This is a genomic window from Staphylococcus sp. HMSC063A07 (genome assembly GCF_001836955.1).
GTDB classification, from domain to species: Bacteria; Bacillota; Bacilli; order Staphylococcales; family Staphylococcaceae; genus Staphylococcus; species Staphylococcus lugdunensis.
The window spans coordinates 1-57,671 of the sequence record NZ_KV830911.1; the positions used below are offsets into that span (position 1 = coordinate 1).

53 protein-coding genes and 1 other annotated feature (1 of these 54 running past the window's edge) are annotated in these 57,671 nt (G+C 34.7%); of the genes, 38 read left to right on the plus strand and 15 right to left on the minus strand.

Going from position 1 to position 57,671, the window contains the following annotated elements:
• Positions 1–157: 157 nt before the first annotated feature.
• On the minus strand, positions 158–1,090 hold the full coding sequence (locus tag HMPREF2597_RS02825; RefSeq protein ID WP_002479127.1) for a ketopantoate reductase family protein: 933 nt from the start codon (positions 1,088–1,090) through the stop codon (positions 158–160).
• Positions 1,091–1,558: 468 nt separating this feature from the next.
• Between HMPREF2597_RS02825 and HMPREF2597_RS02830 the strand changes: the two genes are divergently transcribed.
• The 8 genes from HMPREF2597_RS02830 (at position 1,559) to HMPREF2597_RS02865 (ending at position 9,942) form a co-directional block, all read left to right on the plus strand.
• A complete protein-coding gene (locus HMPREF2597_RS02830) occupies positions 1,559–2,677 on the plus strand; it encodes an ABC transporter ATP-binding protein (protein ID WP_002479126.1) in 1,119 nt (372 codons plus the stop codon).
• A gap of 27 nt (positions 2,678–2,704) precedes the next feature.
• Complete coding sequence (locus tag HMPREF2597_RS02835) at positions 2,705–3,673, plus strand: ABC transporter permease (protein ID WP_002479125.1); 969 nt, start codon at positions 2,705–2,707, stop codon at positions 3,671–3,673.
• A gap of 10 nt (positions 3,674–3,683) precedes the next feature.
• A complete protein-coding gene (locus tag HMPREF2597_RS02840; RefSeq protein ID WP_002479124.1) occupies positions 3,684–5,375 on the plus strand; it encodes an extracellular solute-binding protein in 1,692 nt (563 codons plus the stop codon).
• A gap of 13 nt (positions 5,376–5,388) precedes the next feature.
• The gene (locus HMPREF2597_RS02845) at positions 5,389–6,285 is read left to right on the plus strand and encodes a carbohydrate ABC transporter permease (protein WP_002460890.1); all 897 of its coding nucleotides are present in this window, start codon (positions 5,389–5,391) and stop codon (positions 6,283–6,285) included.
• Positions 6,286–6,298: 13 nt separating this feature from the next.
• Positions 6,299–7,159 (plus strand): metallophosphoesterase family protein, encoded by an 861-nt coding sequence (locus HMPREF2597_RS02850; protein ID WP_070817145.1) that lies wholly within the window; start codon positions 6,299–6,301, stop codon positions 7,157–7,159.
• The gene (locus tag HMPREF2597_RS02855) at positions 7,143–8,483 is read left to right on the plus strand and encodes an MATE family efflux transporter (RefSeq protein WP_002460888.1); all 1,341 of its coding nucleotides are present in this window, start codon (positions 7,143–7,145) and stop codon (positions 8,481–8,483) included. The genes HMPREF2597_RS02850 and HMPREF2597_RS02855 overlap by 17 nt, the downstream gene beginning before the upstream one ends.
• Positions 8,476–9,240, plus strand: a complete 765-nt coding sequence (locus HMPREF2597_RS02860) for a DeoR/GlpR family DNA-binding transcription regulator (RefSeq protein WP_002460887.1) — start codon at positions 8,476–8,478, stop codon at positions 9,238–9,240. The genes HMPREF2597_RS02855 and HMPREF2597_RS02860 overlap by 8 nt, the downstream gene beginning before the upstream one ends.
• A gap of 123 nt (positions 9,241–9,363) precedes the next feature.
• Positions 9,364–9,942 (plus strand): histidine phosphatase family protein, encoded by a 579-nt coding sequence (locus HMPREF2597_RS02865; protein WP_002460886.1) that lies wholly within the window; start codon positions 9,364–9,366, stop codon positions 9,940–9,942.
• A gap of 271 nt (positions 9,943–10,213) precedes the next feature.
• On the opposite strand, the gene HMPREF2597_RS02870 is transcribed toward HMPREF2597_RS02865, so the two are convergent.
• The 4 genes from HMPREF2597_RS02870 to HMPREF2597_RS02885 all read right to left on the minus strand — a co-directional run bounded on the left by HMPREF2597_RS02870 (position 10,214) and on the right by HMPREF2597_RS02885 (position 12,935).
• On the minus strand, positions 10,214–11,260 hold the full coding sequence (locus HMPREF2597_RS02870; protein ID WP_002479121.1) for a sensor histidine kinase: 1,047 nt from the start codon (positions 11,258–11,260) through the stop codon (positions 10,214–10,216).
• Complete coding sequence (locus tag HMPREF2597_RS02875) at positions 11,261–11,941, minus strand: response regulator transcription factor (protein WP_002479120.1); 681 nt, start codon at positions 11,939–11,941, stop codon at positions 11,261–11,263.
• A complete protein-coding gene (locus HMPREF2597_RS02880; protein ID WP_037540730.1) occupies positions 11,919–12,377 on the minus strand; it encodes a DoxX family membrane protein in 459 nt (152 codons plus the stop codon). The genes HMPREF2597_RS02875 and HMPREF2597_RS02880 overlap by 23 nt, the downstream gene beginning before the upstream one ends.
• A gap of 129 nt (positions 12,378–12,506) precedes the next feature.
• Positions 12,507–12,935 (minus strand): DM13 domain-containing protein, encoded by a 429-nt coding sequence (locus tag HMPREF2597_RS02885; protein WP_002479118.1) that lies wholly within the window; start codon positions 12,933–12,935, stop codon positions 12,507–12,509.
• A 664-nt stretch (positions 12,936–13,599) separates the two neighbouring features.
• Here HMPREF2597_RS02885 and HMPREF2597_RS12690 point away from each other — a divergent pair.
• Positions 13,600–13,761, plus strand: a complete 162-nt coding sequence (locus HMPREF2597_RS12690; protein WP_002479117.1) for a hypothetical protein — start codon at positions 13,600–13,602, stop codon at positions 13,759–13,761.
• 101 nt (positions 13,762–13,862) lie between these two features.
• Positions 13,863–14,474: a hypothetical protein gene (locus HMPREF2597_RS02890; RefSeq protein ID WP_002479116.1), complete on the plus strand. Its 612-nt coding sequence runs from the start codon at positions 13,863–13,865 to the stop codon at positions 14,472–14,474.
• A gap of 145 nt (positions 14,475–14,619) precedes the next feature.
• On the opposite strand, the gene HMPREF2597_RS02895 is transcribed toward HMPREF2597_RS02890, so the two are convergent.
• Positions 14,620–14,814 (minus strand): hypothetical protein, encoded by a 195-nt coding sequence (locus HMPREF2597_RS02895; RefSeq protein ID WP_002460876.1) that lies wholly within the window; start codon positions 14,812–14,814, stop codon positions 14,620–14,622.
• 233 nt (positions 14,815–15,047) lie between these two features.
• On the opposite strand from HMPREF2597_RS02895, the gene HMPREF2597_RS02900 reads away from it, so the two are divergent.
• On the plus strand, positions 15,048–15,839 hold the full coding sequence (locus HMPREF2597_RS02900) for a hypothetical protein (RefSeq protein ID WP_002479115.1): 792 nt from the start codon (positions 15,048–15,050) through the stop codon (positions 15,837–15,839).
• Positions 15,840–16,102: 263 nt separating this feature from the next.
• On the opposite strand, the gene HMPREF2597_RS02905 is transcribed toward HMPREF2597_RS02900, so the two are convergent.
• Positions 16,103–16,972: a LysR family transcriptional regulator gene (locus HMPREF2597_RS02905; protein ID WP_070817146.1), complete on the minus strand. Its 870-nt coding sequence runs from the start codon at positions 16,970–16,972 to the stop codon at positions 16,103–16,105.
• A gap of 136 nt (positions 16,973–17,108) precedes the next feature.
• Here HMPREF2597_RS02905 and HMPREF2597_RS02910 point away from each other — a divergent pair, with 136 nt between their 5' ends.
• From HMPREF2597_RS02910 to HMPREF2597_RS02950, 9 genes are all read left to right on the plus strand, one after another.
• Entirely contained in the window at positions 17,109–18,146 is a 1,038-nt protein-coding gene (locus HMPREF2597_RS02910) for an ABC transporter ATP-binding protein (RefSeq protein WP_002479113.1), read from the plus strand.
• Between the two features lie 4 nt (positions 18,147–18,150).
• Positions 18,151–19,173, plus strand: a complete 1,023-nt coding sequence (locus tag HMPREF2597_RS02915; protein WP_002479112.1) for an extracellular solute-binding protein — start codon at positions 18,151–18,153, stop codon at positions 19,171–19,173.
• Between the two features lies 1 nt (position 19,174).
• Complete coding sequence (locus HMPREF2597_RS02920; RefSeq protein WP_002479111.1) at positions 19,175–20,833, plus strand: ABC transporter permease; 1,659 nt, start codon at positions 19,175–19,177, stop codon at positions 20,831–20,833.
• 41 nt (positions 20,834–20,874) lie between these two features.
• Complete coding sequence (locus HMPREF2597_RS02925; RefSeq protein WP_002479110.1) at positions 20,875–21,489, plus strand: metallophosphoesterase; 615 nt, start codon at positions 20,875–20,877, stop codon at positions 21,487–21,489.
• 405 nt (positions 21,490–21,894) lie between these two features.
• Entirely contained in the window at positions 21,895–22,656 is a 762-nt protein-coding gene (locus HMPREF2597_RS02930) for an IclR family transcriptional regulator (RefSeq protein WP_225306517.1), read from the plus strand.
• On the plus strand, positions 22,653–23,603 hold the full coding sequence (locus HMPREF2597_RS02935) for a sugar kinase (protein WP_012990664.1): 951 nt from the start codon (positions 22,653–22,655) through the stop codon (positions 23,601–23,603). The genes HMPREF2597_RS02930 and HMPREF2597_RS02935 overlap by 4 nt, the downstream gene beginning before the upstream one ends.
• 7 nt (positions 23,604–23,610) lie before the next feature.
• Positions 23,611–24,234: a bifunctional 4-hydroxy-2-oxoglutarate aldolase/2-dehydro-3-deoxy-phosphogluconate aldolase gene (locus tag HMPREF2597_RS02940; protein WP_002479107.1), complete on the plus strand. Its 624-nt coding sequence runs from the start codon at positions 23,611–23,613 to the stop codon at positions 24,232–24,234.
• Between the two features lie 12 nt (positions 24,235–24,246).
• A complete protein-coding gene (gene dgoD, locus HMPREF2597_RS02945; protein WP_002479106.1) occupies positions 24,247–25,392 on the plus strand; it encodes a galactonate dehydratase in 1,146 nt (381 codons plus the stop codon).
• A gap of 22 nt (positions 25,393–25,414) precedes the next feature.
• The gene (locus HMPREF2597_RS02950) at positions 25,415–26,776 is read left to right on the plus strand and encodes a gluconate:H+ symporter (RefSeq protein ID WP_002460863.1); all 1,362 of its coding nucleotides are present in this window, start codon (positions 25,415–25,417) and stop codon (positions 26,774–26,776) included.
• Between the two features lie 448 nt (positions 26,777–27,224).
• Here HMPREF2597_RS02950 and HMPREF2597_RS12845 read toward each other — a convergent pair whose 3' ends face one another.
• Both HMPREF2597_RS12845 and HMPREF2597_RS02960 read right to left on the minus strand, forming a co-directional pair.
• Complete coding sequence (locus HMPREF2597_RS12845) at positions 27,225–27,557, minus strand: NAD(P)H-dependent oxidoreductase (protein WP_256323281.1); 333 nt, start codon at positions 27,555–27,557, stop codon at positions 27,225–27,227.
• Positions 27,550–27,963 (minus strand): MerR family transcriptional regulator, encoded by a 414-nt coding sequence (locus tag HMPREF2597_RS02960; protein ID WP_070817147.1) that lies wholly within the window; start codon positions 27,961–27,963, stop codon positions 27,550–27,552. The genes HMPREF2597_RS12845 and HMPREF2597_RS02960 overlap by 8 nt, the downstream gene beginning before the upstream one ends.
• A gap of 305 nt (positions 27,964–28,268) precedes the next feature.
• Positions 28,269–28,483 (plus strand) — a binding site (T-box leader).
• A gap of 50 nt (positions 28,484–28,533) precedes the next feature.
• On the opposite strand from HMPREF2597_RS02960, the gene thrS reads away from it, so the two are divergent.
• Complete coding sequence (gene thrS, locus HMPREF2597_RS02965; RefSeq protein WP_070817148.1) at positions 28,534–30,450, plus strand: threonine--tRNA ligase; 1,917 nt, start codon at positions 28,534–28,536, stop codon at positions 30,448–30,450.
• 198 nt (positions 30,451–30,648) lie between these two features.
• On the opposite strand, the gene HMPREF2597_RS02970 is transcribed toward thrS, so the two are convergent.
• Entirely contained in the window at positions 30,649–32,151 is a 1,503-nt protein-coding gene (locus tag HMPREF2597_RS02970) for an FAD-dependent monooxygenase (protein ID WP_070817149.1), read from the minus strand.
• A 312-nt stretch (positions 32,152–32,463) separates the two neighbouring features.
• Between HMPREF2597_RS02970 and brnQ the strand changes: the two genes are divergently transcribed.
• Entirely contained in the window at positions 32,464–33,822 is a 1,359-nt protein-coding gene (brnQ, locus tag HMPREF2597_RS02975) for a branched-chain amino acid transport system II carrier protein (protein ID WP_012990665.1), read from the plus strand.
• A gap of 144 nt (positions 33,823–33,966) precedes the next feature.
• Here brnQ and HMPREF2597_RS12810 read toward each other — a convergent pair whose 3' ends face one another.
• A complete protein-coding gene (locus tag HMPREF2597_RS12810) occupies positions 33,967–34,125 on the minus strand; it encodes a hypothetical protein (protein WP_002460855.1) in 159 nt (52 codons plus the stop codon).
• A gap of 313 nt (positions 34,126–34,438) precedes the next feature.
• On the opposite strand from HMPREF2597_RS12810, the gene HMPREF2597_RS02980 reads away from it, so the two are divergent.
• The 11 genes from HMPREF2597_RS02980 (at position 34,439) to HMPREF2597_RS03030 (ending at position 47,228) form a co-directional block, all read left to right on the plus strand.
• Positions 34,439–35,167 (plus strand): zinc ribbon domain-containing protein, encoded by a 729-nt coding sequence (locus tag HMPREF2597_RS02980; protein ID WP_002479100.1) that lies wholly within the window; start codon positions 34,439–34,441, stop codon positions 35,165–35,167.
• Between the two features lie 13 nt (positions 35,168–35,180).
• Positions 35,181–37,793 (plus strand): AAA family ATPase, encoded by a 2,613-nt coding sequence (locus HMPREF2597_RS02985; protein WP_002479099.1) that lies wholly within the window; start codon positions 35,181–35,183, stop codon positions 37,791–37,793.
• Positions 37,794–37,869: 76 nt separating this feature from the next.
• Entirely contained in the window at positions 37,870–38,670 is an 801-nt protein-coding gene (locus HMPREF2597_RS02990) for a Cof-type HAD-IIB family hydrolase (RefSeq protein WP_002479098.1), read from the plus strand.
• A 129-nt stretch (positions 38,671–38,799) separates the two neighbouring features.
• Positions 38,800–40,158 carry an MFS transporter gene (locus tag HMPREF2597_RS02995; RefSeq protein WP_002479097.1) on the plus strand — a complete coding sequence of 453 codons (1,359 nt, stop codon included), beginning with the start codon at positions 38,800–38,802 and terminating at the stop codon, positions 40,156–40,158.
• A 164-nt stretch (positions 40,159–40,322) separates the two neighbouring features.
• Positions 40,323–40,544 (plus strand): hypothetical protein, encoded by a 222-nt coding sequence (locus HMPREF2597_RS03000; RefSeq protein ID WP_002460843.1) that lies wholly within the window; start codon positions 40,323–40,325, stop codon positions 40,542–40,544.
• A gap of 512 nt (positions 40,545–41,056) precedes the next feature.
• Positions 41,057–42,658 carry a staphylopine-dependent metal ABC transporter substrate-binding lipoprotein gene (gene nikA / locus HMPREF2597_RS03005; protein ID WP_002479096.1) on the plus strand — a complete coding sequence of 534 codons (1,602 nt, stop codon included), beginning with the start codon at positions 41,057–41,059 and terminating at the stop codon, positions 42,656–42,658.
• A 12-nt stretch (positions 42,659–42,670) separates the two neighbouring features.
• Entirely contained in the window at positions 42,671–43,612 is a 942-nt protein-coding gene (gene opp1B / locus HMPREF2597_RS03010) for a nickel/cobalt ABC transporter permease (protein WP_002460841.1), read from the plus strand.
• Complete coding sequence (gene opp1C, locus HMPREF2597_RS03015) at positions 43,603–44,472, plus strand: staphylopine uptake ABC transporter permease subunit CntC (protein ID WP_002460840.1); 870 nt, start codon at positions 43,603–43,605, stop codon at positions 44,470–44,472. The genes opp1B and opp1C overlap by 10 nt, the downstream gene beginning before the upstream one ends.
• The gene (locus tag HMPREF2597_RS03020) at positions 44,469–45,284 is read left to right on the plus strand and encodes a staphylopine uptake ABC transporter ATP-binding protein CntD (RefSeq protein ID WP_002479095.1); all 816 of its coding nucleotides are present in this window, start codon (positions 44,469–44,471) and stop codon (positions 45,282–45,284) included. The genes opp1C and HMPREF2597_RS03020 overlap by 4 nt, the downstream gene beginning before the upstream one ends.
• Entirely contained in the window at positions 45,277–46,026 is a 750-nt protein-coding gene (locus HMPREF2597_RS03025; RefSeq protein ID WP_002479094.1) for an ABC transporter ATP-binding protein, read from the plus strand. Before HMPREF2597_RS03020 ends, HMPREF2597_RS03025 begins: the two co-directional genes overlap by 8 nt.
• Positions 46,027–46,037: 11 nt before the next feature.
• Positions 46,038–47,228, plus strand: coding sequence for a staphylopine family metallophore export MFS transporter CntE (locus HMPREF2597_RS03030; protein ID WP_002460837.1), 1,191 nt, complete (start codon positions 46,038–46,040; stop codon positions 47,226–47,228).
• Positions 47,229–47,364: 136 nt separating this feature from the next.
• Here HMPREF2597_RS03030 and HMPREF2597_RS03035 read toward each other — a convergent pair whose 3' ends face one another.
• On the minus strand, positions 47,365–48,678 hold the full coding sequence (locus HMPREF2597_RS03035) for a M30 family zinc metallopeptidase (protein ID WP_070817150.1): 1,314 nt from the start codon (positions 48,676–48,678) through the stop codon (positions 47,365–47,367).
• A gap of 212 nt (positions 48,679–48,890) precedes the next feature.
• Between HMPREF2597_RS03035 and HMPREF2597_RS03040 the strand changes: the two genes are divergently transcribed.
• Positions 48,891–49,478 (plus strand): DJ-1/PfpI family protein, encoded by a 588-nt coding sequence (locus HMPREF2597_RS03040; protein WP_002460835.1) that lies wholly within the window; start codon positions 48,891–48,893, stop codon positions 49,476–49,478.
• A 201-nt stretch (positions 49,479–49,679) separates the two neighbouring features.
• Positions 49,680–51,311, plus strand: coding sequence for an APC family permease (locus HMPREF2597_RS03045; protein WP_002460834.1), 1,632 nt, complete (start codon positions 49,680–49,682; stop codon positions 51,309–51,311).
• Positions 51,312–51,457: 146 nt separating this feature from the next.
• On the opposite strand, the gene HMPREF2597_RS03050 is transcribed toward HMPREF2597_RS03045, so the two are convergent.
• On the minus strand, positions 51,458–51,937 hold the full coding sequence (locus HMPREF2597_RS03050) for a peptide-methionine (S)-S-oxide reductase (RefSeq protein WP_002479092.1): 480 nt from the start codon (positions 51,935–51,937) through the stop codon (positions 51,458–51,460).
• 194 nt (positions 51,938–52,131) lie between these two features.
• Between HMPREF2597_RS03050 and HMPREF2597_RS03055 the strand changes: the two genes are divergently transcribed.
• Entirely contained in the window at positions 52,132–52,812 is a 681-nt protein-coding gene (locus HMPREF2597_RS03055) for a type 1 glutamine amidotransferase (RefSeq protein ID WP_002479091.1), read from the plus strand.
• Complete coding sequence (locus HMPREF2597_RS03060; RefSeq protein ID WP_002479090.1) at positions 52,793–53,761, plus strand: alpha/beta hydrolase; 969 nt, start codon at positions 52,793–52,795, stop codon at positions 53,759–53,761. The genes HMPREF2597_RS03055 and HMPREF2597_RS03060 overlap by 20 nt, the downstream gene beginning before the upstream one ends.
• A 137-nt stretch (positions 53,762–53,898) precedes the next feature.
• Here HMPREF2597_RS03060 and HMPREF2597_RS03065 read toward each other — a convergent pair whose 3' ends face one another.
• Entirely contained in the window at positions 53,899–54,498 is a 600-nt protein-coding gene (locus HMPREF2597_RS03065; protein WP_002460829.1) for a hypothetical protein, read from the minus strand.
• A 462-nt stretch (positions 54,499–54,960) separates the two neighbouring features.
• Between HMPREF2597_RS03065 and ptsG the strand changes: the two genes are divergently transcribed.
• Positions 54,961–56,952: a glucose-specific PTS transporter subunit IIBC gene (gene ptsG / locus HMPREF2597_RS03070; RefSeq protein ID WP_248285458.1), complete on the plus strand. Its 1,992-nt coding sequence runs from the start codon at positions 54,961–54,963 to the stop codon at positions 56,950–56,952.
• Positions 56,953–57,317: 365 nt separating this feature from the next.
• Here the strand turns inward: ptsG and HMPREF2597_RS03075 are convergent, their stop codons facing one another.
• On the minus strand, positions 57,318–57,671 hold the 3' end of the coding sequence (locus HMPREF2597_RS03075) for an ABC transporter substrate-binding protein (RefSeq protein ID WP_002460827.1). 567 nt of this gene lie beyond the right edge of the window; 354 of the gene's 921 nt are visible here — the last part of the coding sequence; the start codon falls outside the window, past its right edge; its stop codon occupies positions 57,318–57,320.

Genomic DNA, 57,671 nt, shown 5'->3' on the forward strand with positions numbered 1-57,671 from the left:
TTGGGGTGGGGCCCCAACAGAGAGAATTTCAACAAGAAATTCTACAAGCAAAGCAAGTTGGGGTAGGCCCCCAACAGAGAGAAAGGAACAAGCATTGTGAGTTGTATTATGAACTGCAATGATTTGACTGCAATCAATCGCCAAGGAATAGGTATAGTTAGTGATTTTTCATTTCTAATTGGTGAATAAGATGGGTGATTAATGCATTTGTAGGTGTAGGAATATTAAATACTTTACCATATTCAACGATTTGACCATTAAGATAGTCGATTTCTGTTAAGCGGCCGTTATTATAATCTTGATGCATTGAAGGGTAATGTAGGCCCTGTGCTTCTTTTGGATAAGAGGCTTCAATTTTGTCTAAGAGCGTTTGTCGATTTAAGTCAATATGTTTTGCCTGTCCTACCGATATAATCTCGTCAACAATTGGCGTAATCATATCTTGCGCATCTTCATAACAGCCAAATTCATAAATCGTTTTATCTAAAATGGTACATAAAGGATTTAACACGCTATTCAAAGTTGCTTTAGACCAAATGGATTTGAAGACGTCAGAACTGATTTGTGCATTTAAGCCAGATGTATTGAGCATGTTTAATATAACTTCAGTTCGAGAATCTTTTTCGCCATCTGCACGTTGTAAATCAATGGCACCTTCACCTTCTAAAAGTAGCTGTCCTGGGCCTCTTAAACCTGCTGTCCACATCGTTACGGCTAGATAAATTTGAGATAATGGCACTAATTTAGATAAGCGTTCTTCGTGACCTAACCCATTCATCATGCTTAGTATTGCTGTATCTTTGTGAATTGTATTAGCTTCTTGTAAATGCTGTAACATTTTTTCAGATTGCATGGCTTTCGTTAAGATGATAATTAAATCAAATTGTCCTGATACATCTTTAGTTAGAACTGCTGGAATATTGACAGTATAAGTATCCATCTCTGTTTGGACTTCCATACCATTTTCATTGATGCAATTGACGTGTTCTTGCCAATCATCGATTAACGTGACATCATAGCCAGCTTGTTTTAAGGAAACGCCAATTCGTCCACCCATGGCACCTGCGCCCGCGATTGCAATTTTATACATGATTAGACACTCCTTAATTATTTTTTATTTCACAAGTGATATATCCCAATTCATTATTAAAAAAACATTTATAAACTTAAGGATAAAAGTATCAAACATTGAATCTAAGTGTTCAAACCAGTCCATCATGATTAGTTTATTTATTTTTGATGGTCAAGATGAAAGGGCTTTTCTATGTTTGTCTTATTTCCAAATAATTGTGAGGACACAAGTTGATGAGTGTCAACGGGGTTTTCAATATGTTTTGTTAGTGTTATGTGAATTTTATTATTCTAGTGTAAATATTTTTGAATAATCTTTGTTTTAAAAATAGATATTTTTTCTGTTATTTCAATGGTTTGTAAGATGAATATTTTTGAAAATTTATAATCAAAAATTTGGACTTTAATCTTTTTTTATCAAACAAATATATTTAATTAACAAAAGCATTCTAGAATTTAACTGTAAGATCATTTAAGGAGTGAAAATATGATAACGCTCAAACATTTGAACAAAGTTTATGACGGGAATCATTATGCAGTTAAAGATTTTAACCTAGAAGTTGATGATCAAGAGTTTGTTGTTTTTGTAGGGCCCTCTGGATGTGGCAAATCTACAACATTACGTATGATTGCTGGATTAGAGGAAATTAGTGAAGGTGAGATTTATGTAGACGATCAGTTATTAAATCAAGTTCAACCTAAAGATCGTGGTATTGCAATGGTGTTTCAAAACTATGCGTTATATCCGCATATGTCTGTGTACAAGAATTTGGCATTTGGATTGAAAATGCGCGGCATTCATAAAAAGGAATACGATCAACGTATTCAAGATGCAGCGAAAATATTAGAAATTAGTCATTTGTTAGATAGGAAACCAAAAGCACTCTCAGGTGGTCAACGTCAACGTGTAGCACTTGGCCGTGCGATTGTCCGTGATGCGAAAATCTTTTTAATGGATGAACCTTTATCTAATTTAGATGCAAAGTTAAGAACGCATATGCGAACGGAAATTATTAAGCTACATAAGAAAATGGGTGCTACTACAATTTATGTCACGCATGATCAAACAGAAGCGATGACAATGGCTACTAAAATTGTGTTATTAAAGGATGGTGTGATTCAACAAGTTGGGTCGCCTGAAGAGATTTATCATCATCCTATTAATCAGTTTGTTGCCACATTTATTGGAAATCCAACAATGAATATGATTCCGTTAGACATTAAAGATCAAAGTTGGTTGTTCAATCAACAACTTGTTGTTGATGCTCAAGTATTGGGAGTATTTGAGCATAATGCTTTAAATTTAGGTATTCGTTCTGAAAATATTCAATTTTCTACTGAAAGCGCTGCGTTAAAAGACTATGAATTACAATTGCCAGATTGGCAGGTGACGTTAGTAGAACTAATTGGCGCTACAAAATTAATTCATTGCGTGAATGGGGAAACACATATCGTTGTTTCTACTGATAATCAAATGGACTTAAAGCCAGGGGAAACCATTCATTTAGGGATGCAATTAGCAGACTGTCATTTATTTGATCGTGAAACAGGTGACTTAGTTACGCCTCAGCAGCAAGCGATGAATTCAGAAACAGTCAGTATATAACAAAACAAACAGATTGGAGTAAGTACAGTGAAAGAAACGCTACACGTCAATCATGCACACCCAGTTAAGCAGCATAAAGTGACTTTGCTACAACGTATTTGGCAGCATAAAGTATTGTATCTTATGTTGCTTCCTTGCCTCCTCTTTTTTCTAATTTTCAATTATATTCCAATGGCAGGGTTGGTCTTAGCTTTTAAAGAATTCCGTTTTGATACGACGATTTTCGGTGGACAATGGGAAGGTTTCAAATATTTCAAGCGATTTTTCTCTGATTCTCAAAGCTACCAAATTATTATCAATACCTTAATTATCAGTGGAATGAAATTAGTACTCGCTTTGCCATTTCCGATTGCTCTGGCAATTATGTTTAATGAAATCTCACATACGAAGAAGTTAGGACGCTTCCGTGGCTTATTCCAAGGGGTCATGTATATTCCACATTTCTTATCTTGGGTTGTTGTTGTTGGTATTTTTCAAAAAGTACTCGCGCCTGATAGTGGATTGATTAATCAATTAATTCAGCAATTTGGTGGCAATGGCGCTACATTCTTTATGATGAATCCTGAATATTTCCATACAATTATGTTTTCAAGTTATTTATGGAAGAACGTGGGTTGGGACTCTATCATTTATTTTGCTGCCATAATGGGAATCAATCCTGAAATTTATGAATCAGCTAAAATTGATGGCGCTAATCGTTGGCAGCAAATTATTCATATCACACTACCGATGTTGACACCGACGATTATTATTTTATTCATCTTATCGTTAGGGGATATTTTGAAAGCTGGTTTTGATCAAATCTACTTATTAAAAACACCTGGTAATGCAAAATACGCAGAAATTTTGGATACTTTCGTGATTCGTACTGGTATTCAGCAAGGGGATTTCAGTTATTCAATAGCAATTGGTTTGTTACAAGGTGTGATTGGCTTGATTTTGGTCATTGTAGTGAATCGTTTTGCAGATAGAAAATTCAACACATCATTATATTAAGGAGAAGACAATGAAACATATAAAAAAATTGAGTATTTTATTATTGGTGTTACTACTTGTATTTGTGACTGCTTGTGGCAAAGATGAAGATGAAGAGAAACGACGCGCAGACGCTAAAGGAAAACCTAAAACATGGATTGCAGATCGCAAACTAAAAGGGCTCGTCTTTCAAAGTAAGAATGACGTGTCACCAGAAATGAATAAAGAAATTGAAAAAGAATTAAAAAAGAAGACTGGTATTACGCTTGAATTACAAACGGCATCGGGAAATGACTCTACAGAAGCGCTAACTTCTGGTCTAGCTTCTGGAGATTTACCAGATTTCATTGTGTATTATTTAGATAATAGTGGTCGTCCAGAAATGAAAGTATTAAATAAAGCTGCGAAACAAGGGCAACTAACAGATTTAAAACCATTACTCAAAGATACAAATGTGTATAAAAAGTACTTAAAGAAAGATTATTTACCTAAAGATACGCGTGACAATATTATGTTTCCTAAAGATTTAGACGGGACGTATTTTGTGCATATGGGTATTAACCGTAAACCAGGTGATCCAGGCAGAAAAGTAGTTGGCGGTCCTTATATTCGTAAAGATATTGCAGAACAACTAAATTTAGATCCAAGCTCTATTAAAACATCAAAAGACATGAAAGCATTAGCTGAAAAAATTAAAAATCATCACTTCAAAGATGACAATGGTAAAGAAATTACACCTATAGGACCTACAGCATGGGGTGGTAGTGATCGTACGGCTTTTTATAACGACTTAGTATGGACTGGTGGGGCAGATGAAAAGTTCCAAATAGATCATGATAAGGTGAAACATGAATCAGATACAGATTATGGCATGAAACGTGTAAAATATGTGAAGTCATTAATGGATGAAGGATTGATGCATAAAGCCTTTTATACTATGTCTGAAAACCAAGCTAAAGAAGGGCTTGTAAATGGTTCATGGGGCATTGTGTCAGATTTGCACAATTACGTGACTGAAAACCAAAGTATGAAATACATTCCGCTAGGGCCTTTAAACACGGTTAAAGGAAAGTACCAAATGGAAATGTCTTATAAATCAGGATATGGCGGTTGGTCAATTCCTAAAAGTACAAAACATCCTGAAGATGTAGTGAAGTTAGCGGATTTCTTAGCCAGTCGTGAAGGGAAATTATTAGGTGAATATGGTATTAAGGGACGCGATTATAATTTAGACAAAAAAGGCAATCCTGTTGTGAAAAAAGAAGTATTAAAAGAAATAGATGAACATCCAGATCAAGCGAAAAAAAGAGGTTTCCGTGGTGCAGGTTCATACTGGGCTGACCACTTAGGACTTACCGATGTAGATAATCTAGATGATTTTGGTGAAAGAGAGTATGGCGACAATGCTCGAAAAAAACAAGGTAAAACAAATCCAGAGAAAATGGCCGAATCATGGCATTATGATGAAAAATTAAAGCATGCAAAAGTTATTGATGGTTTAACAGTTAAATCTTTCTTACCAAAATTTGATAAAGGTGAAGAATTGGAAATAGCCTTGGATGAATACGATGAATCTTTAAAACGCGCGTATTATGCTAAAACTGACAAAGAGTCTGAACGTATTTTAGAAGATGCGAAAAAGAAATTAGACCAAGCTGGTCTCCCAGAATTTGAAAAAATGATTGAAAAGAAAATAAAAAATGGCGAAAAAATACGATTCTAAAGGATGACAATGAATGAAAATCAAGCGAGATTGGAGCAGTATTATTATTCGCAGTATTTCCTGGGTGATTATTATTACCCTTGCACTATCAATTCTGTTGCCGATGATTAATATTATTGCATTAGCTTTCAATAGTGGGGCTGATGCACAAAAGGGTGGTATTACCTTTTGGCCGCGTCAGTTCTCATTAGATAATTTTAAGGAAATATTTAAACAAGGAACCATTTTGAATGCGTTGTTTATTAGTTTGGCTAAAACGATTATTGGTACAGTGCTTAGCGTTATATTAACCGCTATGGCTGCGTACGCATTAACGATTAAGTCGCTACCGTTTAGAAGAACGATTTCTTTTTTCTTAGTCTTTACGATGTTATTCAGTGCAGGTGTAGTGCCATTATATATCTTATTGAATCAACTAAGCCTGACAGATACATTTTGGGTTTATATTATTCCATCGCTATACAGCGTGTATAACATTTTAATCATGCGTACGTTCTTCAATCAAATACCAATTAGTGTGATTGAAGCGGCACGTATAGATGGCTGTAATGATTGGCAAATATTTTGGAAAATCATCTTGCCGATGAGTAAACCTGTTATTGCGACAATTACACTCTTTAATGCGGTAAGTCAGTGGAATGATTGGTTTACAGGTGCATTCTTTGTTAGAAATCCGCAGTTAAAGCCATTGGCAACCGTCTTACAAGATATGTTGACGAGCCAGGATTCTATCGCCAATGCGTTGAAACAAAAGTCAGGTGCATATCAAATGATTGAGCGCATTACGATTACAGGGGACTCACTACAAATGGCAATGATTGTGTTGCTAATTATTCCTGTACTGTTACTTTTCCCGTTTGTCCAAAAACACTTTGTTAAAGGTGTTAATATCGGTTCGACCAAAGAATAAAGGAGTATAGACAATGTCAAAATTCAAAATCATGCAATTTACAGATTTACATTTAAGTCCGAAAAATAATGACAAAGATCAACAGACGTATCAATTGCTTGAACAACTCATTACCACATATCAACCAGACTTATGTATGTTTACGGGTGATCAAATATGGTCTCAAGGTGTGATGGATTCTGAAAAGGTATACCGAAATCTGATTGAATTTTTAAATCAATTTGACACTAGCATTGCGACGACATTTGGTAATCACGATACAGAAAATCATTTAAGTCGCAGTGATTTAAGACAAATTGAAGCCGAGCTTGCAAACAACTATGCATGTAAGAAGCATTCGAAGATTGTTAATGATAAAGAAGCATATGTGTTAGAAGTATATGACAATGACCAGTTATCACATTTGCTTTACGTTATTGATGGCGGAGATTATAGCACAACTGCTATTGGTCAATATGCTTATATTCACCCAGACCATGTGGCATGGATTGCTGAAGTAGAACGCTATTATGAGCAACAAGATCAAATCATGCCTAAGCATAACTTGTTGTTTACGCATATTCCTATACCAGAATATCAAGCCATTTCACAAACTAAATTGTATCACGGTATTTTTAATGAGGAGATAGGTTGTCCAACAATGAACTCAGGACTTTTCGCACAAATGTTGTATTCTGGCAATATTGAAGGCATGTTTTGTGGTCATGATCATGACAATGATTTTAGCTTCAATCATTATGGCATTCATTTAAATTATGGTCGCATCAGCGGATTTCATTGCTATGGTGATATTACTAGGGGCGCGCGTTTAATTGAATTATCACCAAACAAACCATATGAAACAAAGATTGTAGAATATGACCAGTGTTTCTAAATCTCGTTTTCAAAAGATATATGTTCCTATTTTAATAGAGCAACTGTTTATGATGTTGATGGGTCAAGCTGACGTGATTATGCTGAGTGCTTATGATACCAAAGCGATTGCAGTATCAGGGATAAGTACCCAAATACTAACACTGTTGACTTTTGTGATTACGATTGTCCATGTGGGTGTTTCTATTCGCTTAGTACATCAAAAGGAACGGGATATGACAGCGATTAAATCGGAACTATATCATAGCCTGACATTGAATTTAGTGCTTTCAGCGTTACTTGGGATTACTGCACTTATTTGTTATCGCTGGATTTTGATGCTTATGCAGGTTTCACAAGACATTTTTGAACTAACGTATCAATTTGGCGTGATCTTACTACTTGGTTTTGCTATTACAACAGCTCAGATGCTGGTCAGCACGATATTAAGAATTTTATATATGGCTAACATTGCAGCTAAAATCACAGTAGGTATTAATATCATCAATATCATATTAAGTTGTTGCATCTTGTTTGTCTTTACAGATTATGTAGGTAACCCTATTTTAGCTGTAGCTGTTGCCACACTGATGAGTCGATTGTTGGGATTGCTATATGGAGGCTATTATTTAATTAAAAAATATAAACCACAGGCAAAGTTTTTAAAGTTAAATATGTTCATGACTAAAAAAGTAATTTTACTGGGTTTACCAGGTGCTGGTGAACAAATTTCTTATAACTTTGCACAGACGATTACGACGGCCTTTATTGCGGTGTTAGGAACCGAAGTTCTGGCAGCTAAATCACTAACAGTCGCTATTAGCAATGTATCATTTTGCGTTGCGATGGCATATAGCCTAGCTAGTCAAATATATTTAGGGAAATTAATTGCGCGCAGGAAATTCAATGTATTACATCGTAGTGTATACAAGGGTTTAGCCATCAATGTGTTGCGTTCAGCAGTCATTATGGTTGCGGTTGTTGGTGTGTTCTATAGTCTGGGGCGCTATATCTCAGGTGATGACAGTGTGTATCATTTAACATTATCGTATTTAATGTTGTTTATTGCACTGGAGCCTATAAGAGCGATTAATAACTTTATTGTCGATATACTTAACGTCGCTGGAGATGTTCGCTATCCAGTATGCGTGAATGTCATAACGACTTGGTGTTTGTTAATTCCGCTATCTTATCTTACAGCATTTGTCTTAGGCTGGGGATATATTGGTATTATATTAATAAATATTTTTGAAGAAGGTGTGCGCTTTATATTAATCATTCGAAGATGGGATAAGGGACACTGGAAAATGAAACTAGCACAGATAGGAGTTCATTTGCATGTATAAAAAGAAATCGAGACTTGAAGTGATTTGTGAGCGAATTGCTACGCATGGAAAGGTATTTGTGAGCGATTTAGCATTATATTTTGAAGTTACACCCGAGACCATTAGAAAAGATTTAGAAACACTTGAAGAAGATAAAAAAGTGACAAGAATACATGGTGGTGCGGTCAAATATAACTATTTGAATAAAGAGCAGTCTTATACAAATAAATGGGAAAAGCAAGCGCAAGTTAAAGAGCGTTTAGCAATGCGAGCAGCTCAGTTTATTAATAATGCAGAAATTATCGTGCTAGATGGAGGAACAACGATAGGCCGTATTCCCAAGTATTTAAATCATCTATCAAATTGTACGTTTGTTACAAATTCATTTATGACTGTTATGGAATTAAATAAAGCAGTTGAGGAACAACGCATCGAAGCAGAGATTATTATGCTTCCAGGAATATCCAACACAGAGCAAGATGTTGTACGTGGTTCATTAACAAATCAAGTATTACAACAATTTAAATTTGATAAAGCATTTTTATCTTGTGGCGCTTTTGATACATCTCAAATTTATGAATATGATTTAGAAGAGGCTTTAGTGAGTAACATGATGCTTCAGAAGAGTAGTGAAACCTTCTTGGTTGCAGATAGTACTAAACGTGATAATAACGCATCTTTTGTCATTAATGATTTTAAAGCAATAGATTATATGATTACGGATTATGCTAAGCCAGATCATGTTGAATTTGACAACAACCACTGGTTACAGGTTTAAGCTTTAGTGCATTGTGGATAGGGTATTTTATGCTCTATCTGGATTGAAAAACTAGGCATCAAGCATTTTTCACACAGATAGGGCGATACTAAAATAAAAAATAGGACTTAAAGGGGTATTGATATGAAAAAAACATTATATTTAATTAGACATGGACAAACAATATTTAATAAAAAGTGTCAAATCCAAGGCGCATCTGATTCACCATTAACGGATTTAGGAAAACAACAAGCAGCGCTAGCCAAAACATACTTTAATCAATTAAATTTAAGTGACTATGAGTTATTCTCTTCAACGCAAGAACGTGCTTCGGATACATTAGAAATTATTTTCCCTAATGAAAATTATCGACGATTGAAAGGCATTAAAGAATGGAATTATGGTATATATGAAGGTGAGTCTGAGCTGTTAAATCCGCCACATGATAGTGTGATAGATTTTGGTTCATTCTTTGCAGACTATGGTGGAGAAACGGCAGATGAAGTACAACAACGAACAGTTAATACATTACAAGAAATACTTAATGAAACGAACAAGCATAACGTTGTAGTCGTAAGTCATGGGGATGTTTTATCTTTATTTACGCATACATGCTTACCATTAGCGGAAGCAAGTGAAATGAAATTTACGAACTGCTGTATCTTAAAATTTGACTATGAAGATGGTGCATTTACTTTTAAATCAATACATCATCCAGCATAAACAACGGAAGGCAAGATTGACTAGGATTGAAAAAAGCTTGGTATCCAGCCATATTCAATCCAGTCAACTACTGCCAATATAACGTTCATAGCCTAAAACATAATGATGTCCAGTCCCATGGGCTTCTTTTTTTAATCCGTTATATTTATGCCTCAAACTGTTATTAGGTTACACTGACGTTTGTGTGCGGGTATACTAAAGGATGTCTAAATAAAAAAGATAAATGTACCTGTTACAGCTGCTAACTAAGCTAGTGAAAGTTTTAAGGATATCAGCTAAGTTTACTCTTGTGTGTGTTAAAAGTTAGCGTCATGGTTGTACCTTCATTGAGCTTGCTATCCACCGTAATATGACCATCAATTTGATGAGCAAGCATTTGAGCAATGTATAATCCAAGACCCGAGCCACCACTCTTGAGGTTACGTGAGTGCTCGATACGATATGTGCGTTCAAATATGCGTTTTAAATGGTGCTCAGCGATACCGCAGCCTTGATCAGTGACTGCAATCGACACATGCGTCGTATCGACTTTCTTAGCAGTGACAACAATAGGTGTTTCTAGTTTAGAAAATTTTAGAGCATTATCTAAAAAATTTGATAAGATTCTTTCAATAGCCATTCCGTCTTGTAAGAAGCGAGGAATGCCTTTTTCTACGTCTACAATAAGTTCACGATGTTGCTGTTCTATTTGTTGCTGATAAGCTTCTAAGATTGGCAATAATAATTGATCGATTTGTAAGTAACCAAGGTCTTGTGAATGGCCGCTTACTGTCATCATTGTAGTTAAATCATCAAACATATGGCTTAATCTATCTGATTGGGAAATTAATACTTTATAAGCATGTTGTTGTCGTTCTTCTGTGTTTATGACACCATCTTTTAAAGCTTCAGAATACGATTTAATTGTAGCTAACGGGGTTTTTAAATCATGTGCTAAATTTTGTACCATATGAATTTTTTCAGTTTCTTCACTCTTAATGCGTTCCATCTGCTCGCGTACTTTGGTGACCATGGTTTCAAATGAATCATTTAACTCTTTTAATTCTAAAGGTGATTGAATATCTAATGGCTCTATTTCAAAGCTGCCATTGGCTACTTTCTGTGTTTCATGGTTTAACTTTTCAATCTTATGAATGGTGGGTATTGAAAAAGTCATAGCGATCATCATTGTAACCATACTTGAAATAAGAGAGAACAGCGTAAGTAGCAGTGTCTGCGTCATGTCAAACCACATTAATTCATTGAGTACAAATAAAAATAGAGTTGAAAACGTGATCGATGTAAAAAACGAGATAATAAGTTGTTTACGTATCGTCATTTAATACCCCCTGTGGAACTTATAACCAAGTCCCCAAACAGTGGAAATGATGTAGTCTTTATAGTGATGTTGTTCTAATTTATCTCGCAAACGATGAATATGAACATTAAGCGTGTTCATATCCTCATAATAGTCATAACCCCATACTTGTTCGAGTAAATCTGTTTTAGATAATGCAACATTTTCATGGGTTGCAAGATACCAAAGTAAATCAAATTCTTTAATTCTAAGCGTGATAGTTTCGTTGTTAATTGTCGCTGTTTTAGTTAAGTTATCAAGTGTTAATGCCCCAAAAGATAGTGTTTGTGCGGATGAATGTTTAACCGTGCGAGATAAGATGTTTTTAGCTCGAATTACAAGTTCTCTAGGGCTAAAGGGCTTCTTGACATAATCGTCTGCACCCAACATTAAGCCATAAATCGTATCTGATTCTGTTGTCTTAGCGGTAAGATAAATATAAGGAATATCTAATTGTCTAGCCTTCATTTCTTTTATAACGGCATAGCCATCTTTCTCTGGCATCATGATGTCTAGAATAAATAAGTCCACGTCTTGTTCGAGCAAATCTAATGCTTCTTGACCATTTGAAGCAGTCAACACTTCATATCCTTCAAATTCAAAGTATGTTCTACATATGTCTCTAATATCAGGTTCATCATCAATGATGGCGATTCTTTCCATTTACATCATTCCTTGATTGTTTTTTCTTAAAGAAATGCATTAATTCAAGAGATTGTAATGTTTCTTTATTCATTAATAATATTATAAAGAAAAATAGTTGTAATGGATACGTAAATATCATATCTGCGAGAATGTAATTTAACATCACAAATGTACCGAAAAAGCTAGCTGTATAAGATAGAACGCCAAATAATAAGCCTAGACCTATGGCGATTTCACCAATGGGTATCATCCATTGAAATAGGTCTAAATGATGTGCGACGACATGTTCAAAAAAGTATTTATACCACTCTGGGGAATCTTGATTTTCTTTAATAACGGGAACAAGCCCATCAACGGCAAAACCTCCCGTCAATTTTTCATAGCCTTGCTTTAGTATAACGAAACCACTGCCCATTCTAAGTAAAAGTATGATGATCTTCCATGTCATTGTCATGGCGTTTGTTATCGTGTTTGTCATCGTGTTTGTCTCCTTTGCTGTTAAAAAATGAGATAGCATGCCTTAATGATAGACGTCTATCTCATCAGTTGTATGATTAATCTATATGTTATTAAAAGGATGTTGTTATTTTATTTTGGCATTTCCAAATACAACATGTGCTTTATCGCAATAAATCGTTACTGTATCGTACGCTTTGACATCGATGCCTTTTAAGTCAAATGTTTGTTCTTTTTCATCATATTTAACTGCATCGATTTTTTTACCGGTTTTAATATCACCATTTTTTGTTAAATAGACATGTAAGTCTGGTCCTTTTGAAGATTTGAAGTCTGTCAGCATTAATTTGTTGTCTTTAATCATTGCCTTTCCTTCAACGGTTTCTTTGTTTTCTCCTTTAAACATTCCTTTTTCTGCAGTTGTATGGTTAGACTTTTGACTTTCCGTTTTTTTCTCATCTTTTTTTGTATCACTGTCATGATTTGAATTTCCACATGCGCCTAATAATAGTGATGTTGCAAGTGCTGTTGATAATAATAAAGTTTTTAATTTCATAATCTATTCCTTCTTTCTTTGTGATGTTTACATGCTTAATCATACGAAGAAAATATACAAAATCACATTAACTAACTATTAATAATTCTTAACTAATTCTTAAATATCAGGATTGTTAAAATAAAATTTTAATTTAACATGTGTATGATTTTTAGCTTTAAATTATTTTGTGGACTTATTATGAAAAGGGTGTAATTGGTTTTACAATATTACTGTGAAGGTGTGTTATTAAAGGAAGTTTAGTCGTTGGATTGAGCGAAGAAGGTTGGGTTGGCAGTGTTTAAGTAAAGATGAACAGCAAACATACATGAGACACGCAATACATAAGTTTAAAGATAGTGCTGCCCATTATACCACCACTGAATTGTCTGAGGTATTCGCATAGCTATAGGGATTAAAATAAGTCTAGGATATAATTTTTTTAGGCGCTAAACGCTATATTGTCAGTAGTTGACGGGATTGAAAATATGCTTTCCATTTTTATTTGTAATTTATGTAAATATAAAATGACAATTGTATGTATTATGATTTAAGTCACAACATACGAGTTGCATATATCTTATACTTAAATGGAAAAGTACATGCTTTATATTGAATTCAAATGTTCAGCGTTAGATATAAAGCATATGATTAAGCTAAAGTCTCTCATCAAAGGAGGATAACGATGTCTAAAAATGTACTAAGAATGCTTATTGCCATGGTTTTTGTTATTTCGACAATTGTCTTTATTGTAAAGCAAGATTGGTTATTTGCGACAATATTTGGTGTTGTTGTTATTGTCTTTGTACTTAGATGGACAAAAGAGATGAATCAGCATAATAAATGACGAATCAGCTGATAGAAACGATATGCATTGACTGCAATCATGAAGGTAATGAAGATTCAAAGTGTGTTATGACGCACCTTAAATTTAAAGGAGGAACAACCATGAAAGGTAAATACAGCATGATGTTAGTTATATTCGTTACGCTAGGCTGTTATTACATGTTTGGTCTAAATCACAAGTTAGATGTGTGGCTTGAAGACTTCATAAATACACAATCATGGTTGCAGTATATTAGTATCAATGTGTTATTCATGATAATGATGGTACCTTTTTATTTATATATCAGGCGTACGATGCAACAAATCAATCATATCAATACTTTGTTTATGCAAGAAAAAGATAAACCAGATTTTAATATGGAAAAATTTAAAGAAAGTATTGATATTCCAAGTAGTCAGTTTATTTATTTTGCACTATTTCCAATGATTGTGCTGCTAGGGTTAGGCTTAAAAATAGTTAAGCACTACCAGTTTGAAATACCTAGTATAATTGTGATTGCACTGTATGTGATAACATTTATTGCTACGTGTAATTATAGTACTAAATTGATAATGAATATGGTGCACAATCAATGGCTAGGCTATGTAATTATATTCCTTATAGCAGTAATTGTAACCTACTTAACATCAACTGAAGAGCAAATGTTTTTACTTCTTTTTTCAACCGTTAGTTATATTATGAATAAAATCAGTTTGAAACATAATTATGTTTGATGCTATGAACTATATATTGGCAGTAGTTGTCTAGCCCAAAATTAGTAAGAAAATAATAAAGTTTCACATGAAACATAGACGTGGAAAATGCTCCTAGTAGAAACCGATAGCGTTTGCGTATTCATGGTAATCACTTTTAACAGAACTATTTATCGTTATTTCTTTTTAAAAAAAGAGACAAGAGTGAAAAAATACCAATAACACATGTAAATCCTAGAGCGCCTACTAAACCTTCCCCAACTGTAATAGGGTTACCTACGATTAATTCAAACAAATAATATGTGACAAAGAATCCAATAAAACAAATCAATAAAGAAAAAATATACATCTTAATTTTCATATATATAAACAACTCCCTTTAAAAATTTATCACGTTATATCAAACAGTGCAATTTGCTTCTATACTGACTTTTATCACAAAAATGGAAGACACGCTTAAATAATTAGAAATGCATTCGCGGCATAATAAATATAACTATAGAATATGTTTATAAAAATTAGTGGTGATTTAACAAAAATCTTAAACTGAGGTCATATTATTCTTCTATCATTAGTATTAAAGGAGGAATGTATATGAAATTGAAAGGTTTAAAAGTGGGTATAGCTACAACAGTATTATTGATGTGCAGCGGTATTACACATCACTATACATATGCTGCAGCAGATCAATATGAGGTAAAAGTATATGTCGATAGTGATAAAGTGGTCAAAGATAATCGTCATATTAAACATGATGTTTTAGAAGCACTGGGTTCTGAAGATAAAGATGAAGACTTTAACGTCGCTTTTCTGGATAACAAAGAACGTTCAAATTACAAAGATAAAGTCACATATAGACTGCGAAAAAGTGAAAAGGATAAAAAATATGCATTACAGTACAAAAAACGCTATCCAATCGTAAATAATCAAGTAGATCAAGCAATTAAACAAGCGAAAGCAGACGGTTACAATGGTGACGAGTTTGAAGTTGAGTATGGCGAGAATAGTCAAACACTAAGTGTAACAAAGGAAGCCAAAGCAGATACAGATTTAAAAGGGTTAGAAATGCCTAATGCAGCTCAAAGCTTAACATTATTTAAATCATTTGCCACGAGCCCATACAAAAATAAGCTTGCAGCAATCACACAACCAACATTAATTGGTCCAGTTCATTTCGAACGTCACAAAGGTACTATCAATAATCATGATATTAAAATTGAAAATTGGGATGTAAAAAATCAAAATATCGTTGAAATATCAACTAAAGTGAAAACAGAAGCAGAAGCCAAAAAAGCTCAAAAGGACATCGTTAATAAGCTCAATGATTTAGGTATACACGAGCAACGTGATCAACTTAAAACAAATCTGATATTTGATAATTACTAGACAGACAGTGAGGTCTAGTGCAAAATTACAGCAAAAAATCTTTTCTTCGAGCAGGATTTCCTCAATATCCTTATGATAGTAAGAGGTATGATTTGAATGTATGAAAACGGCAATATCTATTGATAGCGTATGTTGCGTTACGTGATCGATTTTATATATAAGACACCTCGTTCATTTAATTTAGTAGTGTTTATTAAATGAGACGATGGTGTCTTATTTTTCTAAACATGATGACTCGTTTTGATTTTTATCTAAAATGCATGTTAACTTTCGTACATTAATGATATAAAGTTCTGAATAATAGGTGTCATATATTGATCCTCACGATAAATTAATGAAATGTGTCTAGGAGCGGGTGCATGGGGAAGTGTTTTAGCGGTGATGTATGGATTGTTACTTAATGCGCGCTCACTAATTAGACTTAAATAATCTGCGTCTTTCAACATTTCTAAAATACTACTTACGCTATTGGCTTGCATACGTACTGGTAAATCCACAAAATTTTCTGTTTGCCATTCTTCAATACTTTGTCTAGTAGAACCCCCGCTATGTAATATAAACGGATACTGTGTAATATCGGTCAATGTTAAATGTTCTTGAGCTGCGAGTGGATGGTGGCAATCCATTGCGACCATTAAAGGGTTATCAGTAAAGCGCTTGACTTTGATATCGTCGTCATAAAAGCCTTTTTCTGAAATAACACCGATTTCTATTTCTCGATGACGTAGCTTTTCTATAATATTGGGTGCAGTATCAACTATCAAATCAATTTGAATATGCGGGTAAGCTTGAAGATAGTTTTTAAGTATATGCGGCAAAATGTGATAAACCAGTGCATGACTTGCGCCGATTTTTAAAGTGCCACGCTTAGACTGCCGGTAGTCTTCCAAAATATCTTCTGTTTCCTGCATTAAATACAATAGTTTATTACTGTTACGAAATAGTAATTCTCCAGCTTCAGTGAGTTTAAAATGCTTCCCCTTTTTATGATATAGCGGTGTGCCATAGCGTTGATTTAAATTTTTAAGGTGAAATGTGACAGTAGGTTGTGTAATATTCAGTTTTTCTGCGACCATATTTTCATTTTGATATTCCACAAAATGTTTAAAAATAAGCATTTGTTTTGTATTCATCGGTTAACACTCCAAAATATAAATTTTATCTATACATCTATATAGCTTACATATACTTTTTTGAGGAGACGTTAATATTATATTTAAACTTCGTTAACAATCTTTTCCTATAGTTATAAGTGAAAGAGGTGAGAAAGTGGTTTTAGAATTACGTGATATTACAAAGTCCTTTAATTCAAAACAAGTCATTCAAGGAATTGATTTGACTGTAAAACAGGGAACATTTTTGTCACTATTAGGAACATCTGGCTGTGGGAAAACGACGTTATTGCGATTGATAGCTGGCTTGGAAACACCGGATAATGGTGTGATTACTAATGATGACGATGTGTATTTCTCGTCACAGCAACACGCTTTTATGGCACCGGGAGATAGAGATTTAGGTATGGTTTTTCAAGATTTTGCGCTGTGGCCACATATGACAGTGTTTCAAAATGTAGCTTATCCACTAAAGGTAAAGAAAGATACCAATCAATTGAAAGAACGGGTTATGGCTGCTTTGGCAGAAGTGAAGTTAGCGGATCAACATGATAAAGCAATTCATCAATTATCTGGTGGTCAACAACAGCGGGTGTCATTGGCGCGAGCAATTATTTCACAATCGAAATTAATTTTGATGGATGAGCCCTTATCGGCATTAGATGCAGGGTTACGAGAAGACATGCAATTACTCATCAAGCGGCTGATTAAGACCTATGGTATGACAGCTATTTTTGTGACACATGATCAATATGAAGCTATGACGATGTCAGACGAAATTGCTGTGATGAGTGATGGCAAGATTATTCAGCAAGGCGCGCCCGAATCATTGTATTACAATCCACAAAGTAAAAAGGTTGCAACATTTATTGGCAAAGGAACCTATATTGAAGGGCAAGTTCAAACGCATATTTTTACTAATAAGCAGGGATTAGAGTTGCCAGTGAATGATGAGATAAAAGAAGGTACCTATGGTTTATTGATTCGACCTGAAAATATCCATGTACATGCTGAAGAACAAGAAAATCAAGCAATCATTAAGACAATGCATTTTACAGGAGAAAGATATCAATATACTGCACAACTCGCTAATGAAACTGTGATGTTTTATGATACGCAATTACATGATATTGAAGATACAGTGTATTTAACATTTGATATACCAAAAAACTACTTTATTCATTTGGGGGAATAAAAAAATGAAACAGTTAATCAAATATTTCGTTTTAACGATAGCGGCAGTCTTAGTACTTACGGCATGTCAAAATAAATCAGAAGACGGCAATAACAAGTCCGACTCAAGTTCTGGTAGTAAAGATAAATTGGTTCTTTATGCAGCTGGACCTGATGATTTAGTCAAAGATATGGTAAAAGAATTTGAAAAAGAAAGTGGCAAAAAAGTAGAAGTCTTTCAAGGGACGACGGGCGAAATTTTAGGTCGCTTAGAAGCAGAAAAAGATAATCCGAAAGCGGATGTCGTACAACTCGCATCATTACCTGCTGCACTTGATTATAAGAAAAAAGGCTTAATCGAACCTTACAAAGTTAAGAATCATAATAAATTGTATAAAGATTGGATTGATAGCAAAGGTTATTATTACGGTTTCAGCGGTAGCGCATTAGGCTTGTCATATAATACCAAAGCAGTAAAACAACCACCTAAAGATGTTAAGGATTTAACTAACGCTAAATATAAAAATAAAATTGCGATTCCAGATCCATCAGAATCAGGAACTGCTTTAGATTTATTATCTATAAAAGTGAATAACGAAGGGGATAAAGCTTGGGATGAATATAAAAAATTAAAAGACAATGGTATGAAACAAGCAGGTGCTAATAAACCAGCATTAGAATCAGTTATTAAAGGCGACAATGATGTTGTTTATGGTGGTGTCGATTACATGGTCTATAAAGCTAAAGCGAACGGTGAACCAGTAGATATTAAATATCCAGAATCAGGTACAGCAATTTCACCAAGACCTGCATTTATTTTAAAATCATCAAAACATAAAGAACTGGCCAAACAATACATGGATTATGTCACTGGTAAAAAAGGACAAAAGCAAGTGGATGACCATTATTTAATTCCAGCAGATAAAGCTGCAGAAAAGAAAAAAGGTAAAGCTAAACGTCAAGATATTAAAGAATATAAATATGATTGGGAAAATTTATCAGACAAAAGTGAAAAAGTATTAAAACAATTTACGGAATTGATGAGATAATATGCCACAAAACAAACTCATGTTAAGAACTAATCAAATATTAGCTAGTGTCGTGCTCTTTTTGCTTATCATCATGCCCTTATGTTTAATACTTTTTAAAGGATTTGTACCGTCTGAAGAAAATACTTTTGTAGGTAATATATCACAGTTATTTGAAAGCTATCACTTAAAAATATTATGGAATTCAATTGTTTTAGGTATTTCAGTATTGATTCTAAGTACAGTTATTGCCTTACCATTAAGTTTTATTATGACTAAAACGACGTTAGTAAAACATCAATGGTTAGATATGATGATTATGATTCCATTCATGGTGCCACCATATATTGGTGCTATGGGTTGGATGCTGACAATGCAGCGCAATGGTTTGCTTGAGCAAATTAGTCCTATCTTTGCACATATAACACCGTATTTCTTTAGCTTTTTTGGCATGGTACTTATTATGAGTTGCCATTTAACGCCATTTTTATATGTCATGCTAAAAAATGCTTTACTGACAATACATCAATCACAAGAAGAAGCGGCTGAAATATATGGCGGTTCGTTTATGTATCGTTTTAGAAAAATCATCGTACCACAATTTATCTCAGGTTACAGCATGGCGGCACTATTAGTATTTGTTAAAACAATTGGAGAGTTTGGAACACCAGTTACAATGGGGAATCGAATTGGCTTTCACGTACTTACTTCAGAAATTCATCACAGTGCGTCGATTTGGCCGATTGATTTTCAACGTGCGGCATTGTTATCGAGTTTGTTATTGGCCGTTAGCATGACCGTATGGGCATTCCAACAATGGGTTCAAACGCGTACTAATATTCAAGCTGATTCTGGTAAAGGTCATCAAGTAAAGATTCATAAAGCATCATCATGGAATATACTATGCTATGCGTTTGTTGTGGTTGAATTGTTTGTGACGATTGTCTTACCGTACGCGAGCATTTTTGTCAGTGCCTTTATGAAAAAGTTAGCTGCTGGCTTTCATTTTAGCAATTTTACAATTAATAATTTTATCAATGTATTGATGGGTAATGGTGGTATTGCACTGTTTAACAGTATCATGCTTGCAACGATAGCAGCGACATTGGCTACTGTCATTGGTTTATGGTGTGTCTTAATTACAAAACACAAAAGTATGCTAAGTCGATTAATTGATTTTACAAGTCTGCTTCCAAATACTGTGCCGGGTATTATTGTTGTGATTGGATTGATATTGTTTTGGAATAACCGATACAACATATTACCTATTTATAATACGATTGCTATTCTGGTGGTTGCTTACACTGTACTTTATATTCCATATGCCGTACAGAATATTAAAAATGTGGAAAGAACGTTAAGCCCTAATTTATATGAAGCAGCTGCAATTTCAGGTAGTCGTGGCTGGACATTATTTAGAACGATTACATTACCATTATTGAAACCGGGTATGATATCTGGCTGGATTTTAATATTCTGTATTTCTATGCGTGAATTAGTCGCTTCATTGATGCTACGACCACCGAATACGGATACTTCATCAACATTTATCTATCGCCAGTTTGAACAAGGTGACTCTGCGCAAGGTATGGCGATGGCATTGATGTCCATTGGTATTACATCAGTGATATTAATCGCGTTAGAGGTCTACCAACGAAAAAGCAGTGTCCAGCAGTCTTAGATGTGTAATGGACTCAGTACAAGAGGAGTTGATACAAGCGTATGCCGCAACGAATATTAGTTGCCTCAGATATTCATGGTCATGGAGATGCTTTAATCAAGCTACTAAGTGAGGCAGTATATAATGCAGAAACAGACCAACTCGTATTACTTGGAGACTATGTAAATAATGGTCCAGATTCGGTTGGAACATTACGGTTAGTTCAAAAATTAGTCAACAAAGGAGCTATAGCGCTTGTTGGAAATCATGAATTACGTTGGTTAGAAAGACAGGATAGCGAGGCACAGGCTTGGCATAAATTTTTGAGTGGACTGCCGTATATCAAAGTGTTAGATTCATACATTTTTGTGCATGCTGGTATCGATGTGCGGGTTCCCATAGATAAACAGCAGTGTGAACATGTAACTGCGCATCATTCAGTAGCATTAAATCAGCATCAAATCAAAGGCAAAACAATTATCCATGGCCATGTGCCAAATTATAAATTGGGTTATTCAAAAGAAGAAATCCATATTGAAAACGGCATGATAGATATTGATACAGGGGCAGGACATAATATGTATTTGACACTAGTAGATTTGACAAATGCGTGCAGCTATAGTGTTAATGTATCACACAAAGATGGTACGATTCGTAAACGACATCTAATGCTGTGATAGATACTGCAAAAAATAAGCGTTAAAATTGCTTCGACAAACCAAGCATCTGTAACATCATTTTTTAAGATCTAAACGCTATATTGGCAGTAGTTGACTGGATTGAAAGTACGCTGGATACCAAGCTTTTTCAATCCTGGTCAACCGTGCTGGGGCGGGACTACGAATTCATTATGAATTCTGTCCCGCTCCATTTCTTTATAAACAATTATATTTCAATTAATCACTGATATTGGGTATAACACTGTAAGAAATTTATGGAGTAATATGGACTGAGCTATAGTTATAATTCAATGTTTATTACATAAATTTCTGTTGACTATTTTACAATCATATGTTTATATTCCTGTGCCATCACATATATAAATTCATTTCACATATGTGAAATAGAAAGGTGGGATTTTTATAGTTAAGTCTGCACAACGTGTCTTTGATATTTTAAATTTATTACATCTTCAACAACACCCTTTGAGTGAAAAAGAAATTGGCCAGGCATTGCAGATTCCAGCAAGCAGCTTATTTAATTTATTGAAAACTATGGTTGAGGCAAACTATATACGCAAAGATTATCAGAATAAATATTTATTGGGATCTAAGCTTATTAGCTTAGGCAATCGTGCCCGTGAAGATCTGGATTTATATAACGAAAGTTTGTCTTATATTAAACACTTAAGTGATGAACTTAATGAAACTATATTTTTAGCTTATCCTCAAGGGTATGAGATGATTTATTTAACTAAAATCGACAGCCATCGCTCCATCAGAACCGCCGCACAACCAGGTGCTAATAAACCGATTTATACCACTGGACTAGGCAAAGCGTGCCTTTACATGTATGACAAGAAGTTACTTGATTGTTTTTTTCTTGATATAGAATTTGAACAAGTTACGCCATATACAGTGAAAAACTATGAAATGTTGAAAGTACAGTTAAGACGTTTTAAAGCGCAGGGTTATGCGATTGATGATGAAGAAAATGAACTCGGGTTGTACTGTATTGCTGCACCTATTTTAAATGATGCTGGTCATGTAATAGGTGCCATCAGTTGTGCTGGACCAAAGGAAAGAATTCAGCATAACGATTTGATTCCGCAAAAAATAAAACAAAATGCCTATTTTATTTCGCGCGCGATGGGTCTAACAAGAAATGGAGTGGATATAAATTGACAGTAATTTCTTATGGTGAAATTATGGGTGTGTTTTCTTCAAATCATGCACAACTTAAATATACTAACCAGTTAAATTTTTATATTGCTGGTGCTGAGGCTAACACGTTAATTGGATTGTCTCGCTTAGGAATTCATTCGAGTTTAATTTCTGCACTTGGTAATGATGCCGTGGGAGAAGCCATAAAGTATCAATTGAATGGTGAAGGGGTTGATACGCGATTTGTTCAAACTTTAAATCATTACTCAACCGGTTTAATGACTAAAGAACGTGGCATTGCGCAAGCTATTCGTGTGGATTATTTTCGCAAAAACAGTGCCATCAATTATTTGAATATTAATTCTTTTTTAAACGATATATTTGAAAGCGCTGACATACTTTATCTTACTGGTATTACGCCTGCACTTAGTAACCATACTTATCAAGAGACGCTTAAATTAATTAAAGTTGCGAAACAACATCATATGACTATTGTATTCGACCCTAATTTCCGAAAAAAATTATGGAATGAAAATGATTTAAAAGCCTTTTATCAAATCATAGAACCACATGTTGATGTGTTGTTAGCTGGCAAGAGTGAAGCAGATATTTTGTTTAATACACCATCAATGGAGCAGTTGATGAACCACATTGATCAGACAAATTTAAAGTTGCTTGTCATAAAAAATGGAGATCAAGGCGCCGTATTTATTAATCGGCATACACATATTCATGGACAAGCTTATAGTGTAAAAGATATTGACCCTGTAGGTGCTGGAGATGCCTTTGCTGCTGGGGTTATCTATAGTCTAAAAATGTATGGTTATGACCAATTAACAGTAATGTCTAAGTATGCTTTAGCGATGGGGGCTTTAGCAACTACATCGTATGGTGATTTTTATGGGCTGCCCACGTTATCAGAAGTAGAACAATTTATCGAACATCAACTCACTGATGTAGAAAGGTAGTGTAAACATGAATATAGAGTTAGTTAAGCAACATAAAATTATTTCTATTGTCCGAGGCTATGATACTGAAGATACTTTGAAAATTGTTGAAGCCTTAAAGCAAGCGGGCATTAAGCTTGTTGAAGTTACACTTAATTCTCCTAATGTATTTAACACATTACAAAAACTTAGCAAACAATATAAAGGTGACATTTATATAGGAGCTGGTACGGTGCTGACTGTTGAAAGTTGTCAAAAGGCAATCGATGCAGGTGCGCAATTTATTATCTCCCCAGACGTGAATACTGATGTTATTCAATGCACGAAAGAAAACCATGTGTTATCAATACCAGGTGCTTTCACACCGTCAGAAATTACCTTAGCTTTAAATCAAGGTGCAGATATTATAAAAGTATTTCCTGTTTCATCAATGGGACCATCTTATATTAAAGATATATTAGCACCACTCAATAATACGCAACTATTACCAACTGGTGGTGTTGATGCAACAAATATTAACGAATATATAAATGTAGGTGCTATTGGTGTGGGTGTTAGTAGCAGCATCGTCAAAACGAATTTAGCTATTGACAATGAAACTTTAACAACGATAAAACGAAATGCGCAAAAACTTATAAAGGCAATGAATTAGGAGGTTCTGACAATGAAAATTGTAAATTATGAGCTATATCAAGTTCCACCCAGATGGTTATTTTTGAAAATCATCACTGATGAAGGCCTTGAAGGTTGGGGAGAACCGGTGATTGAGGGTAAAGCTGCGACTGTTAAAGCGGCGGTTATTGAACTCATGGACACTCTTATAGGTGAAGATCCTTGTCAAATCGAAGGCTTATGGAATCAAATGTATCGTTCTTCTTTCTACAGAGGGGGTCCAATTCTCATGAGTGCAATCTCAGGTATTGATCAAGCTTTGTGGGATATTAAAGGTAAATATTTTAACGCGCCTATCCATCAACTGCTTGGGGGAAAAGCACGTGATAGTATTAAAGTTTACTCCTGGATTGGTGGCGATAGACCTTCAGATGTTGCGCGAGAAGCACAAAAAGTTGCTGATAAAGGCTTTAATGCTATAAAGATGAATGCAACAGAAGAGTTGCAATACATTGATGATTTTCAAAAAGTGGAAGACGTTGTTGCTCGTGTAGATGCGATTCGCAAAAAAATGGGCAATAATTTTGGAATTGGGATTGATTTTCACGGTAGAGTGCACAAACCTATGGCTAAATTACTTATTAAAGAGCTAGAACCATATCATCCACTTTTTATTGAAGAACCTGTATTACCAGAACATAATGAGATCTTAAAAGTTCTTGCAAACTACTCTGTTCCAATTGCTACTGGAGAACGCATGTTTTCCCGTTATGATTATAAAGATGCTCTAGCTTCTGGCTATATAGATATCATTCAACCAGATTTATCTCATGCTGGTGGCATTACAGAATGTAAAAAAATAATTTCCATGGCTGAAGCATATGATATTGCAGCTGCACCCCATTGTCCATTAGGACCAATTGCATTGGCTGCCTGTTTACAGGTTGATGCAACATGTCACAATGCAATTATTCAAGAACAAAGTTTAGGTATTCATTACAACAAAAGTAATGATTTATTGGATTATGTACAAGATCGCACGATTTTCGATTATCAAGACGGATTTGTCAATATTCCTCAAAAGCCAGGTTTAGGTATAGATATCGCTGAAGATTATGTCAAAGAGCGAGCGAAAATAGGACATAATTGGAAAAATCCTGTCTGGAAGCACCAAGATGGGTCTATCGCAGAATGGTAAGGAAAGATAGGAGGAACTTAAGATGAGCTTATTAGGCGTTACTTTAAGCGTTGTTGTTAGCGTAGCCTTTTTATTAGTTCTTATTATTGTATTCAAATTAAATACGTTTGTTTCACTCATTATCACATCTATTCTCGGAGGCATTTTATTAAGAATACCAATTCAAAATGTAATGGAAAGTATTGAAAAGGGGATAGGTAGCACGCTAGGACATATTGCACTCATATTCGGACTTGGTGCAATGCTAGGAAAGTTATTAGCAGATGGAGGCGGTGCCAATCGCATTGCCGAAACACTAATTAATAAGTTTGGTGAAAAGTATACACAGTGGGCCATTATCATAGCTTCTTTTATTGTGGGTATTGCGTTATTTCTTGAAGTAGGTTTAGTGCTATTAATTCCATTAGTTTTTACGATTGCTAAAAAGTTAAAGGTATCTCAAGTAAAAATAGGAATTCCTATGATGGCAGCACTTTCTGTCACTCATGGTTTTTTACCCCCTCATCCAGGGCCAACTGTGATTGCCAAAGAACTACATGCTAATATTGGAGAAGTGCTAATGTACGGTATGATTATTGCCATTCCTGTTGCTATCATTTCCGGACCTGTATTTTTAAAAGTCGCTGAAAAAATAGTGACCTCAGCGTTTTATCGTGAAGGAGATATCTCTGAGCTTGGTTCTCAAAAATCGTTTTCACAAGAAGAAATGCCCAGCTTTAGGTTAAGTGTTTTTACCGCATTATTGCCTGTTATTTTAATGTTAATTTCTACAATTTTACAATTAGTTACTGGTCATGACAGTGGTAAAGGAACAAACTTTATTGAAAACTTTATTTATTTTGTGGGAACAGCAGGCACTGCTATGGTCATTTCAGTGATCTTTGCTATTTATTCGATGGGATTACATAAAGGTAAGAAAATGCAAGAAACAATGCAATCCGTGACTAATTCAATTTATCCTATCGGCATGATGTTACTTATTATAGGTGGCGGCGGTGCCTTTAAACAAATCCTCATTGATGGTGGTGTAGGTGATACGATTAAAGCAGCTTTTTCAGGTACATCAATGTCGCCACTTTTATTTGCGTGGATAATAGCTGCTATCTTCAGAATCGCATTGGGTTCTGCTACCGTTGCTGGTATTTCAACAACAGCGATTGTCTTACCTTTAGTACAACAATCAGACGTTAATGTTGCGTTAGTTGTCTTAGCGATTGGTGCAGGTAGTTTAATCTTATCGCATGTTAATGATGCCGCCTTTTGGATGTTCAAAGAATATTTTGGATTAACGATAAAAGAAACATTTTTAACGTGGTCTCTACTTGAAACCATTCTCTCAGTATCCGGCATAATATTTATTCTTTTTATAAGCCTCTTTGTATAAATTGGACGTATCAAAAATTAAAAGATCAGTCGTCTATATTGAATATTGTAAAAAGACATAATGTGCTTGTTAAACACCTGAATTTTAGAGTTAGTCGTAACTAGGAAGGTTTGTTTTTTAAGAAACAAGTCTTTTAATTCTTCATCAATAGAGAATCAGCATTTTCAATATTAACGATTACGAAACAGAACAATTAATCGATGATAAACTATTATTACTTATTACGTATGAGTTGCTTTACTTTTTGAGCAATGTTTGCCATCGATGCAACGACTTTCTTGTTATCTGTGGCGCTTCTGTTAAGGTTATCAAGATGAAGAACGGATATATCATAAATACCCGATAAATTCAGTGGATACTTCATTACTTTGTAGCCTAAACGGCCTTTAAATCGATGCAAAATTTCAGGACCACCCTGGGTGTAAATAATAATTGCTTTTTTCCCTTTTCATAAGCCGTTTCTGAAGTACTGCTTGTTTTTAAAACTGAAAGCATGCTCTGGCCAAAACGTTTGATCAATAAAGCTCTTCAAAATAGGGGTAACGTTAAACCAATATAAAGGATATATAAAGATGAGCGTAGAAGATGCTTCAAGCTGATTTATCCATATTTGTTGTTGTGATGATAGTGGTGCATGATAGCCTGTCGTCAATAAAAAGTCAATATTGGATTGTTGTAAAAATATATCATAGCGCTGTTGCTTGGGAATTTGATGTAAAATGTGTTGGTAAAGTTCGTAGCAAGTTCCTGAGGTATTACCACCATAAATAATACTAATCATTCATTGACACCTCTTTGGCTAATTCTGCAAATATTTTATGCTGATTTTGTTCATATTGACCATCTTTAGATAATTGATGTAATGTTTTTATTTTCTGTAAAATAAGCTGTTGCTGCTTTAAGCGTTGTTCAATTTTAGTAATCAGATTTTCAATAAATTTATTGGATTGCTTATTACATGTGTCAGAAATAGGTTGGTCATAAAGTTGTATAATGTGATTGATATTTTGTAAATCAAGGTCTAAATCTTTTAAATCATTAATTAACTTCAATTTAAACATTGTATCTTCATCAAAAATACGATGGCCACTATCATTTCGCGGTACTGTAATTAAGCCTACTTTTTCGTAATATCTTATTTGCGATTTGCTCATATTTAAATGTGCTGCAACATCATTAATTGTCATAAGGCTCACCTCCACCGTTATCTTAGCATTAAAGATAACTTTAAGGTCAAGTTGATTTATATATTGGAAAAGTCTGTAACATCATTTTTTTAAGATCTAAACGCTATATTGACAGTAGTTGACTGGATTGAAAATACGCTAATACTAAGCTTTTTTCAATCCTAGTCAACCGTACTGGGGTGGGACTATGAATTCATTATGAATGTTGTCTTGCTTCCTAAGTCATTGTTTAAAATATGAATTTTCTTTTAAATATTCTGACATCAGATTGACTATCTTTATTAATAGGTATATGATGATAAAAAATCAATATTATTTAAAGGACACGAACTTTATGGACGATTTTCAGAGAGGGAATGGCAGCTGAAAGGTTCCTAAATCATAAATGAAGTTTACTACCTTGTATTATTTACATGGAAACATGTAACGTTTCATGTGCGTTAATACATGACTAGAGTGTCATCTTATTTAAGATGGAATTTTGGGTGGAACCACGGGTAATAATAGACTCGTCCCTTGTTTAGGGACGGGTTTTTTATTTATATATCAAATTTTTAAGGAGAGATTATCATGTCTAATCAACGAATCAATATTCAGTTCCCAGATGGAAGTCAAAAAGCGTATGAACAAGGCGTCTTAGCGCGCGATGTTGCTAAATCAATCAGTACGTCTTTATTTAAAGCGGCAGTCGTATGTCGTGTGAATGGAACGTTAGTTGATTTGACCTACCCGCTCCAAGAAGATTGTGAACTCACTTTCTATACATTAGAAGATGCTGAAGGTATAGAAGCGATGAGACATACTGCCGCCCATGTACTAGCACAAGCATTAACTCGATTATATCCTCAAGTCTTATTGACAATAGGACCAGTCATCGACAATGGATTCTACTATGACATAGACTTGGATGAATCAATCAGTGAAGTCGATTTAAATAAAATCGAAAAAGAAATGAAGAAAATTCAAAGTGAAAATTTAGACATTGTAAAAGAAAATGTCAGCTATGACGAAGCAAAAGCTTTATTCAAAGATAATCCGTATAAGTTAGAGATTATTGAGCAATATCAAGGTGAACAACTATCAGTATATGGCCAAGGTGAATTTTTAGATTTATGTGTTGGACCACACGTGCCAAATACAAAATTTGTGAAACATGTTAAGTTGACTAAAGTTTCCGGTGCTTATTGGAGAGGCGATAGTGATAACAAAATGCTTCAACGTATTTATGGTGTGGCTTTCCAATCACAAGCGCAGTTAGATGACTATTTTGAGTTTTTAAGAGAAGCAGAAGCACGCAATCATAGAAAATTAGGTAAACAGTTAAAATTATTTATGTTCTCTGAAGAAGCACCTGGCATGCCTTTCTATTTGTCAAATGGTCAATTTGTGCGTAATCAAATGGAGAATTTCCTGAGAGAAATTCAATTGAAAAATGATTATGATGAAGTGAGAACACCACTTATGATGAATCAAAAACTATGGGAAGAATCTGGACATTGGGATCACTATCATGAAAATATGTACTTCACAAAAGTAGATGAAAATGATTATGCTTTAAAACCAATGAATTGTCCGGGTCATATGTTAATTTTCAAAAATGAACTTAGATCTTATAAAGATTTACCATTAAGAATGGCAGAGTTTGGACAAGTACATCGCCATGAGTTTAGTGGGGCGTTAAATGGATTATTGCGTGTAAGAACATTTTGCCAAGATGATGCACATATCTTTATTATGAAATCTCAAATTAAATCAGAAGTAGAAGATATACTAAAATTAATTGATTATATTTATTCAGTGTTTGGCTTCACATATAGTATCGAGTTATCGACACGTCCAGAAGATTATTTAGGTGAATTAAAATTATGGAATGAAGCGGAACAATCTTTAGCCAATGTGCTTGATGAATTAGGGTTAAAATATACAATTAATGAAGGTGATGGTGCATTCTATGGCCCTAAAATTGATGTGCATATTAAAGATGCATTAAACCGAAGTCATCAATGTGCAACAGTTCAACTTGATTTCCAAATGCCAGAAAAATTTGATCTTACTTATATTAATGAACAAAATGAAAAAGAACGACCTGTTGTATTACACAGAGCGATATTCGGTTCTCTAGATCGCTTCTTTGGTATCTTAATTGAACACTTTAAAGGAGCGTTCCCACTTTGGATGGCACCTGTTCAAGTAAACATCATCGGTGTATCTGACAATAACACAGCCTATGTGAATAAAGTATTTGAAGCGTTACAAAATAATAATATTCGTGTGGTTATTGATGATAGAGATGAAAAATTAGGTAAAAAAATTAGAGAAAGCCAAATGAAAAAAATTCCATACACTTTAGTGCTTGGAGACCATGAACAAGAGAATAATGTTGTTTCAGCAAGAAAATATTCGCATGAAGATAATGAATTGATGGATATTCAAGCCTTTATTGCACAACTACAAGAAGAAGTAGAAAGTAAAGCACTACTTGTATAAGACATAAGTACTGTTGTGTTAAGTTTAAATTCTACTAACAATGAGATGCACTCCAAAAGTTAGACTGAAAATCTAACCTTGAGGAGTGCATTTTTGCGGATAAATATTTAATATTACGCTAATTTTAAGACACTACTGAAAAATATGTTATGTGTTAGCTTCAGCAATAGGTATCCTTATGTTTAAAGTACCTAATATTTAGGGTTTAATGTGATATTTTTCAATCATCTGTTTAAATGGTTCTACATCATATGAATTTGTAGCCACTGAAATATAGCCATCTGGTCGTACTAAAAATACAGCATCACGTTGAATGTCTTTTTGGGACATCTGTGTAACCCAAGGGATATGGTAAATCGGTAATTGTGAATCATATGCGAACTGTTTTAATTCTTGTGTTAATTTGCCATAAATATGGATTTGCCAAGTTCGAGATTTTAGAGGTTCGAAATTATCGATTGAATCAATATGAATCCATGGAAGACGATCGCCGCCAGCAATGTTCCCATAATTTCCTATACTTAAATCACTGTGTTTATAATGAATAGCTGTTTGAGATATCGTTTTATACAGCTTTTTCTTCAAAATATCCAAATGTAATAAAGTAGGGAAGATATAGGGAATAATCCAATTTTTTACGACTTGACTATTCGCCATAAATTTAAATCCTGTATCAGTAGTGTTCACTAATTTTTTTGCAAATTCAATGCGTTCAGGTTCATACGTATCTAAAATTGATTTATCAGCTTTTCCTTGGATGACGTTACTCAGCTTCCAAGCTAAGTTGAAGGCGTCGCTAATGCCTGTATTCATACCTTGACCACCAGCGGGACTATGAATATGTCCTGCATCACCACAAATAAAGGCATGATTTACTCTAAAATGTTCTGCTACTCTATGATGTGAGCGGTAAGATGAATACCAATTAATGTTTTTAATGTGTATAGGTAAGATATTTTCGGCAAATGGTATCAGTGGTTTAAATGATTCAGGCGGTTCACCATTGGTCTTTACCTCTTCGGGGATAATACCAATGAGGCGTAATTGTTCTGTTGTTCTAATAGGGAAACCAACACAGAAATGATTACCATGAAAGCCCATACTAGCACCATCTAATTGTGTGTTCGTTTCAACGTCCGCAACATAAAAGAGTTGTGTGTATGTTCCGCCAGGGAAACCGATATCAAGTCGTTTTCTTACGGTGCTACTGGCACCATCACAACCACAAATGTAATTGAATGTTTCAGTTACTTCTTCACCATTAGGTCGTTGAAATGTCGCACTTATAAATGTCTCGTTGTCATCAAATGATATAAGTTCATGTTCCCAACATACTTGTCCACCGACTTTTTCTAATTCTTCTACAAGAATTTGTTCATGAATATCTTGCGGTAAAGTTAATACATATGGATAAGGACTTACGCCTTTTCCTTTCTTTGCAATCGGTAATTTGCCAACAGGACGTTTATCTTTATATACATTAAAATGTTGAATTGGTATGCCTGCTTCAACAATCTTATCGTCGAAACCATATTGACGGTAGAATTCAAGTACACGTGACTGAACGACCATGGCTCTTGAAGCTGTACCGGGGCCTTTATTTTTATCAATCAGCTTATATGATATACCTTGAGCACTTAAAGCAATGGCTAATGCCAATCCACTAGGTCCAGCGCCTACAATTAAAACATCGTTTGACATGGCATTCTCTCCTTATTCGGATATTTTTATAATTATTCCCATAAGCACTATACATTAAGCATGATAGCAAGAATAAGGTGATGTTAACCGAGGTTAATGTCTTAGAAAAGGCATACATAGAAGTTAAAATTTAATGAAAGCTAAAATGTTGAAAAGGTCAATTCAGTGAGATTTTGATGCAATTTAGTAAGATTAAATTTACAATTTGAGAGAAAATACATCTTTTTTTAAAATTTATTGAATAATCTGAACAAATAGACAATAAAACCATGTATAATAACAAATATCACATAAATAGGAGACCCAAGAATTATGAAGAATCATACATTAACGTTAAAACAAAATATATTTATTGGTTCGATGTTGTTCGGTTTGTTCTTTGGTGCTGGAAACTTAATATTTCCAATCCATCTCGGTCAAACGGCAGGCGCAAATGTTTGGTTGGCCAATTTAGGTTTTTTAATTACAGCGATTGGTTTACCATTTTTAGGCATTATTGCAATAGGAGTATCAAAAACCAATGGTGTCTTTGAAATTGCTTCAAGAGTAAGTACAAGTTATGCATACATATTTACAATCGGGTTATATCTCGTTATAGGACCGTTCTTTGCTTTACCAAGATTAGCAACAACATCCTTTGAAATTGCTTTTTCTCCATTTATTTCACCAAGTACTGCAAAGATATTACTACCAATATTTAGTATTGTATTCTTTGTTTTAGCATGGCTGTTCGCTAGAAAACCATCTAAAATATTAGATTATATTGGTAAATTTTTAAATCCTATATTTTTAATATTATTAGGTATTGTCGTCATTTTGGCATTTATCCATCCAATGGGTAGCATCAATCATGCATCGATTAGTCCAAATTATAAGCATGGCACAGTGCTTAAAGGCTTTATTGATGGCTACAATACGTTAGATGCTTTAGCGTCATTGGCATTTGGTATTATTATCGTCTCAACTATTAAAAAATTAGGTATTTCAAACCCCAATACGATTGCTAAAGAAACCTTTAAATCTGGAACAATTAGTATTGTTGCAATGGGTGTTATATATACGTTATTAGCGGTGATGGGAACGATGAGTTTAGGCCATTTCAAAGTAAGTGAGAATGGTGGTATAGCATTGGCACAAATCGCTCAATACTATCTAGGTGATTACGGCATTATTATTTTATCGTTAATCATTATTGTTGCTTGTTTAAAAACGGCTATTGGCTTAATAACTGCATTCTCTGAGACATTTACAGAATTATTTCCTAAACAAAATTATTTAGCTATTGCTACGATAGTTAGCGTTCTAGCCTGCATCTTTGCGAATGTAGGATTAACGAAGATTATTATGTATTCAATACCAGTATTAATGTTTATTTATCCTTTAGCAATTACATTAATCTTATTGACATTAATCAGTCCACTATTTAATCATTCAACAACTGTTTATCGCTTTACGACATTCTTTACAATGATTGCTGCGTTAATTGATGGTATAAAGGCAAGTCCAGAATTCTTTGTAAACACAAGTTTCGCACAATGGTTAATTGCGCTAGGTGAGCATTACTTACCATTATTTGACATAGGCATGGGTTGGATGTTGCCGGCACTTATAGGCTTTATTATCGGACTCATCGTTTATAAAATTCGCTTACCAAGACAACCACAAACATAAGAAAAATTACTTAAAAACTTGTTGAATGACTGTGCATTGGCAGTGTTCAACAAGTTTTTTCAATCCTAGTCAACCTTGCTGGGGCGGGACTACGAATTCATAATGAATGCGATTCCGCTCCCTTGTAATAACGAAGCATTAATATTACTTATTATCTCTTTTATTGAAAATTATATATAGTAAAAATCCTAAAGCTAACCCTAAAAATGCGCCTGCTACAATTTCTTTAAATATTAATCCTAATCCTAAACCCAAAAACAAGCCACATGGAATAAAAAAGCTATTGTGATTATTTATTTTCATATTTTAAATAATACCTTCTTTATAATAATATACCATTATTAGAGTCGCTATTTTCTATCTTAGGATTAGATTTTATATTATTAGCGAATGTAATCACTTAATAATCATCTTTCACAGTTGCTCATTCATTGCCAATAATTGGTAAAAAGAATGCACTGCTTTTTTAAAATTTCAGTTAAATGTGAAGCATCATAATTTTTGCAATAAGGTACTGACAACGGCACAAAACTTTATTAAAATATTATATATATTCAAAAAACAAAAATTGTCTTGTTATTCATTTGACATAGACTTTATTCAGGGGTGAACTTTAATGAAGTGTAAGCAATGTGGGACAGAATTTAATCATTTCCAACAACACTGCCCGACGTGTGGTGAACCGATACAAGTTGATACAACATCAAATCAGCAACAAACTTCTAAGCAATCTCAGAAACGTGATATTAGAAGTCAGTTTGGCGCAGGTGCACAACAGCATAAAAAACGACCTGATCAGCAACAAGAAGCAAGCCATGACAGTGATGTAAAAGAGCAAGTTGGCGCATCATCAACTACAGATGAAGCGAATACACATTCAACAGAGTCTCAAGAGCAATTCGGTGCACATTCAGGTGATCATGCATCACACGTATCGAAGAACGATTTTGGTGCTTCTTCGACGGATTCAGTTTCAACAGGATTTTTGGATGTCGTTAAAAACATCTTTAAATTAGATGATACCGCGGCATGGGCTAAACGTATCATTATTTCAATTGCGTTTTTTGTGTTTTATGTATTTTTCATTCATATAACATATAATATGATAATATTTATCTTGAATGTGCTATTATTCCCATTTGTGATGTGTGTTGTTGATCACGTACTTAGTAAAGTATTTAAGAAATCAAGTTATGCATACGATATTCAACAACATGGTTTTGCCATAGCTACTGGAAAAGTTGCACTTAAATACATATTCTTATTATTTATATGGAACTTTTCGTGGATTCTTGGCATTCTTTCGTTTATTTATCTCTATTCATTGGCAAAAAAACTAGGTTAAGGGAGTCATAACAATGAAAAAACCAATACTTGTTGGCAAAGGGTTTCGTCGAATTAGTTTTGAAAAATTAGTACTAGAAACGCCCATCCCGGATGACAGCACAATTGTATTTGAGTCTTTAGGAGACCAAAAGCACTATTTCAATCAAGGTATGCAATTTCAAAATATGCGCTTTAAATTACGAGGTAACAGTTTACCTGAAGATACAGTGATTGATTCTTGGTTTTATATTGAGAACTGTAATGCTGTTATAGAGAATTTAACAATTGATAATTCACAGCCTAATGATCATGCGCTAAATATACATAATAGTCATGTGACAATAAATAATGTCATTTTAAAGGGGAAGCAAGCTATTGCACTATATATAGATCAAAACAGCAGTGTGTCTATTAATGAAGTGACGGTAGATACTCATGCTGAAGAGGAAATTAGTGGAATATTTGTAGATAATGGTTCACGTGCTCAAATTAATCAGTCTTTAATGAATGGATTAACAGCGAATCAAGATGCATATATTGAAGTCAACCATAGTCTATCGACTGAAACAGTATGTGCGCAGCAAGAAGGTAGAATCAACGCAAATGATTTATATATCGATAAGACAGAGGAAACCATAGACATCATGTTGTTCAGTCATGGACAAATGTATATTGATGGACTAACTATTGTTTCGGGAAGCTCTGAAGCATATTTAGAAGAAGGCTATCTATCGTTACAACATGTTAATACCGAAAATACTAATGGATTTCTTGTTAATATAGACAATTTTTCAGACGCTGAAGGAGAAGGCTTTGAAGTCATTAACAGAGATGAATATCAGCGCCAGTTAAATGATCAGGGAGCATATGCACAAAATATAGATGACAATATAGGACAAGAAAACGTTGATACTCAATTTGACGAATTCTATGAAGACGATACAGTAAATGAATCAGAGAATGATAGTTATGAAGATACTATGGATGCGTTTGATGAAGAAGCAATGCCTGAAGAAAAAGGTGCATTAGATGCGATACATGAGCTTATTGGCTTGGATGGTGTTAAAAAAGCAGTAGAAAAATTTATTAATATTTCTAAAATAAATAAAATCAAACAACAAAAAGGGTTGCAACCAAATATGCCAGCCATGCATTCGTTATTTATCGGGAATCCAGGTACCGGTAAAACAACGGTTGCGCGTTTGATGGCACAAGCATTATATGAAGAACAAGTCATTAAAGAAAACAATTTTGTTGAAGTTTCACGTCAAGATCTCGTATCAGAATATATTGGTAGAACTGCAACACAAACGTTGGAAGTGCTAGAAAGCGCTAAAAATGGTGTATTGTTTATTGATGAAGCATATACTTTGGTTAGCGAGGGAGATAAAGGATTTGGTCAAGAAGCAATAGATACAATTCTTAAATATATGGAAGATCATAGAGAAGAAATCATGATTATTTTTGCAGGCTATACCAATGAAATGATTACTTTTAAAAACTCTAATCCAGGTCTCGCCTCAAGAATACCTCACACATTTGATTTTGAAGACTACAAGTTACCTCAACTTGTACAAATTGGTGAAGCTGATTTAATAAATAAAGGTTATGTATTTGACGCTGATCACTATCAAAAAGCCTTGGCCAATGAATATCGACATAATTTTGATAATAGTAATGGACGCTGGGTTCGAAATTTCAATGAAAAATTAACGTCAGAACAAATACAACGTATTTCTGAAAGCGGAGAATATATAGATGATGAAGCACTAATGACTATTACAGATGAAGACTTTTCGATGTTTTCATCACAAGATGATGGTTCAGATGAAACGTTACATGATTTATTAGAAGAGTTACATCAGCTCATCGGCTTAGCTAACGTCAAACAACACGTAGATAAAATTATTAATGAAGTAAAATTCAATAAATTATTAGAAGAACAAGGCAAAGTTACGACGCATAGTAATTATCATATGATTTTTACTGGTGCTCCAGGTACCGGTAAAACGACTGTTGCTAGATTATTAGCACAAATATTTAAACATTTAGGTCTATTGTCAAAAGGTCATTTAATTGAAACAGAGCGCAGTAAGTTGATTGGTAATTATATCGGTCAAACGGAAAAGAATACAAAACAAGCAGTCGAACAGGCAATGGGCGGAGTATTATTTATCGATGAAGCTTATCAATTAACGCCAAAAGGTCAAAGTGACAATGACTTTGGTAGTCAGGCAATTGAAACATTGATTACGGAATTAGAAAATAATCGTGATAAGTTTATTGCTATCTTTGCCGGCTATAATGATGATATGCAGCGCTTTCTAGAATCGAATGAAGGCTTAAAGTCACGTGTTCCTTATCAATTACACTTTGAAGATTACAGTCCAGAAGAAGTGGCTGATATTGTTGTAATGACATTAATAAAAGAAGATTGGCAATTTGATGAAACCTTATTAAGAGAAATTGTAGAAGAACTATATGCGAATATTGAAGAATCACAAAAGTCCAATGGTCGTTGGGCACGTAATTTCGTTCAAGAACTATTAGTTAGACATAAAAACAAAGTAATCCAAACAGCTACACCTGATGCTGATTTAACAACAATTAGCAATGAAACAATTCTAGAAATGCAGGAAGTATAACGTATGCCTTCATCGAGATGAACAGCACATTTTGATGAAGGCTTTATTAATAAATAACACATGGGAGGACACACACATGTTTAAATTAGTTGTGACAGATATGGATGGCACGTTTTTAAATGCACAAGGTACGTTTAATAAAGCGCATTTTCAAGCATTACTAGCGCCAATGAAAGCCCGAGGTATCCGTTTTGCATTTTGTACTGGGAAGCAGGTGGAACGTGTAGAAGCAGTTGTGGGAGATTTGTCACAAGATTTATTTATTATTGGTGACAGTGCGACACGTATTCAGTTGAACGGGGAGAATATCTATACGAAAACATTAGATTCAGCAGTAGGTCAACAATTGATCAATAAAATTAAAAAGATAGATCCAGAGCTTACTATCATTGTTTGTACACCGGAAACGGCCTATGTAGAAAATAGCGTGAGAGACCAAGATAAGTCAATGGTCTTTGGTTCATATGAACAGGTCACTTTTGTGGATGACTTGGCTAATTTGACTGCACCAATATTAAAAATTACGATTTATGATCACAAAGCGCAATGTTTTAACCACGTCAATGATTTAGCAGAATTCCAAGATGACTTGTATATTGTAGCTGCAGAAGAAAGTTGGATTGATATTACTGATAAAGCTGTTGACAAAGGTACGACAATTCAATTTTTACAGAGTCTGCTTAATATTCCTGCCGATGAGACGATTGTCTTTGGCGATGGATATAATGATATGCCTTTATTTGAAAATGCAGCCTATAAAGTGGCGATGGATAATGCCTATCCAGAGCTAAAAGAAAAAGCAAACCTTATTGCACTTAATCATAATCAAGACGGTGTTGTTACAACATTAAACGTATTGTTAAAATTGGCACGATAATATATCGCTCATACAGTTGATTCTCAGTAGACACTTGTTCATCTTAACGGAATGTTAATGTTCAATTCATCTGGACTTAAAAATCGTTGCGTACGCTTAAATTAATCATAATTTAAGGGAATGATACATGTGGAAATTGTAAAGTCAAAAGAGGATTTATTTCGTATTATTGATCATGCAGATGAACAATATACATCCAAAATGTTATTATTTATGATTTTAGGAACGATTTTTCTAGATGCTTATGATATTACGATTCTAGGCACAATGACGGATCAACTTACGCAACAATTTCATTTATCTCCAACAATGTTATCCACGGTTATGACGTCTTTACCCATTGGTGCTTTGATTGGTGCTATTTTTGGTGGTGTCTTCGCACATCGATTTGGGCGCAAACGTATTTTATCGATATCGTTATTAGCGCTAGTAATCACTTCTTTAGGTGCAGCTTTATCTCCAAATTTAACAATCTTATTGCTTTGCCGTTTTCTAATGGGGATGGCAATTGGAATGGACAGCCCAGTTGCCTTTACCTTTATTGCAGAAATAAGTAATCGCGCGCAAAAAGGTCGTAACGTCAATTATTGGCAAGTCGTATGGTATGTTGCCATTGTTACGTCATCACTATGTGTGATTGCATTCTTCTTAATGGGTACAGGTAGTCATCTATGGCGTGTAGCAGTTGGATTTGGTGCTATTATAGCTTTAGTGCTTTATCTATTAAGGTTAAAATTCTTACATGAGAGTCCAACGTGGATGATTAACCACTACTCATTAGGTCAAGCAGCCGACTATATTCGTCAAAAGTATCATGTCGATATTCAATTAGCATCTAATCAGACGAATGACGTTAGCTCTCAAGAACGACAGCCATCAGCACGCGCATTGTTTCAACCTAAATATGGTAAAAGATTATTATTAGCAACAGCTATATCAACACTTCAAGGCATGCAATATTATGCCGTTGGTTTATATATTCCTATTATAGCTACGTACATTATTAGTAAAGAAAAATTAGGTGTTTTACTAGGTACGGCGATTGTTAATATTGCAGGTATTGTAGGAGCATACTTTGGTGCACAATTAACTTATCGCTTAGGCACACGTAAACTAACAATCATTGGTTTTGCATTAGTATTAATTGCGATGGTCATGACAGGTGTCTTCTATCATTTATTACCAATGATCTTAAATACATTTCTTATTGCTTTATTTTTATTCGGACATTCAGGTGGGCCAGGGACACAAGGGAAAACCATTGGCGCGTTATCATTTCCTACATATTTGCGGTCGCAAGCAACTGGATTTGTCGAAGCAGTCAGTCGTACGGGAAGTATTATTGGGACATTTATTTTCCCTATTATTCTAGCTGCAGTAGGCCTTACCAACACCATGTTAATCTTAAGTATCGTACCATTAGTTGGATTAATTATTACAAGCGCAATCAAATGGGAACCTGTAGGGAAAAATGTTGAAGTAGAATAGAAAAGATATACCATGCGTACCTGTGTAGCAGCCTTATTACTGTTACATAGGTATTTTAACAAATAGAAACTAAAATATTTTGTGATTGATGTCCCAAGCTTTTTTAAAATTTCATGATAAGTTTTAAAATATGAGGGGTATATATACAAAAGGGGGGCGGTACTATGAAATTTTATAGATTAGACTATCAACATCATAAAGATATAGTTGATGAAAATATTTTAACGGTCTTTGTTGTGGCGCAAAATAAAGGGGAAGTAGAACAGCTTGCCAAAAAGTTGCGCTATGCTGTGGAAAATATTACGAAACTAACGGAAAAAGAATTTAAGAAAGAGAAAGAAACGAATGAACATTTTAGATTAGAGTATGCTGAGAACTATTTATAATGGATATAATCTGTCATAGATATCGTTAACATGACACATCTATCAAAATGATACTGACTGTGAACTTAACTAAGTTCGCAGTCTTTTTTTCTAATTTAGGTTTCTATATGGCTTAACTGCAATAAATAATATAGCAATGGGTAAGACTTCGGGTTGTCTACCTTGATGCTGCATGCATATTTTGTATAGTCAAATTGAAATCTATATAACGAGTATTATCACTTTTAGTAAGCATAATAGCATAAAACTAAATTTATTAAAGAATGCTTATCTAAAAGGGACAAAATGAAAAGCGATAGTTATATTTTTAGAAATATCTACCTACAAGATTGAACCATGTGAAATCTGACTACCTCTATCGGCCCTAAAGGAATTAAAACAATAAAATATTAAATTATTTTAATAATGATTGACAAGTGCATAGAAAATATTAATAATTGTTAATAAGAATCATTTCGTTTTAAAAGATTAGGAATGAAATAATCATTTTCAACATAGAAAGAGGCAAAGAAATGAATAAACTTAGTAAAATAACAGTCACGTTGCTTGCATCTGGGATGATTTTGGCGGGGTGCAGTGATAACAAAGCTTTAGAGAATAAGAAATCAGAGAAGACGTTGAGTTATACAACGGTTAAAGATATTGGGGATATGAACCCACATGTATATGGTGGTTCTATGTCGGCAGAAAGTATGTTGTATGAGCCGTTAGTACGTAACACGAAAGATGGTATCAAGCCATTATTGGCAAAGAAATGGGATATATCTGCTGATGGTAAGACCTACACTTTCCATTTGCGTGATGATGTTAAGTTTCATGATGGTACAAAATTTGATGCTGAAGCGGTAAAGAAAAATATAGATGCTGTACAGCAAAATAAGAAATTACATGCCTGGCTAAAATTATCAACATTGATTGATGATGTGAAAGTTAAAGATACATATACGGTTCAACTTCATTTAAAAGAAGCATATCAACCTGCGTTAGCTGAGCTTGCGATGCCAAGACCATATGTGTTTGTATCACCGAAAGATTTTAAAAATGGTACAACAAAAGATGGTGTGAAAGCCTTTGATGGTACCGGACCTTTTAAAATGGGCAAACATAAAAAAGATGAGCAGGCTAACTTCAATAAAAATAATGACTATTGGGGCACTAAGCCAAAATTAAATCAAGTACAGGCTAAAGTGATGCCTGCTGGGGAGACGGCATTCTTATCAATGAAAAAAGGTGAAACTAACTTTGCATTCACCGACGATCGAGGTACAGATAGTTTAGACAAAGATTCACTAAAACAGCTTAAAGATACCGGAAATTATCAAGTGAAACGCAGCCAAGCAATGAACACAAAAATGCTAGTTGTTAATTCAGGTAGTAAAGATAGTGCTGTAAAAGATAAAACGGTACGTCAAGCGCTAGGTCACTTAGTAAATAGAAATAAGATTGCGACAGATATTTTAGATAAACAAGAAAAGCCAGCCACACAATTGTTTGCAAAAAATGTCACTGACATTAACTTTAATATACCTACACGTCAATTTGATACGCATAAAGCACAACAATTATTAGATAAAGCGGGTTGGAAAGCATCGTCTAAAGAGGGTAGTATTCGTGAAAAAGAGGGTAAGGCACTTGAACTAGCCTTGTACTATGACAAAGGTTCATCAAGTCAAAAGGAACAAGCAGAATTTTTACAAGCAGAATTTAAAAAGGTGGGTATTAAGCTAAATATTAATGGTGAAACGTCTGATAAAGTTGCGGAACGCCGAACTTCAGGTGACTATGATTTAATGTTTAACCAAACATGGGGCTTATTATATGACCCGCAAAGTACAATTGCTGCATTTAAAGCGAAAAATGGTTATGAAAGTGCGACATCAGGTATTGCGCACAAAGATGCATTATATCGTGATATAGACGCTGCATTTAAGATGCAAAATGATAAACAGCGTTCTGCTAAATATCAACACATTTTGAAACAAATGGATGATGAAGGCATTTTCATTCCAATTTCTCACGGAAGAATGACTGTCGTCGCACCAAAAGATTTAGAAAAGGTTTCATTTACCCAATCACAATATGAATTACCATTTAACGAGATGCAATATAAATAAAGGAGCGTCATTATGGTCAAATTTATTATAAAACGTATAGCGTTGATGGTTCCTTTGATGCTTGTTGTGAGTTTTTTAACGTTTCTACTGACCTATTTGACTGATGAAAACCCAGCTGTCACGATTTTACATGCGCAAGGCGTACCTCATGTCACACCACAACTTATTGCTGAAACGAAAGCGAAATATGGCTTAGATCAGCCATTGCTTATTCAGTATAAAAATTGGCTAATACAGGCGCTGCAATTAAATTTTGGCACAAGTTACATTACTGGTGATCCCGTTGCAAGTAGAATCACGCCAGCGTTTATCAATACATTGAAATTAACATTAATATCTAGTGTTATGGTTATCATGACATCTATTATCTTTGGTGTGATTAGTGCTTTGACACGAGGCACACTGATTGATCGTAGCATACGTTCGATGGCCTTTGTACTTACGGCATTACCGTCATATTGGATTGCCTCAATATTCGTTATTTATATCTCGGTTAAACTAAATCTATTGCCGACGTCAGGGTTAACAGGCCCAGAAAGTTATGTCTTACCTGTATTAGTGATTACAATTGCCTATGCTGGTATCTATTTTAGAAATGTACGTCGCTCGATGATTGAACAACTAAATGAGGATTATGTGCTGTACTTAAGGGCATGTGGAATATCTACAAAGAAACTAATTTGTCACGTATTACGCAATGCGTTACAAGTAGCTGTATCTATATTTTGTATGTCTATTCCAATGATTATGGGTGGACTGGTTGTAATTGAATATATCTTTGCTTGGCCTGGATTGGGACAACTTAGTTTAAAAGCTATATTGGAACATGATTTTCCAATCATTCAAGCTTATGTGTTAATTGTCGCGATTTTATTTATTGTCTTTAACACGTTAGCAGATATTATCAATGCCTTATTGAATCCAAGGTTAAGGGAGGATATATCATGCTCGTAATGAAGCGTTTGTTACATGATAAAGGTGCCGTTTTAGCCTTAGTCATTATTTTGGGATATGTGTTGTTAGGCGTATTAGCTCCTTTAGTGACTTGGTATGATCCCAACCACATTGATACAGCGCATAAATATGCCAGTATCAGTTGGCAACATCTACTGGGTACGGATCATTTAGGACGTGATATTTTAACACGTTTGATTTATGCAATTAGACCAAGCTTGTTGTATGTTTTTGTGGCACTGATTTGTTCTGTTGTTATTGGTGCTGTGCTTGGATTTATTGCTGGCTATTTCCGAGGATATATCGATGCGCTTATCATGCGCTTATGCGATGTTATGCTGGCATTTCCAAGCTATGTTGTAACATTAGCGCTTATTGCTATGTTTGGCATGGGTACAGAAAATATTATTCTGGCATTTATTTTGACACGTTGGGCATGGTTTTGCCGGGTTATTCGAACGAGTGTGATGCAATACACGACTGCGCATCATGTACAATTTGCGAAAACAATTGGTATGAGTCATTTTAAGATTATTCATAAGCATATTATGCCTTTGACTTTAGCTGATATTGCTATTATATCAAGTAGTTCTATGTGTTCGATGATTTTACAAATATCTGGCTTTTCATTTTTAGGCTTAGGCGTTAAAGCGCCAACTGCTGAGTGGGGAATGATGTTAAATGAGGCTCGAAAAGTGATGTTTACACATCCAGAAATGATGTTTGCGCCAGCAATAGCGATTGTCATCATTGTAATGGCGTTTAATTTTTTATCGGATGCAATACAACTTGCGATTGATCCAAGGTTATCAATGGTTGAACGACGTCAGGCCGTGAAGAAAGGTGGCATACGCATATGACAAGATTAAATGTTCACCATTTAAACATTATTGATTCATGGACAGGCCAAGCGCTTGTTAGCGACGTCAACTTCAATGTTAACAGCGGTGAAACCTTAGGTATTATAGGTGAGAGTGGTAGTGGCAAATCTATTACTTGTAAAGCGATTGTTGGATTAAATGATGACCGGTTAAAGGTACAAGGTCAGATTAACTTTGAAAGTGTTGATATGTTGAAGCTTCATGACAAACAGCTTAAGCAATATCGAGGTAAAGAGATTGCTATAATCATGCAACAAGGCAGTCGTGCTTTTGATCCATCGTCACCTGTAGGAAAGCAAATGATGGAAACCATGCAGGCACATACGTCATTAGGACGTCAGCAGGTGATAGATATTCTTGTAGAACGTATGTTGTATATGAAATTACAAAATCCGAAGCAAGTATTGTCGATGTATCCACATATGTTGTCTGGCGGTATGTTACAACGTTTGATGATTGCTTTAGCGTTATCATTGCAACCGAAGTTGATTATTGCTGATGAACCTACAACCGCACTTGATACCATCACACAATATGAAGTATTAGAAGCGTTTAATGATATGAAGCAACAAATGGGCTGTGCAATGATTTTTATTTCACATGATTTGACAGTAGTTAATCACGTAGCTGACCATGTTGCTGTCATGCGAGCAGGCCGATTGGTTGAGCAAGGTACTAGAGAAGCAGTGCTCTATCATCCTCAGCATGCATATACGTCCTACCTTTTAGCTACTAAAAAGAAAATCAGCGACCACTTTCAACGCGTCATGAGAGGTGAATGCAATGCTTAAAATTTCAAATGTTGAAAAATCTTATCGAACGGCGCATGGTTTTCGACATCGACAAGTATCTATTGTGAAAGGCGTCTCGTTTAACTGCCCATTAAACAGTTCAATTGCAATTATTGGTGAAAGTGGCAGTGGCAAGTCAACACTTAGTAGGATGATTTTAGGACTTGAAAAGCCAGACAATGGTTCGGTGACATTAGAACAACAGCCCATATATAAAAGAAAAGTAAGACGTCATCATATTGCAGCCGTATTTCAAGATTACAGTTCGTCTTTACATCCTTTTCAAACAGTCAGAGACATTATGTTTGAAGTGATGTGTCAATGTGGCAAACCCTCTAAAGCAGAGATGGAGGAGTGCGCATGTGAATGCTTAATTGAAGTTGGCTTGTCGTCTGATTATATGGATCGATATCCTCATATGTTGTCAGGGGGAGAAGCACAACGTGTAGCCATTGCTCGTGCAATCAGTATTAATCCGCAATACATTTTATTTGATGAAGCGATTAGTTCGTTGGATATGTCAATTCAAACACAAATCTTGGATTTATTACTGACATTACGTTCAACGAGACAGTTGAGCTATATTTTTATTACACATGATATACAAGCCGCGACTTATTTGTGTGATGAACTCATTATTTTTAAAGATGGTGCAATTGAAGCACAGATGCCAACGACAGCATTACATTGTAGTGAGAATGCTTATACCAATGCGCTCATTAATAAACAATTGTCATTTTAAGGAGGAAAAGCATGAAAGGCGCATTATCAGGGCCATTTTTAAGATTATATTTACTCACGTTATTATTTTTTAGTGCTAATGCAATTTTAAATGTCTTTATTCCACTGCGTGGTCATGACTTAGGTGCAACGAATACAGTTATTGGAGTAGTGATGGGCGCTTATATGCTTACTGCCATGTTGCTACGACCTTGGGCAGGACAAATGATTGCTCGTGTAGGTCCCATAAAAGTGTTGCGCATTATTTTAATTATCAATGCATTGGCACTGATTTTATATGGTTTTACTGGACTTGAAGGCTATTTTATTGCCCGGGTTATGCAGGGGATATGTACGGCTTTCTTTTCAATGTCCTTACAGCTTGGTATTATTGATGCCTTACCGGAAAAACACCGTGCTGAAGGCGTATCGTTATATTCTCTCTTTTCGATGATTCCTAACTTAATTGGACCGTTAATTGCGGTGGGTATTTGGCAGATACATCATATGTCTGCTTTTGCAGTAATCATGGTAATGATTGCATTATCAACCACGATATTTGGCTATCGTGTGACGTTTGGAGAGCAAGAGCCAGATACGAGTAGCAAGATTGATGCTTTACCGTATAATGCAGTGACTGTGTTTGGACAATTATTTAAAAATAAAGCACTATGTCAAAGTGGTTGTATCATGATTTTAACGTCCATCGTCTTTGGAGCTGTAAATACATTTATTCCTCTTTATGCGGTGCGTGATAGCTTTGTACATGCAGGACTTTTCTTAACAATTCAAGCGATAGCGGTTGTATTGTCACGCTTTTATTTACGCAAATACATACCATCTGATGGACAGTGGCATTCAGTTTTTATGCTACGTGTGTTATCATTACTCGTTATTTCAGCCGTTGTGATAGCGTTTGGCCCACAGCTTCCACAAATGATTGTCTATATTGGTGCTGTCTGTATTGGTATTACTCAAGCACTCGTTTATCCAACACTGACATCTTATTTAAGTTTTGTCTTACCAAAAGTTGAGCGTAATATGTTGTTAGGTCTATTTATTGCTTGTGCAGACCTAGGTATTTCACTAGGTGGTGTACTGATGGGACCAATATCAGATTGGCTAGGATTTAAATTCATGTATTTACTATGTGCGAGCTTTGTTGTCATTGCTATGGTGTCCAGTGTCAGTAATTGGAATCAGCAACAATGTCATAAGCGATAGTGTTCGAAATTTAAACAATCACTCATGCCTTGAATCATAGGATTGTTTAAACATATAGAGGCTACACAGTTGCCATCATACAAACGCAACTGTGTAGCCTTTTTAAATCGTTAGCTAATGAACTTCTGACAAGTGATTAATTGACTTTATTGTATGAGATATCTTCGTCTTTGTCATTAGGTACGTTGAAGTCTTGATTTGTTTGGAATAACACAGATCCTTGAGGTGCTAATGTCTCTGGAATTTGAGAAATTGGTTGTGGATGAACGTTATTGAAGTCTGCATCTCCTTTGAAACCATACGGTCCACTATTTTCTTTTTTCACAAGGGCGATTCTAAAGTTAGTCATGAATTTACTAAGTGATAAATTAGGGTCTACATGTTCATGAATTGCATTTTGAAGTGCAGTATTCGTATCACCTGGATCATTAATGAGTTCTTTAAAGACTTGTTCACCATTGTCACTTTGTTTTTTCAGATATTCAATAAAGAGGTAAGATAATGAGTAGTTTGATAATGTATCACCTTGTTCGTCCCAACGGATTAATGAATGACTATAGGCGATGGATTTTGAATTATTATAATAATCGATACGTGAATTCAATGGTGCATTCAAGTACATTTGTTCACTAGCCATTGATAATGCTTCGTTTAACCATGGATCCATTTCTTCTTGACTTTGTTCTTTAAATAGATTTTCGTTGGCATTGACCATATGTTGATATTCATGCGCTAATGTGGAATAGATTTGTGATTCATTCAAATGTTGACGATCTGTTCCCATTGATGGATACGTATCCATATAGAAGATTTCGCTGTGGTTTGATCCTCGGACATTGTATAAATCTCTTGGATGGAAATAACCACCAATATACGTTCCTGTTTGGTCATAGTTATCTTTAATATCATATACAAGGATATTTACTTTACCATTATTGTCAACATCAGAGGGTTCACCAAAGTTGTTTTCGATAAGTGGGTCGATACGTTCATCAAATTCTCTACCAATGTTTTGCGCTTGTTTATCAGTAATGTATTGATCAGCAACCCACACTTGGGCTTTTTTACCATCGTATTTTAATGTAGCAGTGGTTTGTTCATCTTGATTAGTTCTATTATCAATTGTTGTAAAGGTACGCTGATCATTTAGGCTATATTGTTTGCCGCCATTTTGACTGCGGTTTTCACTCTTTCGAATCGGTTGTTTATTCTTTGGTGCCTTAAATAATTTATCTTCTTTGAAGGCTTCGCGATTTTGTGGTCCCATTTGCTTCACGGTTTGCTGTTTAAGTGCAGCACGGTTATAGCTGCCTGTATAAGCTTGGCGGCCATCTTTATCTATATTTTCATTGTTAACGACGTAGGATGCGGCTTGTGCGCATTGTGAAATCGGTAAGGCAATAGTAATGGTTGTGCTAAGGGCGATTAATAATTTATGTGAAATGTTCATAGCAGACTCTCCTTTTTTTAAAAATTTAGATTTATTTGAAATCTATATACTATTCTATGGACTAGCAGTAAAATTTTGGTTTTTAGCTCTTAACTGTTCAAATATTTGCCTAACTGTATAAAATAAAACTTTTCATATATAATGAAAAATATGACTAAGTTATACAAATTATATTTTTAAATATTGATTGCAAGCATAGAGGAGATGAAAATATGAAAAAAGCAATTTTTTTGTTATTGGATGAATATGCAGATTGGGAAGGCAGTTATTTAGCATCAGCTTTAAATCAAAGTGATACGTGGGAAGTGATGACAGCATCTATCCAAGATGAAGTGCGTTCGATGGGTGGTTTAACAACCCTTATTGATGTTCAGCTTGAAGCGGTAAATGCGTATGACTTATTGGTATTGATTGGTGGTAAAAGTTGGCATATCGACAATCAGATTTTAAATCATTTTGTTCAACAGGCATTTGAACAACACAAACCTATTGCTGCCATTTGTGGTGCTGTAGATTATTTAGCACGGCAAGGACATTTGAATACGTATCGACATACCGGCAATGCGGTACAGTTATTAGACCAATACGAAAATTATCAGCCAACTTATCCATTTATTGCCACGCAGGTGGTGCGTGACAAACATTTAGTTACGGCAAATGGTACAGCGGCCATTCCTTTTACAGCGGCTGTACAACAGTTGATTGACTTTGATTCAAATGACAATATAGAACGACAGGCCTATATGAATCAATTTGGATTTTATGATTATTGTGAGCGTTATGGTAATCCATATTTATAAAATATAAATTTAAAAATGATAAACATTTGTTCAACTTGAAACGAACGCTGTAATATAGTCTGTTTATTTGATTTTTCAAAATAATAATAATGCTATATTAAACATTTATATGAATAATTGAGTTTGACTATTATTTTGAGTAGCGTATAATGGTTACGTGTTTATTAAAAAATGAAACATAACAATAATTAAGGAGTTATTATGGGTAATGAAAATAAAAGCAATAAGATAAGTTTGGCACAACTTGTGCTATTAGGACTTGGTTCACTCATTGGTTCGGGTTGGCTATTTGGAGCGTGGGAAGCTTCATCTATCGCAGGACCAGCAGCAATTATTTCATGGGTGATTGGATTTATCGTCATTGGAACTATTTCATATAACTATATTGAAATCGGCACTATGTTTCCACAATCAGGTGGAATGAGTAACTATGCACAATATACGCATGGTTCGTTGCTAGGCTTTATTGCAGCTTGGGCGAACTGGGTATCATTGGTTACCATTATTCCTATTGAAGCTGTGTCGGCTGTACAATACATTAGTTCATGGCCTTGGGATTGGGCTAAATTTACATCGGTATTAATGGAAGATGGCTCAATTAGTACAAGTGGGTTATTTGCAGTTTATATCATCATCATCATTTTTTCACTGTTAAATTATTGGTCGGTTAAAATTTTAACGTCATTTACAAGTTTGATTTCAGTGTTTAAATTGGGTGTGCCATTATTAACAGTTATTATGTTAATGCTGTCTGGCTTTGACACAGGAAATTATGGTCATTCTGTAAGTACGTTTATGCCTTATGGTAGTGCACCAATTTTTGCGGCAACGACAACATCAGGAATTATCTTTTCATTTAACGCATTCCAAACAATCATTAATATGGGGTCTGAAATTCGCAATCCAGAAAAGAATATTGCACGTGGTATCGCAATTTCACTATCATTAAGTGCTGCATTATATATTATTTTACAAAGTACCTTTATTACATCAATGCCTCAATCTACGATTAATGCACATGGTTGGAGTGGTATTAACTTCAACTCTCCATTTGCTGATTTGGCGATTTTATTAAACATTAATTGGCTAGCAATTTTACTTTATATTGAAGCCGTTGTTTCGCCATTTGGTACTGGTGTATCATTCGTAGCTGTGACAGGGCGTGTATTACGTGCTATGGAAAAGAATGGGCATATTCCTAAATTTTTAGGAAAAATGAATGAAACATATAATATTCCACGTGTTGCCATTCTTTTTAACGCAATAATTAGCATAATTATGGTAACGTTATTCCGCGATTGGGGAACATTAGCAGCCGTAATTTCAACAGCGACACTTGTGGCATATTTAACTGGTCCAACAACTGTAATCGCCTTACGTAAAATGGCACCAAAAATGACGCGACCATATCGTGCAACATTGCTAAAAGTGATGGCACCATTATCGTTTGTCTTGGCTTCACTAGCAATTTATTGGGCAATGTGGCCTACAACAGCTGAAGTTATCTTTATTATTATTTTAGGTTTACCGATTTATTTCTTCTATGAATATAAAATGAATTGGAGAAATACGAAGAAACAAATTGGTGGTAGCTTATGGATTATCGTGTATCTTATTGTATTGGCAATTCTGTCATTTATTGGAAGTAAAGAATTTAAAGGTATCAATTTGATTCACTATCCATATGACTTTATCGTGATTATCGTAGTTGCATTGATCTTTTACAGCATCGGAGCAACAAGCTATTTTGAAAGTATTTACTTTAGACATGCGAAGAAAATAAATACTAAGATGGCAAGAGACCTAAAAGATAATGAACTAAATAACAAGTAAAAAAATTAGGTTTTAAATTAATACAGTCTGAGACATAAATCTCAGAAAAATAACACTCAGATGAATTGAATTTCAACTCATCTGAGTGCTTCTTTGTATTTGTCCAAGAACTTTATGTCCAGACCTTTTATCTATTTCAATACTTATTAGGCATTGTCTTTATATTTATAAACTAAGCTTTTTGGTAAATGGCAGTAGTCATCAGGATAGCGTTCTAATCTATTTTGATGCATATCGGCACTTTTAATATAATTGGTCAGCGGTAAGACTTCCGTTGCAATAAGATGATGGTCTTCAATAGCATCGATAAAGGCTTGAGCTTCTTTTAAATGTTCAGGGTTTTCACTATAGAATCCAGTTCTATATTTTAACCCGATGTCTTGACCTTGTTGATGAAGACTATAAGGATCGATAATTTCAAAGAGATAGCCCATCAAATCTGTAACGGACACGACGTTTGGATAAAATTCCGTTTTGACAGCTTCCACGTAACCGTCGTACTCACCATCTAGAGATTTTGTAATGCCATTTGCGCGACCACTTGTCGTATTGATAACCCCTGGGAGTGTTCGAATAAATGCTTCAACGCCATATAAACAACCACCTGCTAAGTATACTGTTTCCATAAACAACCTCCTATAATTGAAAATCATTATCAATTAGAATTATAGTAAAATTGTAGTGATAATTCAATGTATACAACCAGTTTCTGTCAATGCAGTCCGCAAAGTACATATAATAAAAATGGTATACTTGAATATGAAATGAGTCGCATTCGCAATGATGCGATTATATACTCAAATGATAAGAAGGAACGCCAATGAAGATTTATATATTACAACATGTCCCATTTGAGACCCCTGGGAGTTTAGCTTATTTAGATGCGCATATTATTAAATTATATGAAACGCCAGTCCGTATACCCGATGCTCAGCAAGTTGATGTGCTTATTATTTTAGGAGGGCCAATGAGTGTGAATGACGATATTCCTTGGTTAGCAGAAGAAAGAGCGCTTATTATTGCTATGCTTAAGCAACAGAAACCAATGTTAGGGATTTGCTTAGGTGCACAACTCATTGCGCAAGTGCTCGGCGCAACAATTTATAACAATTCAGCAGGTAAGGAAGTAGGATTTTCAAATATTAAAAAAACAACATCTCGTTATAACTTCTTGCCTGAAACGTTAGACGTTTTACACTGGCATGGAGAAACATTTTCATTACCTCCTGGGGCAGAACGACTTTATTGTTCACCTTATTGTGAAAACCAGGCATTTATTTATAAAGATTGTGTGATTGGTTTGCAATTTCATTTAGAAACAACGTCTCAGACATTACAAGATCTTGTTGCAGCTGACTACAAATATATTGAAGGGAATGTACTACAACAAACACGTGACAGTATCTTGCAACACGAAATACCAACTGACAATCAAATCGTCTTAAGCAAGATTATGGATCATCTTATAGGAGGATGTACTTATGGAGAAACATATTCATAAAGATTTATTACCGGCATTTAAGCGCTTGTCGCCAATGATTTTTACTGAAGCGCGATTACCACTCATCAGAGGTATTAATCAAAAGTTAATTCGCCCCTATAAGGATGAATCATTACAGTTTACAGAACATCATATTACATATGCAGATAGTGACGTCTCTATAAGAGTGAAAGTGTATGCGCCTAAAGCACAACAACAGCCTTTGCCTGTCGTGCTATATATTCATGGGGGAGGTACGTTCTTTGGAACGGTAGAAGGTAACGATGCTACATGTGCAAGTTATGTTAAACATGTACCGTGTGTGGTCGTTTCTGTAGATTATCGTTTAGCACCTGAACACCCCTATCCTGCAGCACTAGAAGATTGTTATCTCGCATTACAATGGATTGTTAGCGAACGTGAAACATTAAATATCGATATTGATAGATTAGCTGTAGTTGGTGGCAGTACTGGGGGAGGACTAACGGCAGCTTTAACACTATTAGCCAGAGATAGAAAAGGGCCTAACATTAAATTTCAAATGCCGTTATTTCCAATGATAGATGATACGTGCGCCACACCTTCAAGTCAGGAAGTTTTAGATTCTAAAGTATGGTCTTCGGAATTAAATCAATTTGCTTGGTCGATGTATCTGAAAAATATTAAAGGTGATGTACCTAAATATGCAGCCCCAATACGTGAAACAGACTTCAGCCAACTTCCAGCGACATATACTTCTGTAGGAACGTTGGATCCATATCGAGATGAAACCATCAATTATGTACAAGCGTTGGCTCAAGCGGGTGTACCCGTTGAGTTTCATTTATATCCAGGCTGTTATCATGAATTTGAATCTATCGCGCCAGATGCACCTATTAGTAAACAATCCAAAGCGGCGGCGCTACAAGCTTTAAAACAGGCATTAACAGATGAAGATGCATCTATTAAAGCTAAGAATATTGAGAAATAGCAACATAACAATGCTTTCATACACACACCATTTATAAAATATGACATAAGTGATTGTAGCAGGTTCTTAATAAGTAGAAGAACGGAGCGGGACAAAATTCATTATGAATTCGTAGTCCCGCTCTCTTTATAGTGATATTATTTCTGATAGTATTTATCGTTATTAATCGCATCATTTGGGTCGACTAAGTTATTTAAAGTAGGTTCGTATAAATCATGTTGATATTTCTCGCTTGCAAAATTTTTAATATGTGCGATGAAATCTTCAATACTAATGTCTAGCTTACGTTTTGAAAAAGTAATATTGTTTTTATTAAAATCAGGACTCTCATATTTTTGAGTATAGATTTTGTAAGAAATTTTAAAGTTATTAAACTGATTTTCAACTGGTTCATAGCTGGTTAATAAACGTCTTAGCACTTTATTAGAATTGTCACTGTGATGACTCATCAATAAGATTAAACTTTGTAATTGTTTATCTAAACCTTTGAAATCTGTGTGAATCTCTTGGTAAATCTCTGTTGTATTGTCTTTGTTGAAATTGGAATAATTGAAATCTAAATAATTATTGCGTACTTTTGCGGCTTTATACGCAATAACATCTAATGAACTGACTAAATCATTATGATAATCTTCTCTTTTATCTCGCTCATCTTTTCTAAATTGGAATATTAATGCTATGAATGTCCCAGCTAACGTGAACAAACCACCGATAATGGCTGCAATAAACTCACTCATCAAACAATCCCTCCAACCTATATTAATTTAAAGCTATTATGGCATAACATTTGTTTTATGCAAATTTAATATATAAACAAAATATCAATAGAAACAAGCATTAAAAATGAAATATTACTGATTTATTTGAAACAATGACTACATTGAATTATGTCAAACCAACAACATTTAAATTAAATTTAAAATTTATATTGTTAACGCTTACTTTAACGTGCTAAAATATCTGGGAACAATTCATTCGAATTCAATCAAAAGTAGTCAAATTAGTGCAGATGATAGTGTGATGTTTATGTTTTAGGACCATTAGTGCTTTATATATCTAGCTAGGCCATACATCATGTTCAGTCTGAATAGATTGTTGTTAATCGATAATGAATACTATTTTAATTGGGTTCTTGCTTGGAGGTTAGAAAGGTGAGAAAGAAATTATTCGGTCAATTGCAACGTATAGGTAAAGCATTAATGTTACCAGTTGCTATTTTACCAGCTGCTGGGTTGTTACTCGCACTTGGTACTGCGATGCAGGGTGAATCATTACAGCATTATCTACCATTTATTAAAAATGGTGTGATTCAAAATATTGCCCTAATGATGACAGGGGCAGGTGGGATTATCTTTGATAACTTGCCAATGATTTTTGCTTTAGGTGTAGCTATCGGTTTAGCCGGTGGTGATGGTGTAGCTGCGATTGCGGCATTTGTTGGTTACATCGTCATGAATAAAACGATGGGTGCTATCTTAAATGTTACCCCAAATGAAGTAAAAGATGCTGCCAGTGGTTATGCCAGTGTATTAGGTATTCCTACGTTGCAAACAGGTGTCTTTGGTGGGATTATTATAGGTGGCTTAGCCGCGTGGTGTTATAACAAATTTTACAATATTTCGTTACCATCGTACTTAGGTTTCTTTGCGGGTAAACGTTTCGTGCCAATTATGATGGCAACGACGTCATTTGTTTTAGCGTTTCCAATGGCATATGTATGGCCAATGATTCAATCTGGATTGAATGCATTTAGTGAAGGATTATTGGACTCTAATACAGGTTTGGCCGTATTCTTATTTGGCTTTATTAAGCGATTATTAATACCATTTGGCCTACATCACATTTTCCATGCGCCATTTTGGTTTGAATTTGGTTCTTGGAAAAATGCGGCAGGTCATATAGTACGAGGAGATCAACTAATCTTTATTGATCAAATTCGTGAAGGTGCACATCTGACTGCTGGTAAATTTATGCAAGGTGAATTCCCAGTGATGATGTTTGGTTTGCCGGCAGCAGCGCTAGCGATTTATCATACAGCAAAACCTGAAAATAAAAAGGTTGTTGCAGGTTTGATGGGTTCAGCAGCTTTAACATCATTTTTAACAGGTATCACAGAACCACTAGAATTCTCATTCTTATTTGTGGCACCGTTGCTCTTTGTTATCCATGCACTGTTAGATGGACTATCATTCTTAATTCTATATTTACTTCATTTGCATTTAGGTTATACATTCTCAGGTGGTTTTATTGATTACGTACTCTTAGGGGTATTACCTAATAAAACAGCTTGGTGGCTAGTCATTCCAGTTGGTTTAGTCTATGCAGTTATCTATTATGTTATATTTAGATTCCTCATTAAGAAGTTAAACTTTAAGACACCAGGTCGCGAAGACAAAATGGCTTCAGCTAAACAAACAGCAGCAAGCGAGTTGCCATATGCAGTATTAGAAGCAATGGGTGGTAAGACGAATATTAAACATTTAGATGCATGTATTACCCGATTACGTGTTGAAGTGAATGACAAAGCGAAAGTGGATGTTGCAGGATTAAAAGATTTAGGGGCTTCAGGTGTGTTAGAAGTTGGTAATAATATGCAAGCTATTTTTGGTCCTAAATCAGATCAAATCAAACATGAAATGCAACAAATCATGAATGGTGAAGTTGTCGAACATCCTATGTCAGCTGAAGATGACTCTGACGAAGCGGTAGTTGTAACAGAAACAAAAGCACAAGCGGAGACACATAGTGAAAGTGTCGTTGCGCCATTAGAAGGAAAAGTAGTCGATTTAGCTGATGTTCCGGATCAGGTCTTTAGTGAGAAAATGATGGGAGACGGCATAGCGATTAATCCAGTTAGTGGTGAAGTTCGAGCACCGTTCAATGGTAAGGTTCAAATGATTTTCCCTACGAAGCATGCCATCGGTTTAGTATCTGATCAAGGATTAGAGTTATTAATTCACATTGGTTTAGATACAGTTCAATTAGAAGGACAAGGTTTCACAATGCATGTCGAAGAGGGGCAAACAATTGAACAAGGTCAACAATTAGTAACCTTTGATTTAGACTATCTTGGTGAAAATGCGAAAAGTTTAATTACACCAATTATTGTGACGAAAGGTGACATTACAGATATAGCTGTAAAAGCTGGTAACAGTATCCATTTCGGCGACCACCTTTTTAACATTAAATAAACAGCTTGAAATAAAAGCGGTTTGAACATCATTTATAGAAAAACAGGATTGGATTTAAATTCCAAAATAATAGCACAAAGATGATTTGAAATTAAAAATCGTCTTTGTGCTTCTTTTGTAATCAATACTGTGTAGTTGTATATGAAGTTATACTAAAATGCTTATAAAAAAAATAAGAGATTTTCGTAACATTTAATGAACCTCATTAAACTAAATGAACAAGGTGATTTATGTATAAAATCAACATATGCTACCAATAGAACCTTTAGTTTTAATATATTCAAATGTTATGGTTAAACTATACCGAAGAAAGGATTTTGGTGCTATAACTTTAGTCCGTCACATTGATGTTCCAAAGTGTTGTGCTATTTCATTGCTTTTAATGCTTTATAGAAAATATCTCGTTGACGTTCTAAAGAAATAGGATCATTATATTGTGTTTCACTGACATCAAATTTAATGACACGATGTTTTTTGACAGCATTGAGACTCTTCCAAAATTGTGTTTGTTCAAACTGTGGTGACTTGTTACCTTGTTGAGCAATAACAGCAATATCACCAATATATTCTGGGAATTGTTCTTCATTGATTGGTGTTGCTACTTTTTTCTGAGTTGCTTGTTTTAATGCTTTAGGCTGTTTCAAGCCATAGCCCTCATATATAATCTCTGTTCCACGTCCCATGTGATTGCTGAAAGCCATAATGCCTTTAGGTGTTTG

What these genes read in the sequence shown, in the direction of transcription:
- HMPREF2597_RS12810 (WP_002460855.1), bottom strand. Translation starts at nt 34,125, where the DNA reads ATGAAAATAAATAATCACAATAGCTTTTTTATTCCATGTGGCTTGTTT.
- HMPREF2597_RS02990 (WP_002479098.1), top strand. Translation starts at nt 37,870, where the DNA reads ATGTTTAAATTAGTTGTGACAGATATGGATGGCACGTTTTTAAATGCA.
- HMPREF2597_RS02925 (WP_002479110.1), top strand. Translation starts at nt 20,875, where the DNA reads ATGCCGCAACGAATATTAGTTGCCTCAGATATTCATGGTCATGGAGAT.
- opp1B (WP_002460841.1), top strand. Translation starts at nt 42,671, where the DNA reads ATGGTCAAATTTATTATAAAACGTATAGCGTTGATGGTTCCTTTGATG.
- HMPREF2597_RS02980 (WP_002479100.1), top strand. Translation starts at nt 34,439, where the DNA reads ATGAAGTGTAAGCAATGTGGGACAGAATTTAATCATTTCCAACAACAC.
- nikA (WP_002479096.1), top strand. Translation starts at nt 41,057, where the DNA reads ATGAATAAACTTAGTAAAATAACAGTCACGTTGCTTGCATCTGGGATG.
- ptsG (WP_248285458.1), top strand. Translation starts at nt 54,961, where the DNA reads ATGTTACCAGTTGCTATTTTACCAGCTGCTGGGTTGTTACTCGCACTT.
- HMPREF2597_RS02865 (WP_002460886.1), top strand. Translation starts at nt 9,364, where the DNA reads ATGAAAAAAACATTATATTTAATTAGACATGGACAAACAATATTTAAT.
- HMPREF2597_RS02880 (WP_037540730.1), bottom strand. Translation starts at nt 12,377, where the DNA reads ATGACAATGACATGGAAGATCATCATACTTTTACTTAGAATGGGCAGT.
- HMPREF2597_RS12845 (WP_256323281.1), bottom strand. Translation starts at nt 27,557, where the DNA reads ATGATTAGTATTATTTATGGTGGTAATACCTCAGGAACTTGCTACGAA.
- HMPREF2597_RS03040 (WP_002460835.1), top strand. Translation starts at nt 48,891, where the DNA reads ATGAAAAAAGCAATTTTTTTGTTATTGGATGAATATGCAGATTGGGAA.
- HMPREF2597_RS02960 (WP_070817147.1), bottom strand. Translation starts at nt 27,963, where the DNA reads ATGACAATTAATGATGTTGCAGCACATTTAAATATGAGCAAATCGCAA.
- HMPREF2597_RS03060 (WP_002479090.1), top strand. Translation starts at nt 52,793, where the DNA reads ATGGAGAAACATATTCATAAAGATTTATTACCGGCATTTAAGCGCTTG.
- HMPREF2597_RS02920 (WP_002479111.1), top strand. Translation starts at nt 19,175, where the DNA reads ATGCCACAAAACAAACTCATGTTAAGAACTAATCAAATATTAGCTAGT.
- HMPREF2597_RS02840 (WP_002479124.1), top strand. Translation starts at nt 3,684, where the DNA reads ATGAAACATATAAAAAAATTGAGTATTTTATTATTGGTGTTACTACTT.
- HMPREF2597_RS03000 (WP_002460843.1), top strand. Translation starts at nt 40,323, where the DNA reads ATGAAATTTTATAGATTAGACTATCAACATCATAAAGATATAGTTGAT.
- HMPREF2597_RS02825 (WP_002479127.1), bottom strand. Translation starts at nt 1,090, where the DNA reads ATGTATAAAATTGCAATCGCGGGCGCAGGTGCCATGGGTGGACGAATT.
- HMPREF2597_RS02850 (WP_070817145.1), top strand. Translation starts at nt 6,299, where the DNA reads ATGTCAAAATTCAAAATCATGCAATTTACAGATTTACATTTAAGTCCG.
- HMPREF2597_RS03055 (WP_002479091.1), top strand. Translation starts at nt 52,132, where the DNA reads ATGAAGATTTATATATTACAACATGTCCCATTTGAGACCCCTGGGAGT.
- HMPREF2597_RS02895 (WP_002460876.1), bottom strand. Translation starts at nt 14,814, where the DNA reads ATGAAAATTAAGATGTATATTTTTTCTTTATTGATTTGTTTTATTGGA.
- HMPREF2597_RS03025 (WP_002479094.1), top strand. Translation starts at nt 45,277, where the DNA reads ATGCTTAAAATTTCAAATGTTGAAAAATCTTATCGAACGGCGCATGGT.
- HMPREF2597_RS12690 (WP_002479117.1), top strand. Translation starts at nt 13,600, where the DNA reads ATGTCTAAAAATGTACTAAGAATGCTTATTGCCATGGTTTTTGTTATT.
- HMPREF2597_RS03050 (WP_002479092.1), bottom strand. Translation starts at nt 51,937, where the DNA reads ATGGAAACAGTATACTTAGCAGGTGGTTGTTTATATGGCGTTGAAGCA.
- HMPREF2597_RS02860 (WP_002460887.1), top strand. Translation starts at nt 8,476, where the DNA reads ATGTATAAAAAGAAATCGAGACTTGAAGTGATTTGTGAGCGAATTGCT.
- HMPREF2597_RS02950 (WP_002460863.1), top strand. Translation starts at nt 25,415, where the DNA reads ATGAGCTTATTAGGCGTTACTTTAAGCGTTGTTGTTAGCGTAGCCTTT.
- HMPREF2597_RS03035 (WP_070817150.1), bottom strand. Translation starts at nt 48,678, where the DNA reads ATGAACATTTCACATAAATTATTAATCGCCCTTAGCACAACCATTACT.
- HMPREF2597_RS02855 (WP_002460888.1), top strand. Translation starts at nt 7,143, where the DNA reads ATGACCAGTGTTTCTAAATCTCGTTTTCAAAAGATATATGTTCCTATT.
- HMPREF2597_RS02890 (WP_002479116.1), top strand. Translation starts at nt 13,863, where the DNA reads ATGAAAGGTAAATACAGCATGATGTTAGTTATATTCGTTACGCTAGGC.
- HMPREF2597_RS03045 (WP_002460834.1), top strand. Translation starts at nt 49,680, where the DNA reads ATGGGTAATGAAAATAAAAGCAATAAGATAAGTTTGGCACAACTTGTG.
- HMPREF2597_RS02885 (WP_002479118.1), bottom strand. Translation starts at nt 12,935, where the DNA reads ATGAAATTAAAAACTTTATTATTATCAACAGCACTTGCAACATCACTA.
- HMPREF2597_RS03030 (WP_002460837.1), top strand. Translation starts at nt 46,038, where the DNA reads ATGAAAGGCGCATTATCAGGGCCATTTTTAAGATTATATTTACTCACG.
- HMPREF2597_RS02970 (WP_070817149.1), bottom strand. Translation starts at nt 32,151, where the DNA reads ATGTCAAACGATGTTTTAATTGTAGGCGCTGGACCTAGTGGATTGGCA.
- HMPREF2597_RS02940 (WP_002479107.1), top strand. Translation starts at nt 23,611, where the DNA reads ATGAATATAGAGTTAGTTAAGCAACATAAAATTATTTCTATTGTCCGA.
- HMPREF2597_RS02870 (WP_002479121.1), bottom strand. Translation starts at nt 11,260, where the DNA reads ATGACGATACGTAAACAACTTATTATCTCGTTTTTTACATCGATCACG.
- HMPREF2597_RS03065 (WP_002460829.1), bottom strand. Translation starts at nt 54,498, where the DNA reads ATGAGTGAGTTTATTGCAGCCATTATCGGTGGTTTGTTCACGTTAGCT.
- HMPREF2597_RS02875 (WP_002479120.1), bottom strand. Translation starts at nt 11,941, where the DNA reads ATGGAAAGAATCGCCATCATTGATGATGAACCTGATATTAGAGACATA.
- HMPREF2597_RS02915 (WP_002479112.1), top strand. Translation starts at nt 18,151, where the DNA reads ATGAAACAGTTAATCAAATATTTCGTTTTAACGATAGCGGCAGTCTTA.
- thrS (WP_070817148.1), top strand. Translation starts at nt 28,534, where the DNA reads ATGTCTAATCAACGAATCAATATTCAGTTCCCAGATGGAAGTCAAAAA.
- HMPREF2597_RS02985 (WP_002479099.1), top strand. Translation starts at nt 35,181, where the DNA reads ATGAAAAAACCAATACTTGTTGGCAAAGGGTTTCGTCGAATTAGTTTT.
- HMPREF2597_RS02830 (WP_002479126.1), top strand. Translation starts at nt 1,559, where the DNA reads ATGATAACGCTCAAACATTTGAACAAAGTTTATGACGGGAATCATTAT.
- HMPREF2597_RS02905 (WP_070817146.1), bottom strand. Translation starts at nt 16,972, where the DNA reads ATGAATACAAAACAAATGCTTATTTTTAAACATTTTGTGGAATATCAA.
- brnQ (WP_012990665.1), top strand. Translation starts at nt 32,464, where the DNA reads ATGAAGAATCATACATTAACGTTAAAACAAAATATATTTATTGGTTCG.
- opp1C (WP_002460840.1), top strand. Translation starts at nt 43,603, where the DNA reads ATGCTCGTAATGAAGCGTTTGTTACATGATAAAGGTGCCGTTTTAGCC.
- dgoD (WP_002479106.1), top strand. Translation starts at nt 24,247, where the DNA reads ATGAAAATTGTAAATTATGAGCTATATCAAGTTCCACCCAGATGGTTA.
- HMPREF2597_RS02900 (WP_002479115.1), top strand. Translation starts at nt 15,048, where the DNA reads ATGAAATTGAAAGGTTTAAAAGTGGGTATAGCTACAACAGTATTATTG.
- HMPREF2597_RS03020 (WP_002479095.1), top strand. Translation starts at nt 44,469, where the DNA reads ATGACAAGATTAAATGTTCACCATTTAAACATTATTGATTCATGGACA.
- HMPREF2597_RS02845 (WP_002460890.1), top strand. Translation starts at nt 5,389, where the DNA reads ATGAAAATCAAGCGAGATTGGAGCAGTATTATTATTCGCAGTATTTCC.